This is a genomic window from Actinopolymorpha sp. B9G3 (assembly GCF_040120725.1).
GTDB lineage: Bacteria > Actinomycetota > Actinomycetes > Propionibacteriales > Actinopolymorphaceae > Thermasporomyces.
Genome location: NZ_JBEEAB010000009.1, coordinates 230,687 through 287,824 on the forward strand (window position 1 = coordinate 230,687; position 57,138 = coordinate 287,824).

48 protein-coding genes, 1 rRNA gene and 1 other RNA gene (1 of these 50 running past the window's edge) are annotated in these 57,138 nt (G+C 69.1%); 35 read left to right on the forward strand and 15 right to left on the reverse strand.

Going from position 1 to position 57,138, the window contains the following annotated elements; all coding sequences use genetic code 11:
- A protein-coding gene (locus ABNF93_RS17870) for a Gfo/Idh/MocA family protein (protein ID WP_349329217.1) crosses the window boundary here: on the reverse strand, nt 1–946 show its 5' portion. It extends 86 nt beyond the left edge of the window; only the first 946 of its 1,032 coding nucleotides appear in the window; its start codon is at nt 944–946; the stop codon falls past the left edge of the window.
- A gap of 154 nt (nt 947–1,100) precedes the next feature.
- Here ABNF93_RS17870 and ABNF93_RS17875 point away from each other — a divergent pair, with 154 nt between their 5' ends.
- The gene (locus tag ABNF93_RS17875; protein WP_349329218.1) at nt 1,101–2,252 is read left to right on the forward strand and encodes a Gfo/Idh/MocA family protein; all 1,152 of its coding nucleotides are present in this window, start codon (nt 1,101–1,103) and stop codon (nt 2,250–2,252) included.
- Between the two features lie 43 nt (nt 2,253–2,295).
- Here ABNF93_RS17875 and ABNF93_RS17880 read toward each other — a convergent pair whose 3' ends face one another.
- The 7 genes from ABNF93_RS17880 to ABNF93_RS17910 form a co-directional block, all read right to left on the reverse strand.
- Nucleotides 2,296–2,946, reverse strand: coding sequence for a hypothetical protein (locus ABNF93_RS17880; protein ID WP_349329219.1), 651 nt, complete (start codon nt 2,944–2,946; stop codon nt 2,296–2,298).
- Between the two features lie 263 nt (nt 2,947–3,209).
- Nucleotides 3,210–4,586: a mannitol dehydrogenase family protein gene (locus tag ABNF93_RS17885; RefSeq protein ID WP_349329220.1), complete on the reverse strand. Its 1,377-nt coding sequence runs from the start codon at nt 4,584–4,586 to the stop codon at nt 3,210–3,212.
- 14 nt (nt 4,587–4,600) lie between these two features.
- Nucleotides 4,601–6,016, reverse strand: a complete 1,416-nt coding sequence (uxaC, locus tag ABNF93_RS17890; RefSeq protein ID WP_349329221.1) for a glucuronate isomerase — start codon at nt 6,014–6,016, stop codon at nt 4,601–4,603.
- 44 nt (nt 6,017–6,060) lie between these two features.
- Entirely contained in the window at nt 6,061–6,858 is a 798-nt protein-coding gene (locus ABNF93_RS17895; protein ID WP_349329222.1) for a VOC family protein, read from the reverse strand.
- Complete coding sequence (locus tag ABNF93_RS17900; protein ID WP_349329223.1) at nt 6,855–8,084, reverse strand: Gfo/Idh/MocA family protein; 1,230 nt, start codon at nt 8,082–8,084, stop codon at nt 6,855–6,857. The genes ABNF93_RS17895 and ABNF93_RS17900 overlap by 4 nt, the downstream gene beginning before the upstream one ends.
- 9 nt (nt 8,085–8,093) lie before the next feature.
- Nucleotides 8,094–8,927 carry a sugar phosphate isomerase/epimerase family protein gene (locus tag ABNF93_RS17905; RefSeq protein ID WP_349329224.1) on the reverse strand — a complete coding sequence of 278 codons (834 nt, stop codon included), beginning with the start codon at nt 8,925–8,927 and terminating at the stop codon, nt 8,094–8,096.
- Between the two features lie 112 nt (nt 8,928–9,039).
- Nucleotides 9,040–10,107: a LacI family DNA-binding transcriptional regulator gene (locus tag ABNF93_RS17910; protein ID WP_349329225.1), complete on the reverse strand. Its 1,068-nt coding sequence runs from the start codon at nt 10,105–10,107 to the stop codon at nt 9,040–9,042.
- Between the two features lie 295 nt (nt 10,108–10,402).
- Between ABNF93_RS17910 and ABNF93_RS17915 the strand changes: the two genes are divergently transcribed.
- From ABNF93_RS17915 to rnpB, 9 genes are all read left to right on the forward strand, one after another.
- Nucleotides 10,403–11,251: a sugar phosphate isomerase/epimerase family protein gene (locus ABNF93_RS17915; RefSeq protein WP_349329226.1), complete on the forward strand. Its 849-nt coding sequence runs from the start codon at nt 10,403–10,405 to the stop codon at nt 11,249–11,251.
- Nucleotides 11,252–11,385: 134 nt separating this feature from the next.
- On the forward strand, nt 11,386–12,477 hold the full coding sequence (locus ABNF93_RS17920; protein ID WP_349329227.1) for a Gfo/Idh/MocA family protein: 1,092 nt from the start codon (nt 11,386–11,388) through the stop codon (nt 12,475–12,477).
- The gene (locus ABNF93_RS17925; RefSeq protein ID WP_349329228.1) at nt 12,474–13,322 is read left to right on the forward strand and encodes a sugar phosphate isomerase/epimerase family protein; all 849 of its coding nucleotides are present in this window, start codon (nt 12,474–12,476) and stop codon (nt 13,320–13,322) included. The genes ABNF93_RS17920 and ABNF93_RS17925 overlap by 4 nt, the downstream gene beginning before the upstream one ends.
- A gap of 55 nt (nt 13,323–13,377) precedes the next feature.
- Complete coding sequence (locus ABNF93_RS17930) at nt 13,378–14,643, forward strand: lactate racemase domain-containing protein (protein ID WP_349329229.1); 1,266 nt, start codon at nt 13,378–13,380, stop codon at nt 14,641–14,643.
- A gap of 40 nt (nt 14,644–14,683) precedes the next feature.
- Nucleotides 14,684–15,892 (forward strand): alpha/beta hydrolase family protein, encoded by a 1,209-nt coding sequence (locus ABNF93_RS17935; RefSeq protein ID WP_349329230.1) that lies wholly within the window; start codon nt 14,684–14,686, stop codon nt 15,890–15,892.
- A gap of 187 nt (nt 15,893–16,079) precedes the next feature.
- Entirely contained in the window at nt 16,080–16,970 is an 891-nt protein-coding gene (locus ABNF93_RS17940; RefSeq protein ID WP_349329231.1) for a Nif3-like dinuclear metal center hexameric protein, read from the forward strand.
- Complete coding sequence (locus tag ABNF93_RS34945) at nt 16,889–17,710, forward strand: zinc ribbon domain-containing protein (protein WP_502877590.1); 822 nt, start codon at nt 16,889–16,891, stop codon at nt 17,708–17,710. Before ABNF93_RS17940 ends, ABNF93_RS34945 begins: the two co-directional genes overlap by 82 nt.
- A gap of 13 nt (nt 17,711–17,723) precedes the next feature.
- A complete protein-coding gene (locus ABNF93_RS17955; RefSeq protein WP_349329234.1) occupies nt 17,724–18,914 on the forward strand; it encodes a bifunctional RNase H/acid phosphatase in 1,191 nt (396 codons plus the stop codon).
- 330 nt (nt 18,915–19,244) lie between these two features.
- Nucleotides 19,245–19,664, forward strand: an RNA gene (gene rnpB / locus ABNF93_RS17960) — RNase P RNA component class A.
- Nucleotides 19,665–19,783: 119 nt separating this feature from the next.
- Here rnpB and ABNF93_RS17965 read toward each other — a convergent pair.
- The 4 genes from ABNF93_RS17965 to ABNF93_RS17980 form a co-directional block, all read right to left on the reverse strand.
- Nucleotides 19,784–20,692, reverse strand: a complete 909-nt coding sequence (locus ABNF93_RS17965) for a PP2C family protein-serine/threonine phosphatase (protein WP_349329235.1) — start codon at nt 20,690–20,692, stop codon at nt 19,784–19,786.
- Nucleotides 20,693–20,705: 13 nt separating this feature from the next.
- Nucleotides 20,706–20,834 carry a hypothetical protein gene (locus tag ABNF93_RS17970; RefSeq protein ID WP_349329236.1) on the reverse strand — a complete coding sequence of 43 codons (129 nt, stop codon included), beginning with the start codon at nt 20,832–20,834 and terminating at the stop codon, nt 20,706–20,708.
- 222 nt (nt 20,835–21,056) lie between these two features.
- Nucleotides 21,057–22,838, reverse strand: coding sequence for an ABC transporter ATP-binding protein (locus ABNF93_RS17975; RefSeq protein WP_349329237.1), 1,782 nt, complete (start codon nt 22,836–22,838; stop codon nt 21,057–21,059).
- Nucleotides 22,831–24,717, reverse strand: a complete 1,887-nt coding sequence (locus tag ABNF93_RS17980) for an ABC transporter ATP-binding protein (RefSeq protein ID WP_349329238.1) — start codon at nt 24,715–24,717, stop codon at nt 22,831–22,833. Before ABNF93_RS17980 ends, ABNF93_RS17975 begins: the two co-directional genes overlap by 8 nt.
- Before the next feature lie 293 nt (nt 24,718–25,010).
- Between ABNF93_RS17980 and ABNF93_RS17985 the strand changes: the two genes are divergently transcribed.
- Nucleotides 25,011–26,252 (forward strand): CaiB/BaiF CoA transferase family protein, encoded by a 1,242-nt coding sequence (locus ABNF93_RS17985; protein WP_349329239.1) that lies wholly within the window; start codon nt 25,011–25,013, stop codon nt 26,250–26,252.
- A 162-nt stretch (nt 26,253–26,414) separates the two neighbouring features.
- Here the strand turns inward: ABNF93_RS17985 and ABNF93_RS17990 are convergent, their stop codons facing one another.
- Nucleotides 26,415–27,083, reverse strand: coding sequence for a uridine kinase family protein (locus ABNF93_RS17990; RefSeq protein WP_349329240.1), 669 nt, complete (start codon nt 27,081–27,083; stop codon nt 26,415–26,417).
- A gap of 438 nt (nt 27,084–27,521) precedes the next feature.
- On the opposite strand from ABNF93_RS17990, the gene infC reads away from it, so the two are divergent.
- The 8 genes from infC to ABNF93_RS18030 all read left to right on the forward strand — a co-directional run bounded on the left by infC (nt 27,522) and on the right by ABNF93_RS18030 (nt 36,345).
- On the forward strand, nt 27,522–28,226 hold the full coding sequence (gene infC / locus ABNF93_RS17995; protein ID WP_349329241.1) for a translation initiation factor IF-3: 705 nt from the start codon (nt 27,522–27,524) through the stop codon (nt 28,224–28,226).
- 123 nt (nt 28,227–28,349) lie between these two features.
- On the forward strand, nt 28,350–28,535 hold the full coding sequence (gene rpmI, locus ABNF93_RS18000) for a 50S ribosomal protein L35 (RefSeq protein ID WP_502877591.1): 186 nt from the start codon (nt 28,350–28,352) through the stop codon (nt 28,533–28,535).
- Nucleotides 28,536–28,667: 132 nt separating this feature from the next.
- Complete coding sequence (gene rplT, locus ABNF93_RS18005; RefSeq protein WP_349329243.1) at nt 28,668–29,045, forward strand: 50S ribosomal protein L20; 378 nt, start codon at nt 28,668–28,670, stop codon at nt 29,043–29,045.
- Nucleotides 29,046–29,092: 47 nt separating this feature from the next.
- The gene (locus ABNF93_RS18010) at nt 29,093–29,953 is read left to right on the forward strand and encodes a TrmH family RNA methyltransferase (RefSeq protein ID WP_349329244.1); all 861 of its coding nucleotides are present in this window, start codon (nt 29,093–29,095) and stop codon (nt 29,951–29,953) included.
- A 183-nt stretch (nt 29,954–30,136) separates the two neighbouring features.
- Nucleotides 30,137–31,246 carry a phenylalanine--tRNA ligase subunit alpha gene (gene pheS, locus ABNF93_RS18015; RefSeq protein WP_349329245.1) on the forward strand — a complete coding sequence of 370 codons (1,110 nt, stop codon included), beginning with the start codon at nt 30,137–30,139 and terminating at the stop codon, nt 31,244–31,246.
- A complete protein-coding gene (gene pheT / locus ABNF93_RS18020; RefSeq protein WP_349329246.1) occupies nt 31,246–33,744 on the forward strand; it encodes a phenylalanine--tRNA ligase subunit beta in 2,499 nt (832 codons plus the stop codon). The genes pheS and pheT overlap by 1 nt, the downstream gene beginning before the upstream one ends.
- 35 nt (nt 33,745–33,779) lie before the next feature.
- A complete protein-coding gene (locus ABNF93_RS18025; protein ID WP_349329247.1) occupies nt 33,780–34,592 on the forward strand; it encodes an SDR family NAD(P)-dependent oxidoreductase in 813 nt (270 codons plus the stop codon).
- A 178-nt stretch (nt 34,593–34,770) separates the two neighbouring features.
- On the forward strand, nt 34,771–36,345 hold the full coding sequence (locus tag ABNF93_RS18030; RefSeq protein ID WP_349329248.1) for a Rieske 2Fe-2S domain-containing protein: 1,575 nt from the start codon (nt 34,771–34,773) through the stop codon (nt 36,343–36,345).
- Between the two features lie 5 nt (nt 36,346–36,350).
- On the opposite strand, the gene ABNF93_RS18035 is transcribed toward ABNF93_RS18030, so the two are convergent.
- Nucleotides 36,351–36,857 carry an NUDIX hydrolase gene (locus ABNF93_RS18035; RefSeq protein ID WP_349329249.1) on the reverse strand — a complete coding sequence of 169 codons (507 nt, stop codon included), beginning with the start codon at nt 36,855–36,857 and terminating at the stop codon, nt 36,351–36,353.
- 48 nt (nt 36,858–36,905) lie between these two features.
- Between ABNF93_RS18035 and ABNF93_RS18040 the strand changes: the two genes are divergently transcribed.
- Nucleotides 36,906–37,649, forward strand: coding sequence for a M50 family metallopeptidase (locus tag ABNF93_RS18040; RefSeq protein WP_349329250.1), 744 nt, complete (start codon nt 36,906–36,908; stop codon nt 37,647–37,649).
- Between the two features lie 21 nt (nt 37,650–37,670).
- On the opposite strand, the gene ABNF93_RS18045 is transcribed toward ABNF93_RS18040, so the two are convergent.
- The gene (locus ABNF93_RS18045; protein WP_349329251.1) at nt 37,671–38,432 is read right to left on the reverse strand and encodes an alpha/beta hydrolase; all 762 of its coding nucleotides are present in this window, start codon (nt 38,430–38,432) and stop codon (nt 37,671–37,673) included.
- A gap of 558 nt (nt 38,433–38,990) precedes the next feature.
- Between ABNF93_RS18045 and ABNF93_RS18050 the strand changes: the two genes are divergently transcribed.
- The 15 genes from ABNF93_RS18050 to ABNF93_RS18120 form a co-directional block, all read left to right on the forward strand.
- On the forward strand, nt 38,991–40,955 hold the full coding sequence (locus tag ABNF93_RS18050; protein ID WP_349329252.1) for an ABC transporter substrate-binding protein: 1,965 nt from the start codon (nt 38,991–38,993) through the stop codon (nt 40,953–40,955).
- 45 nt (nt 40,956–41,000) lie between these two features.
- Entirely contained in the window at nt 41,001–41,993 is a 993-nt protein-coding gene (locus tag ABNF93_RS18055; protein WP_349329253.1) for an ABC transporter permease, read from the forward strand.
- Nucleotides 41,994–42,039: 46 nt separating this feature from the next.
- Entirely contained in the window at nt 42,040–43,197 is a 1,158-nt protein-coding gene (locus ABNF93_RS18060; RefSeq protein ID WP_349329254.1) for an ABC transporter permease, read from the forward strand.
- Nucleotides 43,198–43,281: 84 nt separating this feature from the next.
- Nucleotides 43,282–45,552 (forward strand): ABC transporter ATP-binding protein, encoded by a 2,271-nt coding sequence (locus tag ABNF93_RS18065; protein WP_349329255.1) that lies wholly within the window; start codon nt 43,282–43,284, stop codon nt 45,550–45,552.
- 96 nt (nt 45,553–45,648) lie between these two features.
- Complete coding sequence (gene argC, locus ABNF93_RS18070) at nt 45,649–46,686, forward strand: N-acetyl-gamma-glutamyl-phosphate reductase (protein ID WP_349329256.1); 1,038 nt, start codon at nt 45,649–45,651, stop codon at nt 46,684–46,686.
- The gene (gene argJ / locus ABNF93_RS18075) at nt 46,683–47,834 is read left to right on the forward strand and encodes a bifunctional glutamate N-acetyltransferase/amino-acid acetyltransferase ArgJ (protein ID WP_349329257.1); all 1,152 of its coding nucleotides are present in this window, start codon (nt 46,683–46,685) and stop codon (nt 47,832–47,834) included. Before argC ends, argJ begins: the two co-directional genes overlap by 4 nt.
- A gap of 64 nt (nt 47,835–47,898) precedes the next feature.
- Nucleotides 47,899–48,816, forward strand: a complete 918-nt coding sequence (gene argB, locus ABNF93_RS18080) for an acetylglutamate kinase (protein WP_349329258.1) — start codon at nt 47,899–47,901, stop codon at nt 48,814–48,816.
- Nucleotides 48,813–50,021, forward strand: coding sequence for an acetylornithine transaminase (locus ABNF93_RS18085; protein WP_349329259.1), 1,209 nt, complete (start codon nt 48,813–48,815; stop codon nt 50,019–50,021). The genes argB and ABNF93_RS18085 overlap by 4 nt, the downstream gene beginning before the upstream one ends.
- Nucleotides 50,022–50,972, forward strand: a complete 951-nt coding sequence (gene argF, locus ABNF93_RS18090; protein ID WP_349329260.1) for an ornithine carbamoyltransferase — start codon at nt 50,022–50,024, stop codon at nt 50,970–50,972.
- Complete coding sequence (locus tag ABNF93_RS18095; protein WP_349329261.1) at nt 50,969–51,550, forward strand: arginine repressor; 582 nt, start codon at nt 50,969–50,971, stop codon at nt 51,548–51,550. The genes argF and ABNF93_RS18095 overlap by 4 nt, the downstream gene beginning before the upstream one ends.
- 4 nt (nt 51,551–51,554) lie before the next feature.
- Nucleotides 51,555–52,754 carry an argininosuccinate synthase gene (locus ABNF93_RS18100; protein WP_349329262.1) on the forward strand — a complete coding sequence of 400 codons (1,200 nt, stop codon included), beginning with the start codon at nt 51,555–51,557 and terminating at the stop codon, nt 52,752–52,754.
- A gap of 203 nt (nt 52,755–52,957) precedes the next feature.
- Nucleotides 52,958–54,409 carry an argininosuccinate lyase gene (argH, locus tag ABNF93_RS18105; protein WP_349329263.1) on the forward strand — a complete coding sequence of 484 codons (1,452 nt, stop codon included), beginning with the start codon at nt 52,958–52,960 and terminating at the stop codon, nt 54,407–54,409.
- Entirely contained in the window at nt 54,406–55,125 is a 720-nt protein-coding gene (locus tag ABNF93_RS18110) for a DNA-3-methyladenine glycosylase (protein WP_349329264.1), read from the forward strand. The genes argH and ABNF93_RS18110 overlap by 4 nt, the downstream gene beginning before the upstream one ends.
- Nucleotides 55,122–56,402 carry a tyrosine--tRNA ligase gene (gene tyrS / locus ABNF93_RS18115; protein WP_349329265.1) on the forward strand — a complete coding sequence of 427 codons (1,281 nt, stop codon included), beginning with the start codon at nt 55,122–55,124 and terminating at the stop codon, nt 56,400–56,402. The genes ABNF93_RS18110 and tyrS overlap by 4 nt, the downstream gene beginning before the upstream one ends.
- Before the next feature lie 668 nt (nt 56,403–57,070).
- A 16S ribosomal RNA gene (locus tag ABNF93_RS18120) occupies nt 57,071–57,138 on the forward strand; the annotation flags it as partial.

Here is a 57,138-nt window from a genome sequence, read left to right on the forward strand (position 1 = left end):
CGTCGACGGTGGCCAGCGGGTCCGCTTCGCCACGGACTGTCGCGACAAGCCGCTCGAGAACGCTCCCGCGTCCAGAGGGCGGTGAGAGGTGGACCCACCCCTCGTGCGTCTCGCCCATGCCCGTGAGGGAGAGCCGTCCACTGAGGCTGTCGTACGCAACGGCGCCGTCGGTGCCGACCAGGCTCATGGTCTGGCGCCCGCCGCCGGGCGAGGCGAGCCAGGTGTCCTCGATCCGCGCGATCACGCCGTTGTCGAACGCCACCACCGCGAGGCCGTAGTCCTCGAGGCCGAGGTCGGGGTACTTCAGCGAGGCCGCGGTCCCCCGGACCGACCTCACCTCTGCACGGAGGAGCCACCGCAGCTGGTCGAGGTGGTAGATCGCGTGGTCGATCCAGCCACCGCCTGGTGCCCGCTCGGGGTCGGTGAACCATCCCGGGTCGGACACTCCGGCCCATCCCTGCGGGAGTGAGGACCACAACGAGTAGCTGGCGGTACGCACCTGGCCGAGGCGTCCCTCGTCCAGCCAGGTCCGGATCTGCTGGTTCATGGCCGTCGTCCGCAGCTGGGACTCGGCGGGGAAGAACGCCACACCCGCCGAGCGAACCGCCCGGACGACCTCGGCTGCCTCGTCGAGCGTCCGGGCGACCGGCTTGATCGAGAGCAGGTGCTTGCCGGCGCGGGCCGCTGCCAGGCAGATGGCAGGGTTGCGTTCGGTGCTCGTGAAGGACGCGATCAGATCGACGGACGGGTCGGCGAGAAGCTCCTCGGCGTCGGACGTGGCCCGGCCACGACCTGCCTTCGCGACCACTTCCTCGGCACGGTCACGGTCGGGATCAGCGACGGCGACCAGCTCGGTGTCGGTCCGCGCGGCGATCTCCTGGGCGAGCGGGATCGCGGAGTACCAGTGGTCGACGCCGACCATCGCGATACGTGCGGGCGAGTCCATGCCTGCGATCGTTACTCATCCGTCTGCCTCACAGACAGGGACGGTGACGGAACCTGGCCGGCCGCATTAGGCAGTGCTGCGCACGACAGCACGTGGACGTGTCATGGTGGCGCCGACCGGCCACAATCGCCTGATCACCACCCGGAGGTCTGCCATGGCGACGCAGGACACGGCGCAGGACGGGCGCAAGTCGGGACCGCTGCGGCTCGGCGTACTCGGCACGGGCATGATCGCCACGACGTCGTACGGCGTCCTCCCCAATCTCGGCTGGATAGCGGACAAGGTGACCGTCGTCGCTGTCGCGGATCCAGAGGTGGATCGCGCACGGGAGGCGGCGAAGGAGTTCGAGATCCCGGAGGTCTACTCCAGCCTCGAGGCGATGCTCGACCAGTCCGACCTCGACGCGGTGGTCAACCTGACCCCGATCACGGTTCACGGAGAAACCTCGCGCAGGATCGTCCAGGCCGGCAAGCACCTCGCGACCGAGAAGCCGCTCGCGACGACGATGGAGGACGCCGACGCGATCGTCGAGACCGCGGCCGCCAATGGCCTGACAGTCGTGTGCTCGCCACCGGACGCGGTGTTTCCGGCGTACCAGGAGGCGCGGCGGCTGCTAGACGCGGACACGATCGGCAAGGTCGCGTTCGCGCGGGTGCGGAGCTCACATGCGGGACCGGCCGGCAGCACGTTCGGCTGGCCGATGGACCCGACGTGGTTCTACCAACAGGGTTCCGGACCGCTGCTGGACATGGGCGTCTACGGGATCCACGAGATCACCGCGCTGCTCGGCCCGGCCGAACGGGTCGTGGCCTTCTCCGGCATCACCGAGCCGACCCGGGTCGTGCGCGCAGGCCCGTTCGCCGGCAAGGTCATCGACGTCACCGCCGACGACAACTCGTTGTTCATGCTCGACTTCGGTGGCGCGACCTTCGCCGTCGTCGACGGTACGTACAACGTCCACGCGGCGAAGAGCCCCAAGATCGAGATCTTCGGCCGCAAGGGTGCGCTGAACATCCGGGACGGGAACGCCAGTGGCGAAGGACCGATCGAGGTCTACCGTGCCGATGCTCTGCCCGGCGTCGACGGTTGGGTCGAACCGCGCGGATGGGGGCAGCTCCGCGGCCGGCAAGGCTGGCTTGACAAGCTGCACCGGGCGGTACTGGTCGAGCATCTCGCCGACTGCGTACGCACGGGTGAGCGGCCGGTCCTGTCCGCCGAACACGGGCGGCACGCGCTGGAGATCATGCTGAAGGTCGCGGAGTCGTCCCGGAGCGGTCAGGCGCTGGACCTCACCACGACGTTCTGATCACGGCGTTGCCCGAGCCGGACGTGGGCGATCCGGTGTCAGGTCAGGCGGCGCCGCCCCGGCGGAGAAAGCGTGGACGGCCGAGCGTACGCCGCGCGTCAGGGCTACCCGCCTTGCCGGCGGTGAGGACGTAGATGAGGCCGGAGACGAGCGCGGCGGCAGCTGGTTGTACGGACGAGACGGGCAGCCGGTGCCTTCCCGCTGACTCCGCGTCCGTCAGTTCGTCCTCGAAGAGGCCGGCATCGTTCTTGGTCGCCCCGGCTTCGGTCAGCCTGGCTTCGGTCACCCCTGCGTCGGTCACCCCTGCGTCGGTCACCCCTGCGTCGGTCACCCCTGCGTCGGTCAGCCTGGCTTCGGTCACCCCTGCGTACGGCGGCTTGGTGTCCATGGGCGCCGTGTGGGTGGCCCCGGCGGCGAGCGGTCCGGCAGAGGGCGGGTCGGTCGCCGCCGGTTCGGTGTATCTGACGTGCCGGCCGGCCGGTCGGTACCCCGTTGGGCCCGTAGGCCGGTCGCTCCCGGGCAGGTCGACACCCCGCCCCTTGACCCTTCGTCCCTGCGCGGGAACTCGTTGGCCCTGCGCGGGAACTCGTTGGCCCTGCGCGGGAACTCGTTCCGGCCGGGCTCGGTGGAGATCGCCTTCGAGGGATGCCTGCGGGCGGTTCGCCTCCGGGGCAAAGTCGGGTGAAGAGATCATCGTACCGGCTCCCGGGTCTGTCGCGCGGAGCTGCGGAATCACCGGGGTCCGGGGGTAATGCCGGCAGGGGTCGATGAAGGAGTACCCATGCTCATGCCACTTATGCCGCCGGTGATCATGACCGTGACCACGCCGATGACCGGCGACCGATGACCGGCGACCGGCGACCGGTGACCAGTGACCGGCGACCGGTGATCATGACCGTGATCATGAATGGTTCGTGGGTCCAGAGCCCCAGAAAACCTTCACGATAACGATCATGATCACGGGACCAGGCCGCGACAGGTGGCCGCGACTGCCTCCACGAGGTCGTGGTCGTCCGCCAGCGGCGCGTCGAGCGCACGGAGCATCCGCCGGGCGGCCTCGGGAACTGGCCCCGACACTGCGTTCGTCAACTCCTCGCCTCTCGGATCACGGACCGCTGTTCCGTCGCGCAGGTGCGCCAGCCATCCGGCGAGGGCGTGGATGCCGCCTTCGGGCAGCCGCCCGTCGGCGCGTTCGCGGGTGAGCACCGGGAGTACCCGGATGGGGAGTTTCTGTGAACCGTCCATCGCGATCTGGGCCAGGTTGTGCCGGATCCGCGGGTTGGTGAACCGCTCCAGCAGGTCCTCGCGGTAGCGGGTGGTGTCGTCGGTGGGAAGCGGCAGGTGCCGCGCCGCCTCGGTCCACCATGTCTCGACCCAGCCACGGCACACCGGGTCGTTGATCGCCTCGGCGACGGTCGCGTGCCCGCGGGTCGGTCCGGCGTAGGCCAGCAAGGAGTGTGCGCCGTTGAGCAGCCACAGCTTGCGCTGCTCGAACACACTGACGTCGGGAACGAACCGCGCACCCCCGCGCTCCCACGCCGGCCGGCCTGCCGGAAACTCCCCGGCCAGGACCCACTCGCTGAACGGCTCCGTCACCACCGGCGCGGCGTCGGCGAACCCGGTCAGCTTGGCGACCACCTCGCGATCCTCCGGCGTGGTGGCCGGTGTGATCCGGTCGATCGTCGTGGAGACGAACGACACCTGACCGGCCAGCCACTCCGCCAGGCCGTCGTCGACCGCGGCGGCAAGGCCGTTGAGCACGCGGGCGAGGGTCGGACCGTTGTCGACCAGGTTGTCGCACGGCACGATCGCGAGCGGTCCGGCATCGGCTGCCTGCCGGGCGGCGAGTCCGCTGAGGATGCGTCCCGGCGCGGTGGTCACGTCGGTGTGGCCGGCCCGTAGGCGTTCGACGTCGGATGCCACCGCCGGGTTGTCGAGGTCCGGACCTCCGTCCGGTCCGCGGCGATAGCCCGCTTCCGTCACCGTGAGGGTGAGGGTCCCGACGAGCGGATCGGCGAGCGTCCGTCGCCAGGTCTCGGCGTCCGCCCCGTCGTACGCGGCCGAGATGCTCGCGATCAGCTCGGTCCGGTCACCACCGGCGTCGCGGACCAGCAGGTGGTAGAGCCCATCCTGCGCCCGCAGTGGCAGCGCGGCGTCCGGCCGGCGCCCGGTGAACGCGGCGATCCCGGACGGCTCGGCGTCGCCCCCGCTGTTGGCCACGTGCGTGTACCACGCCTGGTGCGCGCGGAAGAACGCGCCGAGCCCGAGATGGACGGTACGAATGGGTGCGGCAGGTCCGGCCCCGGGCGCGGACCGCCGGTTCAGCTCGTTCACGAGCCCTGCCCTCCTCATGTGAGCCGGAAAGTCGACGCCGGCAGCTGGTATGCAAGGTCGCGTGCGGTCTCCGCCGCCTCGTCCTCGGGAAGCCGATGCTCGGCGACGAGACGGGCGAGGAATCCGGCGTCGAGCCGTCGGGCCATGTCGTGGCGTACCGGGATCGAGCAGTACGCCCGCGTGTCGTCGACGAATCCGGCCGTCTTGTGGAACCCCACTGTGTCGGTCACGGCCGCCCTGAACCGCAGGATCGCGTCAGGAGTGTCGATGAACCACCACGGCGCCCCGACGAACACCGACGGGTAGAAGCCGGCCAGTGGCGCGATCTCGCGCGAGAACACGTCCTCGTCGGTGGTGAAGAGCACCATCCGGAAGTTGGGGTGCGTGCCGTACCGCTCCAGCAGCGGCCGCAGCGCCCGGGTGTACTCAGCGACCACCGGGATGTCGCATCCCACGTCGGCGCCGAACCGCTCGAACGTCGCCGAATGGTGGTTGCGGAACACGCCGGGATGCAGCTGCATCACGAGACCGTCATCGCAGGCCATCCGCGCCATCTCGCTCAGCATGTGCCGACGGAACGCGGTCTGCTCGTCGGCCGTCGCCGCACCCGCCAGGCCGGCGGAGAAGATCCGGCTGGCGTCGGCGGGGTCCAGGGGCGCACTGCCCGCGTCGGCGTGACCGTGGTCGCTCGCGGTGGCGCCGTGCTGGGCGAAGTACGCCCGGCGCTGTTCCAGTGCGGCGATGTAGCCGTCGTACGTCTTCGTGTCGATCCCGGCCGCCTCGCCCAGCCTCGCCACCTGTTGGGCCCAGTCGGATCGCGACGGGTCGAGGTAGGCGTCCGGCCGGAACGTCGGGACGACGCGGCCCTTCCACGCCGGGTCCTCGGTCAGCCGCTGGTGGTCGGCGAGGTCGGACGCCGGGTCGTCGGTGGTGGCGAGGACCTCGAGCCCGAAGCGTTCGTACAGGGCCCGCGGCCGAAAGCCAGGGTCGGCGAGCCGCTCGGTGAGCTGGTCGAAGAGCTCGTCGGCGGTCTCGGCCGACGGTCGCAGGCTGACGCCGAAGACGTCCACCAGCTCCGACTCGAGCCAGTACCGCGACGGCGTGCCCCGGAACGCCCAGAAGTGCGCACAGAACGTCCGCCAGATCTCCCGGGCCGACGTGTCGCCGACCGGGTTGCCGGGCGGAACGCCCAGGTCGTCGAGTCGTACGCCGTGCGCGTGCAGCAGCCGGGTGACGTAGTGGTCGGGCACGACGAGGAGGTTGGCGGGGTCGCCGAACGGTTCGTCGTTGGCCAGGATCGCCGGGTCGACGTGCCCGTGGGGCGAGATGATCGGCAGCCCCGCTATCTCGTCGTACAGCCGGCGGGCGATCCCGCGCAGGTTCGGCTCGGTCGGCAGCAGCCGGTCGGGGTGCAGCTCGATCTGGCTCATCCGTTCCCTCTCCTGGGTCGCGTGTGTGCGTCGGGCTGGTGGTCTCAGGCGTTCGACGCGCGCTCGCGCAGGTCGTCGCGGTCGAGGAGAAGCACAGGTACGCCGTCCGGGTCGTGGACCTCGGCTACCCGCCCGTGCCCGTGGCCGGCAGGTGCGGGCTCGGCCGCGACAGGGACGCCGTGGGTACGCAGCCGGTCGGTCGCCGCCTCCACGTCGTCGACCCGTAACCCGACATGCCGGATCCGCGGAGCATCCGGCGCCGGCGTGGCCGGGTGGTGCAGTCCTACGGCGTCGTCGCGGAGGTGGAAGTACGCGTCCGTGCCGCCGGCGCCGTCGCTCAGCGTCGTGATTGGTCGCAGGCCGAGCTGTCCGCCGTAGAAGGCGACCGACGCGTCGAGGTCGTCCGCCGCGACAGAGTAGTGGTCCAGGCTCCGGACGAACCCCTCGAGCGGAGCGACCCGGAAGTCCTCCTCGCGCTGGAGCAGCTCCACCCTCACCTTGCTCGGGTCGGACACGAACGCCAGCCTGCCGCGGCCCGTTCCGGCGACCTTGGGGTCCAGCAGCGACGCGAACCCGGCCCCCACCAGGCGCTGGTGGTCACCGTCGAGGTCGTCGGTCATGAACGCGATGTGGTCGAGCCCGAACGTCGTGCCCGCCGGTGGGTCGGCCGGACGCAGCAACTCGACCATCCCGTCGGCGATCTGCAGGTAGACGCAGTCGGTCCGCGAGCTCGGGATGAACGCCTCGCTCACCACCTTCGCGCCGAGGATCCCGACCCAGAACGCGAGGCTCTCGTCCAGGTCCCTGATCCGGACACCCACGTGGTTGAGCTCGTAGATCATCGACTGTCTCCTGCGCTCTCGGTGGATACGGGAAGATTGATCCGGCGACCTGTCTCGGCCGACAGGTAGGCGGCGTAGATGACCTCGACGACGTCCCGGGCCAGGGTGGCGTCGGACAGTGGCTCGCGGTCGTACGTCACGCATTCGCAGAAGTCCTGCATCTCCTGCGGATACCCGCGTACCCAGTCCTCGTCGGGCGCCGGCGTACTCCATCCGGCCTTGGTCTCGAGCTTCTCGCTCAGGTACTCCGCGCCGAAGACCTCCGCGTGTGGGGCGTAGGCGAGCAACGCGTCGTTCGGTGTCATGTTGGCCCTGAGGACGGCGTTGGTGGTGGCGAGTTCGAGCGTGTTGCGGACACCGCCGAGCTGGCCGAACGACGCGTTGATCACCGCCTTCGTCCCGTCGGTGAAGGTGAGGATCGCGCTCGCCCAGGTCTCGACGTCGACCCAGTCGGAAACCAGCCAGCGGCGGGCGTGGTCGTCATAGGCCGGTGCGTCCCACAGCGGCGCCGTGTCGGCGACCACGGAGCGCACGCGGACCGGCTGGCCCGTCTTGCGCCGGCCCTCGACGGCCTTCAGGTGCAGCGCCGCGCCGATCGGGTGTGAGCCGAGCATCAGCAGCGCGCCGCCGCCGGCACGGGCGCGGTACTTCGACGCCTGCGCGTGCGAGCCGCTGTGGCTCTCCTCGGCGCGGATGTCGAGGATCGAGCCGCCGGCCGCTCCGAGGAGGCGCTTCGCCTTGGTGACGGCGGGTGCGTACACCCAGTTCTCGGCGTACATCAGTCGGCGCCCCGCGGCTGTCATCGCGTCAAGGACCGCGTCGGCGGAGGTGAGCGCCTCCTCCAGCGCCGTGCGGGCGAAGGCCCCGCCGTCGCCGTCGCCGTCGTCGCCGTCGTCCAGACCTGACGGTGCCGTGAACGCACCGGTGAGTGGCTTCTCGCAGATGACGTGCTTGCCCGCCTGAGCGGCCTCGATCGCGAGGGGTGCGTGCGCGGCATTCGGTACGCAGAGACACACGACGTCGACGTCATCGTCGGCCAGCAGATCGTAGGAATGGGCATGGGCGGTGGCGATCCCGTGCCGGGCCGCGAACTTCTTCGCCTTGTCGTGGTCACGGCCCGCGACGGCGGCGAGGGTGACGTCGAGCCCGTGAACCTGACGCAACGCCTCGGCATGCAACGCCGCTGAGAAACCGCTGCCGATGATCCCGACCCGTACGCGTTCCATCGAGAACGCCTACCGCGCCGCGACCTCGGCGAGCAACGGACGCATGTACGCCGCGTACTGCGGAATCGCGACCTCGGGCTCCTCGATCTCGGGGTGCCAGGCCTTCTCCCACTCGAAGCTGAGGTAACCGTCGTAGCCCTCCCGCTGGAGCAGGCCGGCGAACTCCCTGATCGGCATGGTGCCCGCACCGGTCAGCTCGAAGTTGAACTCGGTGGGGGAGTAGCGCGAGGAGTCCTTCAGGTGGACGTGCCTGATCCGGTCACCGAGCGCGCGCCAGGTGTCCTCGAGAGACTCGCCGGTGCGATAGGAGTGGAGGACGTCCCACAGGATCGCGAGGTCGTCGTTCGGTGCGTAGGACAGCAGCTCGGCGACCTGGGTCGAGGTGCAGAAGCTGTCGTGAGTCTCCAGGACCGCGGTGATTCCTTCGGCCTTGACCGCGGCCGCGGCCTCCGCGAGTCCTTCGGCGATGCGCTTGGTCGTCTCCTCGCGTTCAGGTGGCGATTCGGGGACGGCTCCGCCGAAGACCCGGATATAGGACGTGCCGAGCTCGGCCGCCATCCGAGCGTAGGTCAGTGCCGCGTTCTGCTGCTTCGCGCGCTCGGCCGGGTCGGGCGAGGTGAAGCGGACACTCGTGTCCAGGCAGGCGACCGTGACCCCGGCCGCGTCCAGCGCCGCCTTCGTCTTCCTGATGCCGGACGGTGAGAACTCCTCGAGGTTCTCCAGCGCGACCTCACCCCGCAGGAACCGGATCTCGACGCCCTCGTAGCCGTTGTCCTTCGCGGTGGACACCACCTCGTCGAGGGTGTACTTCGGGCAGCCGAGGGTGCTGAAGCTCAGTTTCATCGCGATCATCTCCGCTCGTGGATGGTCCTGCGGTGTGCACAGGCGGTGCGGCGGTGCGGCAGTACGGCGGTCAGTTCGAGGGGATGCATCGTCAGGTCGAGGGGATGCATGGTCAACTGGAGGGTTCGGCGGTCAGGGGGACAGGCCGGCTGGTGGTCGTCGGTGCCGTTCCGGTGGAGTCTCGGATCGTCAGTCGCGTGGGGAGTACGACGTCGCGGCCAGACCCCTGCCGGTCGGTGTCGAGGAGGCCGAGCAGCAGGTCGACGGCCGCCCGTCCCGCGGTCTCGATCGGTGCGGTGAGCGTGGTCAGCGGCGGGTGGCAGAAGTCGGCGCCGAAGATGTCGTCGCACCCGACGACGCTGATCTGGTCCGGCACTCCGATCCCGCGGGCACGCAGGCGGCGCAGCACCCCGATCGCGAGCAGGTCGTTGAACGTCACCGCGGCGGTGACGTCCTCGAGGACGATCGCGTCCGCGGCAGCGACGCCGGCGTCGACCGTCGGCGACAGCGGACCGATGCGGACGGTGCTGAGGCCGCGCCGCCGCGCCACCGACTGCAGCGCCCGCCACCGCCGCTGGTCCGACCACGATGCGCGTGGCCCGGCGAGATAGGCGATCCGCTCGTGGCCGAGGGAGGCGAGGTGTTCGGCGGCGGCCCGTGTCCCGTGGGCGCTGTCGATGAGTACGCCCGGCAGCGGCGCCACCCGGCGGTTGACGACGACGAGCGGCGAGGTCGCGTATGCCTCCCGCAAACGGGCGTCTGACAGGCGGGAGGATGCGAGGACGTACCCGTCGACAGCCCGCGTCAGCCTCCTGACCGCCGTGAGCTCGGTCTCACTCGACTCGTCGGTATCGGCCAGCACCAGCGTGTAACCGGCGGCGGCGGCCGCCCGCTCGGCGCCCCGGATGAGGTCGAGGAAGAACGGGTTGGTGATGTCGGGTACCAGCAGGCCCAGCGTCCTGGTCCGGCCGGACGGCAGGGCCCTGGCGATGGGGTTCGGCCGGTAGCCCATCTCCTCGGCGGTGGCGAGAATCCGTTGCCTGGTGGCGAGATTGACCCGCTCGGGCCGGGAGAACGCCCGCGACACTGTGGAGGCGGCGACACCGCAGCGGGCCGCGACGTCGTGGATCGTCGGCGCGCGACCTGACGGGTTCACGGGTACCGAGTCGCGTGCGGACACCACAGTTCCACCTCCCAGGTTCCTCCCAGGCGCCGTCAGCTCCCGGTGCGCGGGAGCCGTTGTCGGACGGCATAGTCTTGCCCCCCTTGACAACCTTTGGCAACCGGTTGCCATAGTTGCCATAACCGCCGGTGTGCCTCCTGCCCGGGGGGATGGCCGCGCCGACTTGCACGGCATGTCCCGACGATGCACGGCGACTTGGCCGCGCATCGTGGGGAATGATCACGCATTCGTGATCATTTCCACCGCACACCGCCTGACCATCGACCTGCATACGAGGAGCCGAACGCCAACGATGTGGACCCTCTCCGGATTCGCCGACGAGATCGACCCTGACCCGACCACCCAGTTCCGGACCTTGAACGAGCTGGGGATCAGGTACGTCGAGTTCCGCAGCGCATGGGGCGTCAACGTCCTCGACCTCTCCGACGACCAGATTGCCGAGCTGAAGAAGCTCATGTCCCAGCACGGCATTTCGATGTCGGCGGTCGGATCGCCCATCGGCAAGGTCGGCATCCACGACGACTTCGACGAGCACCTCGCGCGATTCGACCGGGCGCTGTGGGTGGCTGATGAGTTCTCCGCACCGTACATCCGGATCTTCTCGTTCTGGATGCCGGACGGCGACGACCCGGGCAAGCACCGCGACGAGGTGCTTCGCCGGATGTCCGCGCTCGCGGCCCGGGCCGAGGGCCACGACGTGATCCTCGCCCACGAGAACGAACGCAAGATCTACGGCGACATCCCGTCCCGCTGCCTCGACCTCGTGGAGTCGGTCGGGTCGGACAAGCTGCAGCTGGTCTGGGATCCCGCGAACTTCGTCCTCTGTGACGTCGCGCCGTTCACCGACGGGTTCGCGAGCCTGCGGCCCTACATCGAGTACCTCCAGATCAAGGACGCCGTCCGGGCCGAGGGGCGGGTCGTCCCGGCGGGGGAGGGCGACGGCCAGATCCCCGAGACCATCCGTGCCCTTCGCGACGACAGCTTCGGCGCCGGCGGACACTCCCAGGACAGGTACTTCTCGATGGAGCCGCACCTGGCCTACATGGGGGAGTCCGGCGGCTTCTCCGGTCCTGAGCTGTTCGCGAAGGCGACGAAGGCATTCACAGGTCTGCTTGCCGCCGACGGCATCCCGTACAACTGAGTCCGTACCGCTGGGGTTCGGACACCTGGATCCGTACAACTGGGTCCGTACAACTGAATTCGTTCCTCCTCGGTCCGTCCGGCTGAGTCCGTACAACTGATCGACGGGGTCCTCCGACGCAGAAGGGGCTTTGCATGCGATTCGCGGTGATCGGCGCTGGAGTGATCGGTCGCACCCACGCACAGACGATTCAGGCGTTGGGCCCACGTGCCGAGCTCGCCGCCGTCGTGGACGTCGTCCCCGAGCGGGCACAGAAGCTTGCCGGTGAGCTCGGGGTCGACGCGTTGACCTCCGTCGACGAGGCGCTCGCGCGCTCGGACGTCGACGCGGTGACCATCGGGACGCCGAGCGGCCTGCACGCCGACGCGGCCGTCGCCGCGATCGACGCCGGCAAGCACGTCATCGTCGAGAAACCGATCGAGATTCGCCTCGACGCCGCCCGCCGGATCCAGGAGGCCGAGCAACGTTCGGACCGGACGGTGATGGTCGTGAGCCAGCACCGCCACGACCCGGCGAGCCTGATCGTCCACGAAGCCCTCGAGGCAGGGAAGTTCGGCACCCTCACCTCGGGCAACGCCGTCATGTCGTGGTGGCGCAGCCAGGGCTACTACGACTCCGGCGACTGGCGCGGTACCTGGGCCCTCGACGGCGGCGGCGCCCTGATGAACCAGGGCATCCACACGATCGACCTGTTCACCTGGTTCCTGGGGGAGCCCGTCGAGGTCTACGCCGTGGCCGGGTTGCTTGCCCACGAGCGGATCGAGGTGGAGGACACCGCGGTCGCGACAGTGCGGTTCGCGAACGGCGCACTCGGTGTCGTTCACGGCACCACAGCCGCCTACCCCGGCCTGAGCACCCATGTGCGGGTGCACGGCGACCGCGGCTCGGCCGTGATCGACCAGAACAAGCTCACCTACTACCACGCGGCCGACGAACAGAGCGACGCCTACGCCTACGGCGCTGGTGGCCGGGCCAACCAGGCCGAGGCCGTCCTTGCCGAGCACGGCTACGGCGCGGAGAAGTCCGACGACGACGAGCCGACCGTCGCCGGGCTCACCGCGACGTCGCACTCGACCCAGTTCGCGGACTTCCTCGATGCGGTCGAGCAGGGCCGGCGGCCGCTCGTGACTGTCGAGCAGGGAATCCGCACCCTCGCCCTCATCCGCGGTATCTACGAGTCCGCACGGACGCAGAGCCCGGTCAAGATCAAGGAGCTGACTTCATGAAGTTTGCCGTCTTCACCGCGAGCCTGCCCGAGTGGACGCCGGAGGAGGCCGTCACCAGGCTCGCCGAGCAGGGCTGGGACGGTGTCGAGTGGCGGGTCGTCGACCAGAAGCCCCCGGCGTCGGGCTCGGGCGGCGGATTCTGGTCGGGCAACAAGTGCACCTGGCCGCTGTCGTCGTTCGAGGAGGACGTCCCGCGGATCCGAGAGATCACCGAGAAGGCTGGGCTCGGCATGCCGTCGGTCGGTGCGTACGCCCGCTGCGACGAGATCGCCGACGTCGAACGCCTCATGCGCGGCGTGTCCGCTCTCGGGGTGAAGCAGATGCGGGTCACGGTCGGCAAGCCCGGACCCGAGGGCTACAACGCCGCGTTCACCCAGCGGCGCAAGGAGTACGCCAAGGTCGCCGAGTTGTCCGCCCAGTACGGCGTCAAGGCCCTGGTCGAGCTCCACCACCAGTCCCTGACGTCCAGCGCGTCGGCGGCGAAGCGCTTCGTCGAGGACTTCGATCCCGCCCACGTCGGGGTCATCCACGACATCGGCAACATGCTCCAGGAGGGGTACGAATACGACCCGTGGAGTCTGGAGATCCTGGGCGAGCACCTGGCGCACGTCCACGTGAAGAACGCCGCGCCGGTGGCGACGAAGGTCGACGGCGCCGACAAGACCGACTGGACGTGGGGTTGGGCGCCGATGCGACACGGGGTCGGCAACCTGCCGCGGCTGTTCCAGCACCTGAAGGAGTTCGGCTACGACGGCTGGGTGTCGGTCGAGGACTTCTCGACCGAGGTGCCGCTGGAGGAGAAGGTGCGCGACAATCTGGCGTACCTCAAGGAGATCTCAAGCTGACCCAGCCGTCGTGGCCGATCCTGGGAACAGCCCGGCACCAACGAGACGGAGCCATGTGAGCGCTGAGCTGATCGGAGGCCCGGGCCGCTCCGTGTCGGCCGAGGAGGCCCGACACTTCGTCAAAGAGCGCTTGCGTTCGGTCCCGCTCGACGGGCGGAGCCTGTGCGTGGTGATTCCGGATTCCACCCGGTCGTGCCCGCTGCCGCTGCTGCTGCGCGCGGTCCACGACGCCGTGGACGGGCGGGTGAGCCGGCTCACCGTTCTCATCGCACTGGGAACGCATCCACCGATGGACGAGGCGCAGTTGGCCGCGCACCTCGGGTACGCGGAGGGCCGGCTGGCCGAGACCTTTCCGCGTACGACGGTCGTCAACCACGAGTGGTGGATCCCCGAGGCGCTGGTCTCCGTCGGTGAGCTGCCGGCCCGCGAGGTGGCGGCGCTCGCCGAAGGGCGGTTCGAGGAGCCGGTGACGGTCACCGTCAACCGGCACGTCGTCGAGCACGATGTGGTGCTGGTCGTGGGGCCGGTCTTCCCGCACGAGGTGGTGGGCTTCTCCGGCGGCAACAAGTACTTCTTCCCAGGCGTCGCCGGCCGGGAGATCATCGACCTCACCCACTGGCTCGGCGCGTTGATCGGCAACACCGGGATCATCGGGATGCCTGGTGTGACGCCTGTGCGGGCGGTGATCGACCGGGCCGCCGCGATGATCCCTTCGGAGCGGCTGTGCCTCGCGGCGGTCGTCGCGTCCGGCACGAAGGATTTGCACTCGTTGGCGTTCGGCACGCCAGAGGACGCGTGGGCGGCGTCGGCGAAGGTGTCGGCGCAGACCCACGTCCGCTATCTGGAGAAGCCGGTCCGGCGGGTGCTGTCGCTCGTGTCGGAGCGCTACGACGAACTGTGGACCGCCAGCAAGGGGATGTACAAGGTCGAGCCGATCGTCGCCGACGGCGGCGAGGTCGTGGTCCACGCGCCGCACGTCCACGAGGTCAGCCGCACGCACGGTGCACTCATCGAGAAGATCGGCTACCACTGCCGCGACTACTTCACCGGTCAGTGGGAGAGGTTCGCCGACGTGTCGCGTTCGGTGCTCGCGCACTCCACCCACCTGCGAGGCGATGGTTCCTACGATCCGTCCCTCGGTGAGCGCTGCCGGGTCAGGGTGACGCTCGCGACCGGGCTCGACGAGGCCCGGACCCGCGCGCTCGGGCTCGACTACCGCGACCCGGCGACCATCGATCCGGCCGAGTGGGAGCGCGATCCCGACACCCTCGTGGTGCCCAACGCCGGCGAGATCCTGTTCCGGCTGAGGTCGTCCGGATGATGGTCGTCCGGATGAAGGTCGTCCGGATGAAGGTGGCGTCATGACGCGCGTCGCAGGTGGGTGGTTGAAGGTGCCCGAGGCAGAACTGTCGGTGCCGGGCGGGCTACCGGATCCCTTCGTCTGCCTGGACGGGTTCCGGGTGACGAGCGCGGCGGAGTGGTTCGAACGCCGCCGACCAGAGCTGATGGGCCTGTTCGCGCGCCAGATGTACGGCGTGACGCCGCAGGTGACGCTGCCCATGCGTACGCACGTGAGATCCGAGGACGCGACCGCACTGGACGGGCGGTCGACGCGGATCGAGGTTCGGCTTGCGTTCGGGTCGCCTGGCGACGCGCCGGTCGGCGCGGAGCCCACCCTCAACCTGCTGGTCCACCTCCCGAACGGCGCGGCCGGGCCGGTGCCGCTGTTCCTCGCGCTCAACTTCCGCGGCAACCACGAGGTGGAGGTCGGCCGGCAGGGCGAGCCGTGGCCCTTCGCGCACCTCGTCGAGCGCGGCTACGGCGTCGCGACCCTGTGCTACGAGGAGATCGAGCCGGACGTCGACGGACCGGCAACTGGCAACGCCGACGCCGGGCACTGGTCGGGGCGCCTCGGCATCCTGCGCCATCCGGTGTTCCTCGCTGCCGACGCGGCCCGCCGGGCCGGCGAGCGCTGGGGATCGTTGGGCGCCTGGGCCTGGGGGCTCAGCCGGGCGATGGACTACCTCGTCGGCAATCCGCGCGTCGACGCCATGCGGGTGATCGTCGCCGGACACTCGCGGCTCGGCAAGGCAGCGCTGTGGGCCGCCGCGCAGGACCTGCGCTTCGCGATGGCCGTCTCCAACAACTCCGGCTGCGGCGGCGTCGCGCTGTCGCGGCGGCTGGTCGGAGAGACCGTCGACGCGATCACGTCGCGGTTCCCGCGCTGGTTCTGCGGCAACTTCGCGGGGTACGCAGGGCGGGAGGGGACACTGCCGTTCGACCAGCACCTGTTGGTGGCGCTCGTCGCGCCGCGTCCGGTCTACGTCGCGAGCGCCGAGGACGACACCTGGGCCGATCCGTACGGCGAGTTCCTCGGCGCTCGCTACGCCGATCCGATCTACCAGCTGCTCGGCGTCGAGGGGATCGGCGCGACGTCGATGCCGCCGGTCTCGTCGCCTGTGCCCAGCCGGATCGGCTACCACATCAGGCCCGGCGGCCACGCCATGACGGCGTACGACTGGGAACGCTTCGCCGACGCCGCCGACCGCCACCTCCCCGCCCGGGTCTGACTCGCCGCCGCCCGCGCTGAGCCGCAAATGACCACGCTGAGCCGCGAATGACCGCGCTGAGCCGCGAATGACCACGCTGAGCATGCCAGCGGAACCACGACCATGCGTCCATGCATGGTGGGGTTCCGCTGGCATGCTCAGCGTGGTCATTCGCGGGCGCGGCACGGGGGCGTACTAGCCTGGCCCGGTGCCGACCGAGAGCTCACCCGCACCGCCGACGCTGCGCCAGGTCGTGCAGGTGCTCGACGAGCTCTACGACCCGAGCTGGGCGGCCGACTGGGACGCGGTGGGCCTCGTCTGCGGAGATCCGGACGCCTCGATCGCGCGGGTGCTCTTCGCCGTCGACCCGGTGGGTGAGGTGGTCGAGGAGGCGATCGCATGGTCGGCCGACCTGATCGTCGCACACCATCCGCTGTTCCTCCGGGGCGTCCACGGTGTGGCGGCGACGACACCCAAGGGCACGCTCGTACACCGGATGGTCACTCGGGGGATCGCGCTCCACGTGTGCCACACCAACGCCGACGCCGCCGCTCCGGGCGTGTCGGACGCCCTCGCCGCCGCGCTCGGGCTGACCAACCTGCGTCCGCTCGATCCGCGTCCCGACGCAGCGGCGCTCGGCACCGGACGGATCGGCTCCCTCCCACGCGCCGAACGCCTGGACACCTTCCGCGAGCGCGTGGCCACCGCGCTGCCCCCGACGGCGCACGGCGTCCGTGTGGCCGGCGATCTCGACCGGACCATTGCCACGGTGGCGGTCTGCGGTGGCGCGGGCGACTCCTACCTCGATCTCGTGCGGGCGGTCGGTGTCGATGCCTACGTCACCGCCGACCTGCGCCACCACCCGGCGTCGGAGGCCGGACAGTACCCCGGCGCGCCCGCCCTCGTCGACGTCGCGCACTGGGCCAGCGAGTGGCCATGGCTGGCCGACGCGGCCGGCCGGCTCGTGCGTGCACTCGCGCAGCGGGGCACTACGGTGGAGACCCGCGTCTCGACGACATGCACAGACCCGTGGACCCTCCACGTCCCCAGTGCGGTCCCCGCGGGCGGCCACCGCGATCAGGAAGGGAACATCCACTGAACGCCGACCCTCTCGTCCAGCTCCGGCTGCTCGACGTCCAGGTACTCGATTCGCGCCTCGACCAGCTGGCACATCGCCGGCGCACCGTCCCGCAGGCCGCCGAGGTCGAACGCCTGCACACCGAACGTCGGGAGCTCGAAACCGCGACCGTCGCCGCCGAGACCGAGGCCAGCGACCTCGCCCGCGAGCAGCGCAAGGCCGACGCCGATGTCGAACAGGTCCGCAGCCGCAAGGCGCGCGATGAGAAGCGGCTCCAGTCCGGACAGGTCGGTTCGCCGAAGGAGTTGGAGAGCCTCCAGCACGAGATCGAGTCCCTCACCAAGCGCCAGTCCGATCTCGAAGACGTCGAACTCGAGATCATGGAACGTCTCGAGTCCGCGACCGCCCGGCACGCCGAGCTGCAGGCCAGGCGTTCCGCCCTCGACACCACGATTGCCGAGACCGAACAGGCCCGTGACCAGGCGTACTCCGAGATCGACGCCGAAGCCGAACAGGCTCGCAAGGAACGCGCCGACGCGGCGGGCGGCATCACCGCAGAGCTCCTGGCGGCGTACGAGAAGAGTCGTACGCAGCGGGGCGGCGTCGGCGCGGCACCCCTGCGGCAGCGGCGCTGCGAGGGCTGCCGGATGGAGCTCGACGCGAGCTATCTCGCGAAGATCGCGGCGGCACCGCCCGAGCAGGTCATGCGCTGCGAGGAGTGTGGACGGATCCTGATCCGGACCCTCGACGCGAACGCCTGAGAGAGTCGGTCCGATGACTGCTCCAACGGCACCGACGGGCCGTCGCACACTCATCGTCGAGGCCGACGGTGGCTCGCGCGGCAACCCAGGTCCGGCCGCCTTCGGCGCACTGGTCCGCGATCCCGCGTCTCACGCCGTCCTCGCCGAGGCGGCCGACGAGATCGGGACGGCCACCAACAACGTCGCCGAGTACCGCGGCCTGATCGCCGGCCTCCAACTCGCCCGCGAGGTCGATCCGGAGGCGAGCGTCGAGGTACGGATGGACAGCAAGCTCGTCATCGAGCAGATGGCGGGCCGTTGGAGGATCAAGCACGCCGACATGCGCCAGCTCGCCATGGAGGCGCGGCGCCTGGTGCCGGCCCACGTCACGTGGACCCATGTGCCGAGGGAGCGGAACTCAGCCGCCGACGCCCTGCTCAACCGGGTGCTCGACGGTGGCGAGCCGATCTGGACCGTGCTCGGTGGCGACGCCACCACCACCGCTGTCGCGCCGCCCGACCACGGTGGGCAACCCACGGTCGTGCCGCAACCCGCGCCGGGGGACCGGTCGAGCGTGCCTGAAACCGGATGGGGCGAGACTTCCAGCCCGCCGACGACCCTGATTCTCGTCCGGCACGGTGAGACCTCCCGCTCGCTCGCCAAACGGTTCAGCGGATCCGGCGGCGAGGACGTGCCGCTGACCGACCGGGGGCGGCAGCAGGCCGAGGACGTCGCCGCCGCGCTCGTGGGTCGTGGCGTCGACGCGCTGGTGACCTCACCGCTGCGGCGCACGCGGGAGACCGCCGGCGTCATTGCCGGCGCGCTCGGGATTTCCGCGACCGTTGAGGACGGGCTGGCCGAGACGGCGTTCGGCGAGTGGGACGGCCTCACCTTCTCCGAGGTGCGGGCGCGCTGGCCCGCGGCGCTCGAGGACTGGCTGGCCTCGACAACGGTGGCGCCGCCGGGCGGGGAGTCCTTCGACTCGGTGAATCTACGTGTGCGGGCCGCGCTCGAGCGGCTGGTGAGCTCGTACGCCGGTCGGACGATCGCCGTCGTGACGCACGTGACGCCGATCAAACTGCTCGTCTGCCTCGCCCTGAACGTCCCGCTCCGCGCCGTCTTCCGGATGGAGCTGCCGCCGGGTTCGCGAAGCGAGGTCCGGTGGTACGCCGACGGGATGGCCTCTCTTCGTTCGTACGGCGTCGTCGATTCGGCACCCAGCTGACCACCCTCGGCCGCACGGGTTTCACGAGCGCCGGCGACCCGACGCTGCTGCAGCACCCACCGATTGAGGCGCGGGGCGCCGGCCGTGATCTCCCGCTCGGCAACCGGGTCGGCCTGCGGCTCGTTGATGGGGCCGTCGTCCGGCGTCGGCTGCATTTCGAGTTGGCGTGAACGGCGTGGCGACCGCGTGCCGCGTTTGGTGCGGAGTAGATGGTTGGCCTTCCGGCTCGGTTGACCGCTTCCCCGCATGGGATGCCGCATCGGCCACGGGGCCGTGCAGTAGGCGTCGGGAATCGTGGCGCTCGCCCGGCTCGCTACGCTTGGTGGAGGACGAGCCGGCCGGGCGGTCGCGTCGGGATGCGGGACCCATGCGGTCTGTGTCCCGCCGAGGAAAGTCCGGACTCCGTAGGGCAAGGTGGTGGGTAACACCCACCCGGGGCGACCCGCGGGACAGTGCCACAGAAAGCAAACCGCCAGCGGCCCCTGGTCGACGATGCTCGACCGGGGGTGCGGGTAAGGGTGAAACGGTGGTGTAAGAGACCACCAGCGTCCGGGGTGACCCGGACGGCTCGGTAAACCCCACCTGGAGCAAGGCCAAGAAGGGTACGGACGCTTCGGTGTCCGCGCCCGCGCAGGCGTTCGAGGGCTGCCCGCCCGAGCCTGCGGGTAGGCCGCTGGAGGTCACCGGCAACGGTGTCCCTAGAGGGATGGCCGCCGATCACAGAATCCGGCTTACAGGTCGGCTCGTCCTCTCACTTACGCGGTGGTGACGGCCGGTGCAGTCGCAGCATGCCCGGAACGCGTCCTACCGTCATGATCACGGGGAAGTGTGCCGGCGGGCGAGTGGAGGCCGCGGCGGAGCCGCGGTTCTTATCCGGCGCGTTCGGCCGTCGCGAGGTCGATGACGTTCTCCGGGTCGGCAAGGGCTCCGATCCGCCGGGCCGTCGGCCGGTTCTCCAGGTCGAGGTCATGGGCCTCGACGTCCGCCACCACGCAGGTGATGTTGTCCCGCCCACCCGCGGCGAGACCGGACGAAATGAGCCGCTCCACCGCGTTGTCCGGTGAGCCACCGACCTTCTTCGGTGACCCACCCGCCTCGTCGGGCGAGGTCGCGGCGGTGGGGGGCGACTCCGCGGCTCCGTCGGCTGGCATCCCTCCAAGGTCAGCACCGAGGCGCTCGTCGGAGATGAAGTCGGTGAGCCCGTCACTGCACAGCAGCAGCCGGTCGCCCTCCCGGAGATCGAGCATGGTGAGCTGCGGTTCGTGCCGGTCGGTGGCGTTGACGTAGCGGGTGACGACCGACCGGTGTGGATGGACCTTTGCTTCCTCCGGGGTGATCGATCCCTTGTCGAGGAGGACCTGGACGTAGGTGTGGTCGGTCGTCAGCTGCGTGAGCTCGCCAGCGCGCAGAAGGTACGCGCGGGAGTCCCCGACGTGCGCCAGGGCGAACCTCGTACCGTCGGTGAGGATCGCGGTCATTGTGGTCGCCATGCCGGCGCGTGCCTGGTCCGCGTCCACGCCGTCGCTGAGGGTATGGAGGGCGCGTTCGATCGTCTGGCGGAGGACGACGAGCAGGTCCACCGGATCCCCCGGTGAGGTGATGGCCCGCAGAGAGATCGTGCTCATCACGGACGCGACCGTGGCCGACGCGACTTCCCCGGCCGCCTGACCTCCCACGCCGTCGGCGACGACCAGCAGGTGTGGTGCGGCGAAGGCGGCGTCTTCGTTGTTGTCGCGCACATGACCGAGGTCGCTCTCTGCGGAGTACGCGAAACGCATGAGCATCCTCCAGTCACGTCACCTGCATCGGCCAGGGTCGGCGCAGCCGGAGCCCGCGGTGGAACCGGAAGTGCCCGTCGCCTGGCCGGTAGTGCAGGTCATCGTGCCACGCGGCATCGCCGCCGCGTAAGCGTTTCCTCATCTGATGAGTACGCCTGAAGCGAGCTGTGCGTCGTTGCACCGGCCAGACGTGCGGTACAGATTACGGTGTGCCGGCGCGGGCGTTGAGTGCGGAGTAGTCGAGTCCGCCCTTTAGCGCGGCATAGGTCCCGGTTGAGAGCACCTCCTCGGCACTGCATGCCGTCAGCACCGGCCGCGAGGAAGGCCCCGGCGTGCTCCAGGTCTCGGCGGCCGGTTGCGGTGCTCAGCGGTAGGCGTCGGCCTGCAGGGTGTAGAGCTCGGCGTAGAGGCCGGAGCGCTTCATGAGCTCGTCGTGGCTGCCCCACTCGCTGACCCTGGCGTCGTCGACGACGAGAATCAGGTCCGCCGAGCGCACGGTCGAAAACCGGTGCGAGACGAGGACGGTGATCGCGCCGTGCGCCGTCCCGGCCTGGCTCGCCGCCGAGAACCGCCCGAACAGGGCGTGTTCGGTCGGTGCGTCCAGGCTCGCCGTCGGCTCGTCGAGGAACAGGACCAGGGGTTCGGAGCGCATCGACGACCGCCCCAGAGCAACTTTCTGCCACTGCCCGGTCGACAGGTCGGTTCCGCCGGGCCAGCTCGAGCCCAGCTGGGTGTCCGCTCCGTTGTCCAGGCGCTCGAGGACATCGCTCGCGCCGGCGCGTTCCAGGGCGTCGTGGACGGCCCCGGCATCGTCATAACGCGGGAGGTCACCCACACCGACAGCGTGACGTGCGAGCAGTTCGAAGCGGGCGAAGTCCTGGAACGCCGCGGACAGCCTGGCCCGCCACTGCGCGAGGTCGATCCGCGCGAGGTCCAGGCCCTCGACGAGAATCCTGCCCTCGGTGGGTTCGTACATCCGTGAGAGCAGCTTGACCAGCGTCGTCTTGCCGGCACCGTTCTCGCCGACCAGTGCCACCACACTGCCGGCCGGCAGGTGGATCGACACGTCCCGCAGGATCCAGGTGTCGGTGCCGGGATACCGGAAGGACACGTGCTCGAACCGGATTCCCTCGTCCAGCCGCGCCGGTGCGGGCAGTGTGCCGGTGCCACCTGCCATGACCTTCGCCGCGTAGTCCTGGAGCCACAGCAGTCGGCCTGCCGCACGGAGCACCCGGCCGAGCCCGGCCACGCTGTACGCCGGGCCGAGCACCTGGTTCTGCACGCGTTCGCAGACGATCACAGCGGTGATCACTTCACCGGGCCTTGCCGCGCCGCGGCTGGCCTGCCACAACACGAACCCGACCGCGAGGGCGAACCCGACCGCGAAGAGCAACGAACGGAGGCCGCCGGTGAAGGTCTCCTTCACCTGTGCCCGGTGGATGGGACGACGGGCGTCGGCCCACGCTGAGTTCATCCGTCCCAGCACTTCACGCTGCAGGCCGAACACCCGCAGCTCCGGCGCGGCGGCCTGGTCGACGGCGAGACCACGCAGGTGGCGGGCCAACCGCCCAGGTGTGGCCGACTCCGCCTCCGCCGCGGCATGCCAACGCTGCTGGAGGCTCGCGATCGGGAACGCCGGAAGCGCGAACAGCACCAGCAGCAGGATGAACGGGTGGAGCATCAGCAGCACCACGCCAGTCCCCAAGGCACCGACCAGCGCCGTCGTCGTGGTGACGAGGCTGTTCAGCGACTGGCCGAGTACGCCCTGGCTCTGGCGTAGCAGCTCGATCCGGTCCTGGTAGTCGCCGCGTTCGTGGTGCTCGATCCCTGGCAGCTCGCTCGAGAGCCGGCTGATCTCGCGGTCGAACGCGAAACCCACCCGCTCGGACAGCCGCACCCGGATGCCCGTCGCGACGTAGGAGGAGACATACCGCAGTCCGATGGTGACGAGCAGACCGATCGAGCCAGCCACCAGTTGGGCGCCGTCACGGTCGAGTACGCCGTCTGCGAGGACGCCGAGAAACCAACCGAACAAGGGGTACATCAACGCGCCGAGCGGTTCCAACGTCGTGCCCAGCGACCGCCACGGATCCGTACGGACGGCCGTACGCACCAGCAGGGAGATCTCCCGCCAACGCTCACGCATGTGCGGTCCCCTCCACGGCAGCTTCCCGGTCCTTCGGCTCATCGTCGAAGCGCTGGGCCTGCAGAGTGAACATCGTCGCGTAGGTCTCACCCGTCGCCATGAGCTCGTCGTGACTCCCGTCCTCGACAACCCTGCCGCCGTCGAGAACCACGATCCGGTCGACATGGCGCACGCTGGAGAGCCGGTGCGAGACCAGGATCGTCGTGGTGTCGCGGGTCAGGGCGAGGAACCGGTCGAAGAGCTCGGCCTCGGCGCGTACGTCGAGATTGGCCGTCGGCTCGTCGAGGATCAGCAGCCCGGCTCCGCCCCGGATGGCCGCGAGCGCCCTGGCCAGCGCGACCTTCTGCCACTGTCCACCGGACAGGTCCACGCCATCGGGGTAGCCACGGGCGAGAATCGTGTCCCATCCGGCCGGCAACTCCGCGAGCAGGTCGAGGCCACCCGCGTCGCGGAGAGCCGACTCCAGCTCGTGCGGCTTGTCGAGAAGGTCGAGACTGCCGAACCCGACGTTCTCGCGGAGCGACAGTTCGTACCGGATGAAGCTCTGGAAGATGACACCCAGACGGGTCCGGAGCTCGGCGGGATCGAACGTACGCAGATCCCTGCCGTCGACGCTGACGCGTCCAGCGTCTGGCGCGTACAGTCCGCAGATCAGCTTGGTCAGCGTGGTCTTGCCGGCACCGTTGAGGCCGACAATGGCGAGGGACTGACCCGCGGGGACGTGGAGGTCGAGACCTGCGAGCACCGGCCGGCTCCCGCCGCGGTAGCTGAAGCGGACCCCTTCGAGACGGATGTCAGCCGGCCCGCCTGCCGTGGACGGACGAAGTGGGGGATCGCCGTCCCGCCGCGGAGCGGGCCCGTCGACACCGGCCATGTCGTAGAAACTGGCCCTGTCGTAGAAACTGGCCCTGTCGTAGAAACTGGCCCTGTCGTAGAAACTGGCCCTGTCATCGACACCGAGGCGCTTCTCCAGATCGAGGAGTTGGCGGGCGAGTGCCGCCGCCCGCCCCACCCGCCACTGCGGCTCACCCAGAAATCCCAACTCGCCCATGCCGAGTGCCGCCAGGCCGTACACCGTCAGAGCGCCGACGCTCAGGTCTCCCTGGCTGGCCTGCCAGCCCAGTGCCGCGAACACGACGCCATACGCACCGACGACAGCGGTGGTACCGAGGGCGATGCCCCGCACGTTGGTACGTCGTGCCCGCCAGATCGCCGACATCGCCTCCAGCCAGGTCCTCGTGTATTCGGCGACGACCCACTCGGACAGCCCGAAGACGCGTACCTCCTTGGCGGCAGAGGGTCCCGTGGCCAGCCCGCGAAGGTACTCCGACCGTCGGAGCTGGCCACCACCCTCCGTTCTGGTGGCGGCGAAACCGCGTTCCATCCACCGGCTCGCGCCCCGGTTGGCGACGAACCAGCCGGCGATCAGGACGACGGGAGCCCACCAGGCGAAGGTGACGAGGATGGCAGCGGCCCCGATACCGGCGATGCGCATGGAGACGAGGATGCGGAGCGCCCAGGCGGTCTGGACGTAGAGGCCGGTGCGTTCGAAGTCGCGGATGGCGTCGAGATCTCCGGCCACCTCGGGGCTCTCGAGTTCGGCGATGTTCTTCGGCGCGAGGTACGCAGTTCCGGCGGTGTGGGACACCACCTGCATGAGCCTGGTGTTCATGACCTCGCAGAGCAGTCGCGCGAACGCGAGGCCGAGGCCACTGGCGAAGAAGCCGGCCGTCACCAGACCGAGGGCGACCAGGGCGTGGCGTCCGGCGGTGGAGGCGATTCCCTCGTCGACGGCCGCCGGAAGTGCGCCCACGAGCATGCCGGTCGCGAGGACGGTCGCGTTGGGCAGCAGGCCGAGCACGAGGGTGAGGATCGCCATCCAGACCATGAGAGACCGGTCTGCTCGCCAGAGAAGTAGGCCAAGTGCCTTGAGACCCCTGAACCAGGACAGCGGTGACACCTCCATTGGTAGCTGTACGGCCCCGCACTGTAGTCATCGGCGCGCTGTGTGGAAAGGTCGACAAGCCCGACGCAGGTCGTCGCGGACACGAGCGCGAGGGCGGCGTCCTCGACGAGCTCCGAACCGACGGTGTAGATGTGGTGGTGGAGGCCATGGCCTTGGTGGCGATCCAGCTGTGATGACATGTGAAGCCGAGGGAAAGAGGTGCGTTCGTGCCCGGACCGTTGTCGGACGTTCTTGTCATCGACCTGTCCCGGGCCCTCGCCGGTCCGCACGCCGCCATGATGCTCGGCGACCTCGGCGCGCGCGTGATCAAGGTCGAAAACCCAGACGGAGGTGACGATTCTCGCGGCTGGGGTCCACCGTTCGTCGGACCGGAGGCCGCACCCGAGGCAACATACTTCCTGTCCTGCAACCGGAACAAGGAGTCCATCACCCTCGACCTCAAGTCCGATGACGGCCGTCGGCAGCTGCGCCGCCTGCTACGCCAGGCCGACGTGCTCGTGGAGAACTTCCGGCCCGGCGTACTCACCCGACTCGGCTTTGCTGAGGACGAGCTGACGAGGCTCAACCCGCGGCTCGTCGTCCTTTCCATCACCGGGTTCGGCCATGACGGGCCGGAAGGTATGCGCGCCGGCTACGACCAGATCGCCCAGGGGGAGGGCGGGCTGATGTCCATCACCGGGCCGAGTCCGGAAGAGCCGATCCGGGTCGGGGTGCCGATCGCCGACCTGCTGGCGGGGATGTACGGCGCCTACGGTGTCGTCGCGGCCCTGCACGAACGGGCCCGCACCGGGCGCGGGCGGATCGTGCGTACGTCCCTGCTCGCCGCGATCGTCGGTGTGCACGCCTACCAAGGAACTCGCTACACCGTGGCGGGCGAGGTCGCCCACGCCCAGGGCAACCACCACCCGTCCATCTGTCCCTACGGGTTGTTCCACGCGGCCGACGGCATCGTCCAGATCTCCGTGGGCAGCGAAGGGTTGTGGCGACGGTTCGCGGCCGCGTTCGACCTCCCGGCGGACGCCGAGGGGTACGCATCCAACGCCGACCGCGTCGGCAACCGGGACGCGGTGATCGCCGCCGTCGAGGCCGCGTTCGCACAGTGGCCGACCGACCGTCTGCTGCCCAAGCTTGCGGAGGTCGGGGTGCCTGCCGGTGAGGTCAAGACGCTCGACCAGGTGTACGCATGGGATCAGACGCGCTCCCAGGGTCTGGTGGTCGACGTGGAGCACGCATCGCTGGGCCGGATCGCGATTCCCGGACCGGCGATCCGGCTGGACGACAACGCCTATGCCGGTGGGCAGGAAGCCAACCTCGCGCCGCCGACACTGGGCCAACACACGGACGCGGTCCTCGAATGGCTCGACGAGGTTGAGGCGGCGGAGGCTACCGCCGACCACGACCCGTTCTCAGCCGCCGACCCGGCCCGGGGCGCTGATCCGTCCACCTGATGCGCTGATCTGTCCTGATGCGCTGATCTGTCCTGATGCGCTGGTCTGTCCTGATGCGCTGGTCTGTCCTGATGCGCTGGTCTGTCCTGATGCGCTGATCCGTACCGACGAGCCGACCCGCTCTGAGGTGTGGCCCTGCAGTGGCGGGTCGGGAGGGGGTGGTCACCGGCGCCAGGCCGTGACGACGACCTCGGCCTCCGGGTCGTACGCCACCGTCGGCGCGCCGTCGACGATGAGGTCCGCCCGGTCCCTGGTCTGCTCCATGGTGAAATGTCGGCGTTCCGCCGCTGCCCAGGTGTCCCAGTATGGCCCGAAGCCGCCGTCGTCGCGGACCATGCCGCGGGCATACCTGGTCTCGGTCGGTGCCTCCACCCAGATCTTGCAGACGGCATGGCCGTCGACGACTCGCGCGGCGGAGCCAACGCCCTCGACGACCAGCGCCGGGCAGGCGGGGACGGCATGCCATTCGGCGAACGTGCCGGCGGTCCAGTCGTAGCGCCGGTAGCGCGCCGGCGCGCCGGTACGCAGCGGGCCGAGCAACCACGTCTCGAGCCGGGCCGCCACACCAGGCAGCCCGTCCCATCCTTCGTACAGGTCGTCCATGTGGACCACCGGGACGTCGCCGAGTACCTTCGCCAGCTTGCCGGCGAGGGTTGTCTTGCCGGAACAGGTCGGACCGTCGACGCAGACCAGCCGCACCGGACCGAGACGCGGCGCCTCGACCAGGATGTGTCGGGCCACCGCGGCAAGTGGATGCACCACGCCGGCGGAGGTCTCCGGTGACATACCTACCGCCGGGTCGGGGCTCGTGCGGTCGCGGGACTCAGCCACGGCCGGCAAGCGTAGATGACCGATGCTCGCGATTCCTCGGACCGGTTATCGTCTCGCCCTGCCGCACCAGTGTCGACGGCGCCAAGGTGGGCGTGGCGTTCGTCCGGCGGTTCTCGGCCGAAGCGTCGGCGCCCTACTGCGCGACCGGCGAGAAGGCGTGGACGAGCAGACGCTGAGAGCTTTGGTAGGCTTACAGCCGGCCGATCTGGCCAGGTGCGTTCCGCGTGCCCGACCAGATCCCAAAGCGGAGGTCATCTCCCACCCGCAGCGATCAGCAATGATCGTCGGGTCCGGCCGGTCGCCAGGCGCTCCTCGCGAGTGCTACCAGGCGGCCCGTGCGGCACTCCAGCCTTCGGGCTGGTGCCCACCGCATGCACCGGGTGATGGCTTCCGTGACGAGAGCACGGGAGCCTTTTTCGTGTTCTCACCATTTGCGAGGTGTCCGGACCGGCGGCCGCCAGCCATCGTCTACCACCCAGGAGGGTCCTCATCGCCACAGAGCTTCGCGTCAATGAGCGGATCCGGGTTCCCGAGGTCCGACTCGTCGGACCTGCAGGGGAGCAGGTCGGCATCGTACGTATCGACGATGCGTTGCGCCTGGCGCAGGAGGCGGATCTCGACCTTGTCGAGGTCGCCCCGACGGCCAGGCCGCCGGTCTGCAAACTGATGGACTTCGGGAAGTTCAAGTACGAAACCGCTCAAAAGGCCCGGGAAGCTCGACGTAACCAGGCCCAGACGGTCATCAAGGAGATGAAGCTCCGCCCGAAGATCGACCCGCACGACTACGAGACCAAGAAGGGTCACGTGGTGCGGTTCCTTCGCCAGGGGGACAAGGTCAAGATCACGATCATGTTCCGTGGACGCGAGCAGAGCCGGCCCGAACTGGGCTTCCGGCTCCTGCAGCGACTGGCCGAAGACATCGACGATCTCGGGTATGTCGAATCCCAGCCCCGACAGGACGGCCGGAACATGATCATGGTCGTCACGCCGCACAAGCGGAAGTCGGAGGCGCGGGCAGACATCGAGGCCGACAAGGCCCGCCGGGCCGCCGAACGCGAGGCGGACCGGGTGGCCGAACGCGCCGAGCGGACCGCACCGCAGGAGCGGGCCGAGCGCACGCCACAGACGGCGGACGTCGAGTAACACCACCACCGGGTCGCCCGGCCGGGGATCTGGTCCCTGACCGGCGGCCACGTACGACCAAGCATCACGTCGGGTGCGCATTGTGCCCTCGACGCCTCCAGCCAAGGGACGACCATGCCGAAGATGAAGACCCACAGCGGGGCCAAGAAGCGCTTCCGGGTGACCGCCAGCGGGAAGCTCATGCACAACCGGGCGAGCCGGAGCGCCAAGATGGAGAAGAAGGCGGCCAAGGTTTCGCGGCGACTCGCGCCGGCCGTCGAGGCGGCCTCCCCTGACAAGAAGAAGATCAAAAGGCTTCTCGCGCGCTGACGCGGCCGCACGGCCTCAGGCCCTTGACGGCGGTCGTACCACCACCGACTCCCAGGGCCGTCCCACCAGACCCGACCATGAACCACGCCGCGTTCCAGCTGTGCGCGGCACACCCGAGCAAGGAGTACGCCAGTGGCACGCGTGAAGCGGGCGGTCAACGCCCACAAGAAGCGTCGCGAAATCCTCGAGAGGGCCAAGGGGTACCGCGGCCAGCGCTCGCGCCTCTACCGCAAGGCAAAGGAGCAGGTCACCCACTCCCTCGTCTACTCCTACCGCGACCGCAGGGCGCGCAAGGGCGACTTCCGGCGGCTGTGGATCACCCGGATCAACGCCGCGGCCCGGCAGAACGGCATGACCTACAACCGGTTCGTCCAGGGTCTGAAGGCCGCCGGCGTCGAGGTGGACCGGAAGATCCTCGCTGATCTCGCCGTCACCGACGCCCCGGCGTTCGCCGCACTGGTCGAAGTGGCCAGGAAGGCACTGCCCGCCGAGACCGACGCCGCGGCCTGACGGCAGATTCGTACGACACCGACGATTCGCGACCGACGTTGATGTCCGTGGCCGGCCCGGAGCTCACCGACCTGCGCGCCAGCCGTGTGGTCGCTGCACGGCGCCTCGTGAAGCGGGCGTTCCGGTCGCGGGGCCGACAGTTCCTGGCTGAGGGCCCGCAGGCCGTCTGCGAGGCGCTCGCGGTTCCCGGCATAGTGCGGGAGCTCTTCGCGACGGCTCCGGCGACGCAGCGTTATCCCGAGTTGATCGCCGCCGCCGAGCGAGGCGACGTCCCCGTACGCCTGGTGTCCGGTGAGGTCTTCGACAGCCTCGCGCAGACGGTGACCCCGCAAGGTGTCCTGGCGGTGTGCTGCTTTGTCGACGTGGCCTATTCCGAGGTGGTAGACGCGGCGCCCTCGTTGGTCGCGGTCCTGGCGCAGGTTCGTGATCCGGGCAATGCCGGCACGGTCCTGCGGTGCGCGGACGCTGCGGGCGCTGACGGGGTGGTGTTCACGGACGCCTCGGTCGATGTCTACAACCCGAAATGTGTCCGCGCATCCGCGGGCAGCCTGTTCCACCTCCCGGTCGCGGTGGGCATGCCGGCGGCCGAGGGGGTCGCCTCGCTGCGGGCGGGAGGGGTGAGGGTGCTCGCCGCCGACGGCGCGGGCGAGATCGACCTGGAAGTCGCGGGTGAGCGGGGCCTGCTCGCCGGGCCGACGGCCTGGATCTTCGGCAACGAGGCCTGGGGCCTGCCGTCGGCGACACGTGGGTTGGTCGATGCCGTGGTCCGCGTGCCTGTCTACGGTCGCGCCGAGAGCCTCAACCTCGCTACTGCGGCCGCCGTCTGCCTCTACGCCTCTGCCCGGGCCCAGCGTGCGCCTGGCGGCTGCCGATCCGACCCGGGTGCCCCGGTGGTTCGCGGCAAATGACCACGCTGAGCAGGTATGCCGCATCGGACCAGGCGTCGATGCATGGCTCGGGTGCTGCAGACCTGCTCAGCGTGGTCATTTGCCGGCCTTGGCCGGCGCCGGGAGGGCTGGGCTGGCCACCGCCGGGCGTCTCCCTAGACTTTGCCAGGCGTACGACTTGATGAGGGGACCCTCCGACTGAACATGTCCGGCCCGAACACGAACTACGATCCGGTCGAGGTCACGCCACTGCACCCCGACGAGGTGGCGCGGATGCGCGACGAGGCGCTGGCCGCGATCGAGGCGGCGGAAGATCTCGACGCCCTCCGCGAGGCGCGCCTCGCCCACGCCGGCGACCGCAGCCCGCTCGCGCTCGCCAACCGCGAGATCGGTTCACTCCCACCGCAGGCCCGCAAGGACGCCGGTATGCGGATCGGCGCCGCCCGCAAGGCCGTCAACGAGGCCCTCGCGGCGTGCCAGGCCGCTCTCGAGCAGAAGCGCGAGGCCCGGATCCTCGTCGAGGAGGCCGTCGACGTCACCCAGCCGTGGGACGTCGAGCCTCGCGGCGCCCGGCATCCGCTGACCACGGTCTCCGAACGCATCGCCGACGTCTTCGTGGCGATGGGCTGGGAGGTCGCCGAAGGGCCGGAGGTCGAGGCCGAGTGGCTGAACTTCGACGCCCTCAACATCCCACCGGACCACCCGGCACGTACGACGATGGACACGTTCTTCGTCGACCCGGAGGAAGCCGGCGTCGTCCTGCGTACCCACACCTCACCCGCCCAGGCACGCACGATGCTGGCCCGCAAACCGCCCATCTACGTCGTGTGTCCGGGTCGGACCTACCGCACGGACGAGCTCGACGCGACCCACACGCCGGTCTTCCACCAGGTCGAGGGGCTCGTCGTCGACGAGGGCATCACGATGGCGCACCTCAAGGGAACCCTCGACCACTTCGCGCAGGCGATGTTCGGCGAGGGCATCAGGACCCGGCTGCGTCCGTACTACTTCCCGTTCACCGAGCCGAGTGCCGAGCTCGACCTGCAGTGCTTCGTGTGTCGCGGCGCCTCCGTCGGCAACCCGGACCGGCCGTGTCGCACGTGCGCGAGCGAGGGCTGGATCGAGTGGGGCGGCTGCGGAGTGGTCAACCCCCGCGTCCTCACCGCCTGCGGCATCGACACCGACCGCTACTCCGGTTTCGCGTTCGGGATGGGAATCGAACGCACCCTGATGTTCCGGCACGGCATCGCCGACATGCGCGACATGGTCGAGGGTGATGTGCGGTTCACCCAGGCGTTCGGATGGGAGAGCTGATGCGGGTCCCGATCTCGTGGCTGCGGGAGTACGTCGACCTGCCCCCCGACATCAGTGCCCGCGAGGTGGCCGATCGGCTGATCCGCTCCGGGCTCGAGGTCGAGGCGGTCGACGAGGTGGGTGCCGACGTCAGCGGCTCGCTGGTGGTCGGCAGGGTTCTGTCCTACGCCGAGGAGACGCACAAGAACGGCAAGACCATTCGCTGGTGCAGCGTCGACGTCGGCGAGGCCGAGCCACGCGGTGTCGTCTGTGGTGCCCGCAACTTCGCCGAGGACGATCTCGTCGTCGTGGCGCTGCCCGGCACGGTGCTGCCCGGTGGGTTCACCATCGGCGCCCGCAGGACCTACGGCCACGTGTCCGACGGCATGATCTGCTCGGCTCTGGAACTCGGCCTCGGTGACGACCACACCGGCATCATCGTGCTGGACCCCGGCGAGACGGTCGAGCCCGGCGCGGATGCCGTCGCGCTGCTGCGGTTGCGTGACGACGTGCTCGACATCGCCACCACGCCCGACCGCGGCTACACCATGTCGATACGTGGCGTGGCACGCGAGGCGGCGACGGCGTTCGGTCTGGCGTTCACCGATCCTGTCGAGGCTCCGCTGACATCTGGCAAGAGTGGCCTGATCGAGCCTTCCGATGCCGGCTATCCGGTGCGGGTCGACGACCCGGTGGGCTGCCCGTCGTTCGCGGCGGTCACCGTGGTCGGGTTCAACCCGGCCACGCCAAGCCCGCGGTGGTTGCAGCGGCGGATCCAGTTGGCCGGAATGCGGCCGATCTCACTCGGTGTCGACGTCACCAACTACGTCATGCTCGACCTGGGCCAGCCGATCCACGGCTGGGACCGTGCGCTACTGCGTGGCCCGATCGTGGTCCGTCGGGCCGAGCCCGGGGAGAAGCTGCAGACCCTCGACGGTGTGACCCGGGTGCTCGATCCCGAGGATCTCGTGGTCACCGACGACTCCGGCCCCGTCGGGCTCGGTGGGGTCATGGGCGGTGCGACCACGGAACTGTCGGAGCAGACGACCGACATCGTGGTCGAGGCGGCGTACTGGGATCCGGTCACGATCGCGCGTACGTCCCGGCGGCACAAACTGTCGAGTGAGGCGTCCAAGCGGTTCGAACGCGGCGTCGACTCCCAGCTTCAGGCGTTCGCGGCGCGGCGGGTGGCGGAACTGCTCGTCGAGATCGGCGGTGGGCGGATCGAGGAAGGTACGACGCTCGTCGGCGTGGTTCCGCCGCGGGAGCCGCTCACGATCCCGGCCGACCACCCGTCCCGGGTCGCCGGCTACGACATCGCCGCGGAGCCGACCGTACGCCGGCTGCAGGAGGTTGGCTGCGAGGTCACGGCTGCCGGCGGCGCGCTGACCGTCACCCCGCCGTCGTGGCGTCCCGACCTCACCGACCCCAACGACCTGGCCGAAGAGGTCATCCGCCTCGAAGGCTACGACGCCGTGCCCAGTGTGCTGCCGGTCGCACCACCCGGGCGCGGCCTCACGGCCGACCAGCGGCTGCGTCGCCTGATCGGCCAGACGTTGGCGGGTGCGGGTTATGTCGAGGTCCTGGCGTACCCCTTCGTCGGGGTGGCCGACTTCGACCGGCTCCAGCTTCCCGCCGACGACGTCCGCCGCCGGGCGCTCCGGCTCGCCAACCCGCTGTCGGAGGAGCAGCCGTTGCTGCGTACGACCCTGCTTCCTGGCCTGCTCGACACGGCTCGGCGCAACGTCGGACGCGGCATGACCGACCTGGCGCTCTTCGAGGTTGGCCTGGTCTTCCGACCGGAGTCAGACACGCCACCAGCGCCGCGGCTCCCGGTCGACGACCGCCCGACCGACGAGGAGATCGCGGCCCTCGATGCCGCCCTCCCGCGGCAGCCCCGCCGGGTGGGTGTCGTCCTGTGCGGCGAGCGGGAGCGGTCCGGCTGGTGGGGCGCCGGTCGGCAGGCGGGATGGGCCGACGCGATCCAGGCGGCCCGGTTGGTCGCGGGCGCGGCCGGCGTGGACCTGGAGGTACGCGCCGACGAGCATGCCCCGTGGCATCCTGGCCGGTGCGCGATCCTGCGCGTCGATGGGCGTCTCGTGGGCCATGCCGGTGAGCTGCACCCCAAGGTCGTCGAGGCGTACGGCCTGCCGGCGCGCGCGTGCGCGATGGAGCTGGACCTGTCGCTGCTGGGCGCGCGGACCGGGCCGGTGGCGGCGCCCACGGTCTCCCCGTATCCGCCGGCCAAGGAGGACGTCGCGCTGACCGTCGACGCTGGTGTTCCGGTGGCCGACGTCGAGGCCGCTCTCCGCGAGGGCGCCGGCGAGCTGCTCGAGTCCGTACGCCTCTTCGACGTCTACACCGGCGCGCAGATCGCGGAAGGTACGAAGTCCCTGGCGTTCGCGCTGCGCTTCCGGGCGCCCGACCGGACACTGACCGATGCCGAGGTCGGCGCCGCGAAGCAGGCCGCGGTCGACGAAGCGGCCCGGCGTACCGGAGCGGTCCAGCGGGGCGCCTGAAACGGGTAACAACGCGGGGGAGGCGTAGGAAACCAATGGCGGACAACGCGAGCAAGGTCGCCCTGGTGACGGGTGCGAGCCGTGGCATCGGCCGGGAGATCGCGCTGACGCTTGCCCGGTCCGGTGTCGCCGTCGGTCTGACCGCCCGCGACTCCGACGCACTCGAGCGCGTACGCCGGGAATGCGAGGCCACCGGCGCGCGGGCAGCGACGGCGACGGCCGACGTCACCCGGTACGACGAGGTGCGGTCCGCAGTCGACACCGTGCGATCGGCCCTTGGTTCGGTCGACCTGCTGGTCAACAATGCCGGCCGGATCGAGACCAGTGAGGTCCCGTTGTGGGAGTCCGACCCTGACGAGTGGTGGGCGGTCGTCGAAACGGACCTTCGCGGGCCGTATCTCTTCTGCCGGGCAATGCTGCCGGCGATGGTCGACCGGAGGGCCGGTCGGATCGTCAACATCACCAGCGGGGCAGCGCTCAAGGACAGCGCGATCTACAGCGCCTACGGCGTCGCGAAGACGGCCTTGCTCCGGCTGACCGGTTCGATCGTCGCCGGAGCCGGTCCTGCCGGCGTTCGGGCGTTCGACGTCGCACCCGGCGTCGTCCGGACGGACATGACCGGCGCGATGCCGACCCACCGGGAACGCACGGCGTGGACTCCGGTGGAAGCCGTGACCAGCATGATCGAGGCGATCGCGTCGGGCCGTCTGGACCCACTGTCGGGCCGCTATCTGCGGGCGGGAACCGACGAGGTGTCAGACCTGCTGGAGCGCGCCGACGCGATCGCGCGAGACGATGCCCGCACACTGCGGCTTCGCCCCTACGGCGGCGACGACCCACTGGCCTGACAAACACATTTGCACTGACCTCTCCACACTTTTCGCCCGCGCATTGGAGTTGTCGCAAACTCCGGTTGCCCGCGCCCTCGACGAGTTGAATGTGAACGTACTCGGCCGCCTGAAAAGAGGCGCCGGGAATGTCGTGCCGGATTCAATTCATCAGGCGTAGAGAAAGTTTGATTGCGACATGCGGGTAACGTCGATCGGTCATGCCGGTTTCTTTATCGAGACAGCCGCCGGAACCATACTGTGTGACCCGTGGGTCAATCCCGCGTATTTCGCGTCATGGTTCCCGTTCCCGGACAACAGCAAGCTGGACTGGGACGCGTATCGAGATCCCGACTATCTGTATGTGTCGCACCTGCATCACGACCATTTCGACCCTGAGTTCCTGCGTACGGGCGTGTCGCACACCACCACGGTCCTCCTGCCCGACTATCAGACACCGGAGCTGGAGAATTCCCTGCGAGAGTTGGGTTTCACCAACTTCATCACCGTACCGAACTCGGAGCCGGTCACGCTCGACGGCGGGCTGCGCATCATGATCGTTGCGCTTGTCTCGCCCAGCGACGGGCCCATCGGTGATTCCGCACTCGCGATCGACGACGGGACCGCCCGTCTTCTCAACCAGAACGACGCGAAACCGATCGATCTCGACGTCGTGCGTTCGTTCGGTGATTACGACGTGCAGTTCCTGCAGTTCTCCGGCGCCAACTGGTGGCCACTTGTCTATGACCTTCCCGAGTCGGCGAAGGTTGCGTTCGGCCGGAGTAAGCGGGAGAACGGCCTGGCGCGGGCGTACCGCTATGTCGAGGAGATCAACGCCCGTTATGTGGTTCCCTCGGCTGGGCCGGCGGCGTTTCTCGATGATGACCTGATGCAGTACAACGATATCGACAACTCCCCATCGAACCCGTTTCCCGACCACCCGGTCTTTCTCGACTATCTGCGGGAGAAGGAACGGAACAACGGTTTGCTCATGGTGCCTGGCAGCGTGCTGGCCATCACCACCGGAAACGCGGCTGAGGTAACCCACCCGGACGATCACCCGATGGCGCCCTACCAGGACAAGGCGCTCTACCTCCAGTCCTACGCCGAACGTGTGCGCCAGCGGCTGGAAAAGGAGAAGGCGGCGTGGCCCGCCCCGCAGGTCAACATCCTGCCCGAGATCAAGAAGCGGTTCGAACCGTTGCTGAAGATCGCCGACCACATCAGCACCGGAGTAGGCGCCCAACTGCTCATGGAGATCGGCGATACTGACCAGATCGTCGTCGACTTCATCGACCGCGAGGTGCGCCCGTGGAACGGCGAGAAGTGCAGGTACCGCTTCCGGTTCGACCGCACCCTCATCGAGCGGCTGATCGCCGACGACGAGGGAGACTGGGTCAACAGCCTCTTCCTGAGCCTGCGGTTCGGCGCCTCGCGGATCGGTCCGTACAACGAGTTCGTCTACACCTTCTTCAAGTGCCTCTCACCGGAACGCATGACCTACGCCGAGCGCTGGTACGCCCAGCAGGAGGACGAGGTGGAGGAGATCCAGCTCGGTGACTGGATGGTCCAACGCAAGTGCCCACATCGGCAGGCCGACCTGAGCTACTTCGGCGAGGTCACGGGCGACCGGTTGCGGTGCTCCATGCACGGGTACGAGTTCGACCTGTCGACGGGGCGTTGCCTCAACGCGAGCGACCGGCCGATCAAGGCCCGCAAGGTCACGGCGGCGGACTCCGTGCCCGTTCCCACCCACGAGGTGCCCGAGGACTGACGCCCTCACGCGCGGGCGGCCCGGCGGATGAGCGCGGGAAGCCCGTCGGGGTAGCGCTCCCCGCTGGCGGCGAGTTCGTCGGCGTACCACCAGCGGTACGAGACGGTCGTGGCCCTCTCCAGGGCATCCAACCCGTCGAACGAGACCGCGACCTCGCCGACCCGCACGGCGAAGAACGCCTGGGACTGGACGACGAAGTACCCACCCCAGGAGAACTCGACCATGTACGACGCCAGCGGCTCCCCGAAGACGGACGCGTCGACGACGATTCCGGTCTCCTCGCGCAGCTCCCGGCGCGCTGCCTCGCGCGGTGTCTCGCCGCGGTCGATGGCGCCACCGACCGTGAACCAGAAGGGCTCCTCCGGGCGCACGGGGTCGAATCCGTACAACAGGAGCACCCTGCCAGCGGTGTCGACGGGGAGCACCCGGCTGGTCGCTCGCTCGATGTACGCGCGGACACCAGTCCACGAGCGGGACCGGGCGGCGGTCTTCGATGCGGTCGGCTCGCTCACGCCGACGACCGTAAGCATTGACCGGGGAAAGTGCAGTAGTTTTGCCCGATGTCCTCCCTTGACGAACTGTGGAAGGACGTGACCGGTGTTCAGCAGGAGTCGCCTGCCATCGAGGTCCTCCTGTGCAGCCTGCCGGCACTCGCGGCCGTCATGCTCGGGAACCTCTGGCGCTGGGCGCGCAACGTCGTCACGATCGCGCACGAAGGCGGCCATGCGCTGGTCGCGTTACTGGTGGGGCGGCGGCTGAGCGGCATCCGGCTGCACTCCGACACCTCCGGCGTCACGATCTCGCGTGGCCGACCGACCGGCCCCGGCATGGTGGCGACCGCACTCGCCGGCTACGTCGCTCCGTCGCTGCTCGGGCTGGGCTTCGCGGCGATGCTCACGGTGGGCCGGATCACGGCACTGTTGTGGCTCAGCATCGCCGCCCTCGCCGCCATGCTCCTGCTGGTCCGCAACGCCTACGGCGTCCTTTCCATCCTCACCACCGGGTTGGCCATCTTCGCCGTCTCGTGGTTCGCGCCCGAGCGGGCTCAGGCCGCACTCGCGTACTCCTTCACGTGGTTTCTGCTCTTCGCGGGAGTCCGGCCGATCGGCGAACTCCAGCAGAAGCGAGCCCGCCGGGCGGCGCGCGATTCCGACGCCGACCAGCTGGCCAGGTTGACCGGCGTGCCGGGGCTGGTGTGGGTGACGTTCTTCGGACTGGTCGCCGTTGGCGCGCTGGTGATGGGTGCCAGCCTGCTCGTCAGCTGGACCGACCTCGCCCCGACGCTCGACCCGGCAGCCGGCTAGGTGCAGCCAGATCACCAGGGTCTAGACGCGATCCAACGCTTCCAGTACGGAACCTGCTGTCATCGAGCCGTCACGGAGTGACTGCGCGCTGTTGCCGGGGCGGGAACGTTTCGTTACGTGGTCGTCGTCGGCCCAGACGATGGAGGAATGATCGGCGTCCGGGACCTCGGTGAGCGTCACGTCCCATCCACGGTTCCTGAGTACGCCGGCCACACTTCGGGACTGCTCGATGTCGACGACCGGATCGGACGTGCCGTGCACCAGGGTGACGGGCAGGGGAGCCGCGGTGGAGGATCGTGCGTCCTCGAGGGGAATCGATCCGGTGGTGGGCGCGTCGGAGTTCTGCCCGTGCGGGCGCGGACCATAGCCACCGGCGATCCCGACGAACGCACCCGGTCGCCAGCCGTTCACGACCTCCGGGCGCAGGACGAGTCCCATTCCGGCACGAGCACCACGGGACCACCCGGCGAGCACGAACCGTGAAGAGTCGCCACCGTACGCATCCATTCGGGTACGTGCGAACTCCAACGAGGCAAGCAGATGCGCGCGCCCACGGTCCGCCGCCGAGGAACGCCAGTCGGGTACGACCACAAGAGAGCCGCCACGGGCGACCGCGCGCGCGAGTGGTGCGAGAACGCCGCGTTCGGCAACGCCGACGCCGTGCCACAGAAGGACGACGGGAAGGCGCTCGGTCGAGTCCGGGGAGATGCCAGGTCGATAGATGTCGAGGCACTCGCCCAGCCCGTAGTCGACCTGCCGGTTGCTGACGGCCGCTGCTCCCATGAGGACCTTCCATGCCTCGGACAGGAAAAGCCATCGTAGATCGGGCAGGAAGGTGCCGCCTCCGGTGCGGCAGACGAGGCGGTGAGATGAAAGGGGGCGTGCGAGATCGCGGAGCATCCGTGTGAGAGAACCCCGGACGCCCCACGATCATCGCGACGCCCGACCCATTCCCCTGCTCAGGTTAGGTTCCCCTGGCCTCGGTGTCCATCCGCGTACCGCTGGTGAAACGCCACGGTCCGCGGAGATGCATTACCCAGCACTCAGGATCCTCGGGCCCCTCTGAGTTCGAAACGTTTCGCGCTGTCACCTGTGAATGTCCGGTTACGGACCTGTGAAGGGATGGGGGCGTCTGGGCTGTTGTCCGGGCATGGCTCGGGCCTTATCGTCACGTCAACCAATCACGATGACGGGGGCGGGAGCGGGTCCGGGGAACCGCTCCGTGGACGTGGTCGGTGACGTGTGTCCGACTACTGACGCGCTGACCTGTTTTTGACAATGGGAGAGCGCTTACCACGTGTCCGAAAGCTACGACGGAGCCCCGACGGAAGGGGTCGCACGATGACCACATCGCACGACAACCACGTGCGCGTGACGCGACGAGACCTGTTGCTCTGGGGCGGGGGCGCCCTCGCGGCCGCATCGCTCACGAGTTGTTCATTTCTCTCGACTGATCCTTCGGGGAAGGGCGGCGGGCCCGCTGCCGCCAAGAAGGGCAAGGAGGCTCCGAGCCTCGCGAAGCTCGTCAAGAGCGGGGAGCTGCCGAAAGTTGCCGAGCGGCTCCCGAAGAATCCGCTCGTCGTGCAGCCCGTCGACAAGGTGGGCGCATACGGCGGGAAGATCCAGACGGTGCTGCTCAACGCCACCGACACGCCTTGGCTCGGCCGCATCGTGGGCCACGAGCCCCTTGCCCGGTGGAACACCGACGCCACCGCGGTGGAGCCGAACGTCGCCGAGTCGATCGAACCCTCCAGCGACGCGATGGAGTACACCATCACGCTGCGGGAGGGCATGAAGTGGTCCGACGGTGAGCCCTTCACCGCCGACGACCTGGTGTTCGCGTTCGATGAGGTCATCCTCAACGAGGAGCTCACCCCGGTGATTCCCGAGGTCCTCACGAGCGACGGCAAGCCGGCGAAGCTCGAGAAGATCGACGACGTCACCGTCAAGATCGTCTTCCCGGCGCCGAACGGTCTCTTCTACAAGAAGCTCGGCAACCAGGGGCAGCTGATCGCCTGGCCGAAGCACTACATGGAGCAGTTCCACAAGAAGTTCAACCCCGACGTCGAGGCGCTCGCCGAGCAGGAGGACATGGCGGCCTGGACCGACCTCTTCTTCGCGAAGGCCGACGTGTGGGCAAACCCCGACGTGCCACGGCTGCACGCCTGGAAGGTCCTCAACCCGTTGGGTAAGGGAACCCGGGTCACCCTGGAACGCAACCCCTACTACTGGAAGACCGACCCCGACGGCAGCCAGCTGCCCTACATCGACGAGGTCGTCTACGACCTCAACACCGACGCCCAGGTGATCCTGCTCAAGGCGACCAACGGTGAGCTGTCGATGAGCACGCGGCACATCAACACGCTGCCGAACAAACCGGTGCTCGCCAAGGGCCGCACGGAGGGCGACTACCGCTTCCTACGCCTCGAGAACACCGTCATCAACGACATGGTGATCTCGCTGAACCTGACCCACAAGGATCCGGTCAAGCGCAAGATCTTCCAGAACAAGGACTTCCGCATCGGTCTCTCCCACGCCATCAACCGGCCGGAGATGATCACGGCGACCTGGCAGCGTCAGGGTGAGCCCTTCCAGGCGGCGCCGGACCCCCGCTCGGAGTTCTACGACGAGGAGTTCGGGAAGCAGTACACCGAGTACGACGTCGCCCTCGCCAACGAGTCCCTGGACAAGGCCGGCCTCACCGAGAAGGACGGCGACGGTTTCCGGCTGCGTCCGGACGGCAAGCGGCTGTTCATCCAGATCGAGGTCGCGAGCCCGGCGCTCGTTCCGTTCTGGGTCGACGGTGCGACGCAGGTCGCGCAGTTCTGGAAGGCGGTCGGCGTCGACACGGCGGTCAAGAACGAGGACCGTTCGCTGTTCTACGAACGCAAGGACGCCAACGAGGCGGACTGCACGGTGTGGACCGGCGACGGCGGCCTCAAGTGCGAGATGATCGAGTGCCGGTGGTGGTTCCCCTTCACCAACGAGTCCAACTACGCCCCGATGTGGCAGCTGTACTTCAACTCCCGCGGCGCCGACGGTGAGAAGCCGCCGCCGGAGACGTTGAAGCAGATGGAGCTGTACTGGGAGATGGTGCAGACTCCCGACGAGGCCGGTCAGAAAGACCTGTTCCGGCAGATTCTCCAAATTGCCAAGGAGCAGTTCTACGCTATCGGGACAGTGCGGATCCCTGAGGCGTACGGCATCGCGAAGAACAACCTGCACAACCTCCCCGAGATCTTCCCGGAGTCACACATCTGGGCCTGCCCGGCCAACACCAACCCGGAGCAGTGGTACTTCTCCTAGGGGCATGTCCGCAAGGCTTCGCTGCGTAGCAGGAAGGCGGCAGTTGTGTTGACCTATATTGGGCGCCGGGTCCTGTTGATGGTGCCCGTGTTGTTCGCCATCTCGGTCGTGGCGTTCGTGATCATCCAGCTGCCGCCTGGCGACTACCTGACGACGTTGGTGTCGCAGCTGCAGGCGCAGGGCGACACGGTGGACCAGGCCCAGCTGGCGCAGCTGTCGGCGCGGTACGGGCTCGACGATCCGGTGTTCGTTCAGTACCTGAAGTGGATCACGAACATCCTGTTCCACGGCGACTTCGGTACGTCGTTCGCGTGGAACAAGCCGGTGTCGTCGCTCCTGGCCGAGCGGCTTCCGTTGACGATCGTTCTGGCCGTGACGACCCTGCTGTTCACCTGGGTCGTCGCGTTCCCGATCGGCGTCTACTCCGCCGTCCGGCAGTACTCCGCCGGTGACTACGCGGCGACGACGCTGGGCTTCCTGGGGCTCGCGATCCCGGAGTTCCTGATCGCGCTGGTCCTGATGTGGATCGGGTTGAACTACTTCGGCCAGAGTGTGGGCGGGTTGTTCTCCCCGGAGTGGCAGGACGAGCCGTGGAACCTCGGCAAGCTGATCGACCTGTTGTCTCACTTGTGGGTCCCGGTGGTGGTGTTGGGCATGGCGGGCACGGCCGGTCTGATCCGGGTGCTGCGGGCCAACCTGCTGGATGAGTTGCACAAGCCGTACGTCATCGCCGCCCGGGCACGTGGGATGCCCGAGCGGCGACTGACGGTGAAGTATCCGCTTCGGGTGGCACTGAACCCGTTCGTCTCGACGGTCGGTTGGGTGTTGCCGGGACTGGTGTCCGGTGAGGTCATCGTGGCGCAGGTGCTGTCCCTGCCGACGACCGGGCCGTTGCTGCTGGACTCGCTGAAGAGCCAGGACATGTACCTCGCGGGCTCGGTGATCCTGATCGTGAGCGTGTTGACCGTGATCGGCACGCTGATCTCCGACATCGCCCTCGCCTGGCTGGATCCGCGGGTTCGGTTGAGGTACCGGTGAGAGTTGACGTGGTGGCGACGGGCGACCCGACTGGTGGGAGCAGACCATGACGCAGATAGTGGCACCTGGGCAACAACTGGACCCGCAGTCATCCGGTGCCGTCACGACCGCTGACGAGGCCGCGGTCGCGGTTGCGCCACAGTGGAAGCTCGTGTGGTGGGGCTTCAAGCGGCACCGCCTGGCCATGGTGGGCATGGTCGTCACCGCGGTGATCTACCTGTTGGCGATCTTCGCGGAGTTCCTGGCGCCGTATTCCAGCAGCCACTACAACCCTGACTATGCGTACGCGCCGCCGCAGAAGCTGCACGTGCTCGACGGGGGCGACGTCGGGTTGTACGTCTACGGCTACAAGTCCTCCCAGGATCCGGAGACGCTCGAGCTGACCTGGACGACGGATGAGTCGAAGAAGATCCCGGTGAGCTTCTTCGCCAAGGGCGAGGAGTACAAGCTCTTCGGGCTGATCCCCGGCGACCGGCATCTCATCGGACCGTCGGTCGAGACCAAGAACACGCCGATGTACCTGTTGGGTGCGGACCGTAACGGCCACGACCTGCTGTCGCGGATCATCCACGGGGCGCGGGTCTCGATGTCGATCGGCCTGGTCGGCGTCGGTGTGGCGTTCGTCCTGGGCATCGTGCTGGGCGGCGTGTCGGGGTTCTTCGGCGGCGTCGTCGACACGGTCATCCAGCGCGGGGTGGAGTTCTTCATGTCGATCCCGACGCTGCCGTTGTGGCTCGGTCTGGCGGCCGCGGTACCACCTGGGTGGGGGCCGTTGAAGAGATACTTCGCCGTCACCGTGATCCTTTCGATGATCGCGTGGACGCACCTCGCACGGGTGGTGCGAAGCCGGTTCCTCTCGCTGCGGGAGGAGGACTTCGTGACAGCTGCCCAGGTCGACGGCGCGAGCCAGCCGCGGATCATCTTCCGTCACATGCTTCCGTCGTTCTCCAGCTACCTCATCGCCTCCCTCACCCTGTCGATCCCCGGGATGATCCTGGCGGAGACCTCACTGTCGTTCCTCGGTCTCGGACTGCAGGAGCCGGTCGTGAGCTGGGGCGTCCTGCTCCAGCAGGCCCAGAACATCCGCGCAGTGGCGACCGCGCCGTGGCTGTTGTTGCCCGGTTGCCTCGTCGTGGTCACCGTCCTTGCGTTGAACTTCCTGGGTGACGGACTCCGCGATGCGGCCGACCCGTACAAGCACTAGCGGCACCGCCGCAAGCCCGAGCGCCAACCCGCGGCCGATGCAGTTTGGGCCGGCCAGAGCCTCAGCCGCACGCGAGGAGACGTGATGAGCCAGACCCGCGAGACCCGGGAGATCGTCGAAGGCGGGAGCCCCACACCCGCCGCAACCGGGACGATTGCCACCTCACCGGGTGCCTCGACCGGCAACGGCGAGGAGCCGCTGCTCCAGATCACGGATCTGAAGACGCACTTCCACACGAGCGAAGGTGTCGTACGCGCCGTCGACGGGGTGGACCTGGCGGTCCCGCGGGGCAAGACGCTCTGCGTGGTCGGCGAGTCCGGGTGCGGCAAGTCGGTGACGGCCCGGTCGATCCTGCAGTTGGTCGAGCGCCCGGGCCAGATCGTCAACGGCACCATCAACTGGCGTCCGGACGTCACCGCGGAGTGGTCCGATCTGGCGGCGCTGGACACCCGCGGCGAGGACATCAGGCGGGTCCGCGGCGCCGAGATCGGGATGGTCTTCCAGGAGCCGATGGCGTCCCTGTCGCCGATGTACACGGTCGGCGACCAGCTCATCGAGGCGATCCTGCTGCACGAGGACCTGCCGAAGGCCGAGGCACGTGAGCGGGCGATCAGCCAGCTGCGCCGGGTGGGTATCCCGCAGCCGGAGCGGCGGGTGGACGCCTTCCCGTTCCAGCTCTCCGGCGGTATGTGCCAGCGGGTGATGATCGCGGTTGCGTTGTCGTGCGACCCGGCCCTGCTGATCGCGGACGAACCCACCACGGCGCTGGACGTGACGACGCAGGCTCGGATCCTCGACCTGCTGGGTGATCTGCAGGACCAGACCGGCATGGCGATGGTGTTCATCACCCACGACCTGGGAGTGGTCGCCGAGATCGCCGACGAGGTGACGGTGATGTACCTCGGCAAGGTCGCCGAGCACGGTACCGTGACGGAGATCTTCGAGGCGCCCAAGCATCCGTACACCCAGGCGTTGCTGCGGTCGATCCCGACGATGCGGGGCACGTCGGACCGGCAGCGGCTCGCCACCATCCGTGGGATGGTCCCGCACCCGCAGAACCGTCCGTCCGGGTGCCCGTTCCACACCCGGTGCGAGCACGCGATCGCGGGGCTGTGCGACACGACCGATCCGCCGTTGATCCGGTTCGACTCCGGCCAGATCGCGCAGTGCCACCTGTACGAACCGGACGGCCAGCTCAAGGACTCAGAGGCGCCGAAGGTCGCCGCTGCCAAGACGGCCGCCCATGGTGGTGACGGCGGCGGGGGCGCCCACGCCGCGTCGTCGACCACCACCCGGTCGCGGCGGCTGGCTGAGGCGGCAAGTGCCCAGACCAAGGCGCTGGTCGACATTCGCGACCTGGCCATGCACTTCCCGATCAAGCGCGGGATGTTCGGCCGTTCTGCCGGGGCGATCCGCGCGGTCGACGGCGTCGACCTCACCATCCAGCCGGGCGAAACCCTCGGTCTGGTGGGGGAGTCCGGCTGCGGCAAGACGACCGTGGGGCGTTGCCTGGCACGGGTTCTCACGCCGACCGGCGGGCAGATCAACTACCAGACATCCTCGGGTCAGACGGTGGACCTGGCCGGGCTGGGCACGCGGGAGCTCAAGGCGTACCGCCGGGAGATCCGGGTCGTCTTCCAGGACCCCTTCTCCTCGCTCAACCCGCGGATGACGCTGCTCCAGCTTGTCGGTGAGCCGTTGAAGACGAATGAACTGGCCACGGGTTCGGCGATCCAGGACCGAGTGGCGGAGATGCTGCGCCGGGTGGGCCTGCGGCCGGAGTACATGCACCGCTACCCGCACGCGTTCTCCGGGGGTGAGCGGCAGCGGATCAACATCGCCCGTGCCCTGATCACCGAGCCCCGGCTGGTGATCTGCGACGAGGCGGTCTCGGCGCTCGACGTGTCCGTACGCGCGCAGATTCTCAACCTGCTCGCGGACCTGCAGGACGAGTTCAACCTGACCTATCTGTTCATCTCCCACGACCTGTCGGTCATCGAGCACCTCTGCGACCGGGTGACGGTGATGTACCTCGGCAAGATCGTCGAGACCGCGGAGACGTCGGCGCTGTACTCCAAGCCGGACCACCCCTACACCGAAGCGCTCCTCAACGCCGTACCCCTGCCTGACCCGCAGAAGCGGCGGGGCCGGCACGAGCACGCCCTTCCCGACGACCTTCCCGACCCGTCGAACCCACCCCCGGGGTGCCTGTTCCACACCCGCTGCCCGCACGTCCAAGCCGAACGCTGCAACTCCGAGATCCCCGAGCTGCGGACAACAGGCGACGGCCACGTCGCCGCCTGCCACTACTCCGAGAACCTCACCCTCGCGGGGGCCGCGGGCACCCGGCGCTGACTCCGACCCCGCCCCAACGGGCCGGTTGCATGAGATTGCGCTGTACGGCATACTCATGCACTGGTCGTGGTGGAGCGGGATCGAGGAGTCGAGCGCATGGGTTTCACGGTGGCGGTCGCCGGCGCGAGCGGGTATGCCGGTGGCGAGGTCTTACGCCTCCTCCTCGGACATCCCGAGATCGAGATCGGGGCGCTGACGGCGGCCGCGAGTGCCGGCACCCGCCTCGGCCAGCATCATCCCCACCTGGTGGGGCTCGCCGATGAGGTGCTCGGCGAGACCACGACGGAGCAGCTTGCAGGACATGACGTCGTGTTCCTGGCGTTGCCGCACGGGCAGTCCGGCGCGGTGGCGGCGAGCCTTCCCGACGACACGCTGGTGATCGACTGCGGCGCCGACTTCCGGCTGGCCGACGCGGCCGACTGGGAGCGGTGGTACGGCGGGAAGCACGCGGGGACCTGGCCCTACGGCCTGCCCGAGTTGCCCGGCCAGCGCGAGAAGCTGCGTACGGCACGGCGGATCGCGGTCCCGGGGTGCTATCCGACCGTGTCGAGCCTCGCGTTGTACCCGGCGGTGGCTGCCGGACTCGTCCGACCGGAGGACGTGGTGATCGTGGCGGCGTCGGGCACGTCCGGTGCCGGTCGTACGCCGAAGCCGCACCTGCTCGGGAGCGAGGTCATGGGTTCCACCTCGGCGTACTCCGTTGGCGGCACGCACCGGCACACGCCCGAGATCGAGCAGAACCTGCGCCCGGCGGCGGGACCTGACCAGAAGGTCTCGGTGTCGTTCACGCCGGTCCTGGTGCCCATGCCGCGCGGGATCCTCGCGACGTGCACGGCCCAGGTGCAAGGCGAGGTTGACACCGCCCGGGCGCGGGAGGCGTACGCCGAAGCGTGGACAGGCGAGCCGTTCCTCCACCTGCTGCCGGAGGGGTCCTGGCCCACGACGGCGGCGACCCTCGGCGCCAATGCCGTGCATGCGCAGGTCACCGTCGACGAACGTGCCGGCCGGCTCGTCGCGGTCGCCGCGATCGACAACCTGACCAAGGGCACCGCCGGTGGTGGCGTCCAGTGCATGAACCTCGCTCTCGGCCTGCCGGAGACGACAGGCCTCACCACGATCGGACTGGCACCATGAGCGTCACCACGCCCCAGGGATTCCGCGCCACCGGCGTGACGGCCGGACTGAAGCCGAGCGGCAAGCCCGACATCGCCCTCGTCGTCAACGACGGGCCAAGCTTCGCCGCCGCGGCGGTCTTCACGGCCAACCGCTGTAAGGCGAATCCCGTGTTGTGGAGCGAGCAGGCCTGCAAGGACGGGCAGGTCCGTGCCGTCGTCATCAACTCCGGCGGCGCCAACTGCTACACCGGCACCGAGGGTTTCCAGAACACCCATGCGTCGGCGGAGCTCGTCGCCGCCAAGCTGGGCATCGGCGCGATCGATGTCGCCGTCTGCTCGACGGGCCTCATCGGCGAGCAGTTGCAGCGGGAGAAGCTGCTCGCCGGCATCGCCGACGCCGCCGCGCAACTTGCGGTTGACGGTGGTGATGACGCCGCCACGGCGATCATGACGACCGACACGCGATCGAAGCAGGCGGTGTATGCGGGGACCGGCTGGAGCGTGGGCGGCATGGCGAAGGGTGCGGGCATGCTGGCACCGTCGCTCGCCACGATGCTTGTGGTGCTCACCACCGATGCCGACGTCGAGGCGGCGACTGTCAACCGCGCCCTGCGCGAGGCGACGGCCGCGACCTTCGACCGGCTCGACTCCGACGGCTGCATGTCGACCAACGACACTGTCCTGTTGATGGCGAGCGGCGCCGCCGAAGTCGCGCCCGCGTACGACGAGTTCGCCACCGCGGTGCGCGAGGTCTGCCACGACCTCGCCCAACAGCTCATCAGTGACGCGGAGGGCGCCGAGCACGACATCGCGATCGAGGTGGTGAACGCCGCCAGTGAGGCCGATGCGCTCGAGGTCGGCCGGTCGATCGCGCGGAACAACCTGTTCAAGTGCGCGGTCTTCGGCAAGGACGCCAACTGGGGCAGGATTCTGGCCGCTGTGGGTACGACGGACGCGGCGTTCGACCCGGCGACCCTCGACGTGGCGTTCAATGGCGTGTGGGTCTGCCGCGACGGCGGCATCGGCGAGTCCCGCGACCTGGTGGACCTGTCGGCCCGTCAGGTGAAGGTGAGCGTCGATCTCAAGGCAGGCAGCGAGTCCGCCACCATCTGGACCAACGATCTGACTCATGCGTACGTCCACGAGAACTCGGCGTACTCCACCTGAACACCACCTGGACACCACCTGAGAACGGGCGGCCGGACGAGATCATGAACCCCTTGAAGAGCCCATGAGCACGGTGAAGAAGCGCGACCAGACCGAGGCGCAGACGAAGGCCGGAACACTGATCGAGGCGTTGCCCTGGTTGGAGGAGTTCCACGGCTCGATCGTCGTCATCAAGTACGGCGGCAACGCGATGACCGACGACACGCTCAAGCGAGCTTTCGCCGAGGACATCGTGTTCCTGCGTTATGCCGGTCTGCGTCCCGTCGTCGTCCACGGCGGCGGTCCACAGATCAGCGAGATGCTCGGCCGGCTCGACATCACCAGCGAGTTCCGCGGCGGGCTGCGGGTCACCACGCCGGAGGCGATGGAGGTCGTCCGGATGGTGCTCGTCGGCCAGGTGGGCCGTGAGCTCGTCGGACTGGTCAACTCGCACGGCCCGTTCGCGGTGGGGCTGTCGGGAGAGGACGCGGGCCTCTTCACCGCCGAACGACGGATGGCGACCGTCGACGGCGAGGAGGTCGACATCGGTCTGGTCGGTGACGTCGTCTCGGTGCGGCCCGAGGCGGTGCGGGATCTGATCGACGCGGGCCGTATTCCGGTGGTCTCGAGCGTGGCGCCCGACATCGATGGCCTGGTCCACAACGTCAACGCCGACACGGCCGCCGGCGCTCTCGCGGTCGCGTTGGGCGCCCGGAAGCTCGTCGTCCTCACCGACGTCGAGGGTCTCTACCGCGACTGGTCGGCCGGCGGTACGAACGGCGAGGTGATCAGCGAGCTCGACGCCGACGAGCTGACCGATCTCCTGCCCACCCTGGCGTCGGGCATGGTCCCGAAGATGGAGGCGTGCCTCCGGGCGGTTCAGGGTGGCGTGCCCCAGGCGCACGTGATCGACGGCAGGGTGGCGCATTCGCTGCTGTTGGAAGTGTTCACCAACGAGGGGATCGGCACGATGGTCGTGCCGACGACGAAGGAGGAGACGTGAGTCTCGCGCCGCAGTACGACGCATGGGCCGACCGGTTCGAAGGGGCCCTGATGCCGACCTACGGTCGTCCCCCGGTGGCGCTGGCGCGCGGCGAGGGGTGCGCGGTGTGGGACGTCGACGGCAAGCGATACTTCGACTTCATCGCCGGCATCGCCGTGTCGTCACTGGGACACGCCCACCCTGCCCTCGTCGAGGCTGTGTCGCGGCAGGTGGCGACTATCGCGCACACGTCCAACCTCTTCCTGCACCAGCCGGAGGTCCTGCTTGCCGAGAAGCTGCTCGCACTGCTGGGGCACGAGGGGCGCGTCTTCTTCACCAACAGCGGGACCGAAGCCAACGAAGCGGCGTTCAAGCTCGTCCGCCGGCATGCCGCCGGCACCGGTCGAGGGTTCGTCGTCGCCGCGCTGGACGGCTTCCACGGCAGGACGATGGGCGCACTCGCACTCACCGGCAAGGCGGCCATACGCGAGCCTTTCGCACCGTTCGGTGTCGATGTGCGGTTCGTGCCGTACGGCGATGCCGCGGCGCTGAAGGAGGCCGTCACCGACGAGTGCGCGGGGCTGTTCCTGGAACCGGCGTTGGGGGAGGGCGGGGTGGTCCCGGCGCCGGACGGGTACCTCGCGGCGGCCCGGGAGATCTGTGACGCGACGGGTGCGGTGTTCGTCCTCGACGAGATCCAGAGCGGCATCGGGCGTACCGGCTGGTGGTTCGCCCATGCACGCGACGGCGTGCGGCCCGACGTCCTTACGCTCGCCAAGGGTCTCGGCGGCGGGCTGCCGATCGGGGCGTGCATTGGCGTGGGTGAGTTCGGCACGACCTTCGACAAGAGTGAGCACGGCTCGACGTTCGGCGGTAACCCGGTCGCGTGTGCGGCCGCGCTCGCGGTCCTCGAGACGATCGAGCGGGACGACCTGCTCGGGAACGCCGCGACGACCGGGGGAGAGCTCGCTGACGGCATCGCCGCGCTGAGCCATCCCCTGCTGGGAGGCGTCCGCGGTCGTGGTCTGTGGCTCGCCGCCGTCCTCACCCGGCCGAGGGCCGCCGCGGTGCAGGCGGCCGCGCAGGACGCGGGATTCCTGGTCAACGCCGTCCAGCCGGACGCCGTACGCCTGGCCCCGCCGCTCGTCGTCACCACCACCGAGGTGCAAGCTCTCCTTGACGCGTTCCCGGCGATCCTCGACGCCGGCCTGGAGAGGGAGGCGTAGATGGTGCGGCACTTCCTGCGCGACGACGACCTGTCTCCCGAAGAACAGACCCGGGTCCTCGATCTCGCCGACGCGATGAAGAAGGACCGGTTCGCCGCGCGTCCGCTGGCGGGACCGCAGGCGGTCGCGATCCTCTTCGACAAGCCGACCCTGCGTACTCAGACGTCGTTCACGGTAGGTGTCGCCGAACTCGGCGGCCATCCGATGGTCGTCGACGCCCGCCTGGCACAGGTGGGCGTACGCGAGTCGATCGCCGACACCGCGCGCGTGCTCGGTCGGCAGGTCGCGGCGGTCGTGTGGCGGACGTACGGCCAGGACCGGATCGAGGAGATGGCGGCCCATGCCGGCGTGCCCGTGGTCAATGCGCTCACCGACGACTTCCACCCGTGCCAGGTGCTCGCCGACCTGCAGACGATCCGTGAGCAGAAGGGCCGGCTGGCGGGCCTTCGCCTGACCTACCTCGGCGACGGTGCGAACAACATGGCGCATTCGTACCTCCTGGGCGGTGCGGTCGCGGGCATGCACGTCCGTATCGGCACCCCGGACGCCTACCAACCCCATCCCGGCATCCTCGATCGGGCGGCGGCGATCGCCCGCGAGACCGGCGGTTCGGTCGCGGTCCTGCACGACCCGCGCAAGGCGCTGGAGGGCACCGACGTCGTGGCGACCGACACGTGGGTCTCGATGGGCCGGGAGGACGAGGCGGACGACCGCAGCGCGCCGTTCGTGCCGTACGCCGTCACCGAGGACGCGATGGCCCACGCGGCACCGGACGCGATCGTGCTGCACTGTCTGCCGGCGTACCGGGGCAAGGAGATCGCCGCCAGCGTGATCGACGGCCCGCGGAGCGTGGTCTGGGACGAGGCGGAGAACCGCCTGCACGCACAGAAGGCCCTGCTGACGTTCCTGCTGGATCCGTCTGTGGCGGCGACGGAGGTACGTTCACGATGACCCGGGAGCAGCAGCTGACGCCGAAGTGGCCGGCGACGAAGACGGCCCGCCAGCAGTACATCGTCGAGGTCCTGTCCCGCTCAGCCGTGCGTTCGCAGTCCGAACTCGTCGACCGGCTTGCCGAGGCGGGGATCGCGGTGACGCAGGCCACCCTGTCCCGAGACCTCGACGACCTCGGCGCGGTCCGCGTCCGCAGCCCCGCCGGCGCCCTCGTCTACGCCCTGCCGGGTGAAGGCGGCGACCGGACCCCGCGGGCGGCCCCGGACGCGCCGGCGGCAGCGGAGAGCCGGCTCGCCCGGGTCTGTGGTGAGCTGCTGGTGTCGGCAGTGGCGTCGGCCAACCTGGTGGTGCTGCGGACGCCGCCGGGTGCCGCGCAGTTCTTCGCGTCCGCGCTCGACCACGCGGAGATCGCCGACATCCTCGGCACGATCGCCGGCGACGACACCGTGCTCGTCGTCGCGCGAGATCCGGCGGGCGGTGACGCCATTGCCGACCAGCTGCTCGTGCTGGCCCGCCAGCACCGCCCCGGCGGGCGACCGCCGACCCCTACTGGACCTGAGAAAGCTTCGAAGGAGTAACACCATGACCGAGCGGGTAGTTCTCGCCTACTCCGGGGGCCTCGACACCTCCGTGGCGATCGGATGGATCGCCGACCAGACCGGCGCCGAGGTGGTCGCATGCGCGATCGACGTCGGCCAGGGCGGCGAAGATCTCGAGACCGTACGCAAGCGGGCGCTGGAATGCGGAGCGGTCGAGGCGGTCGTCGTCGACGCGAAGGACGAGTACGCCGAGGAGTTCTGCATGCCGGCGTTGGCGGCCAACGCCCTCTACATGGATCGCTACCCGCTGGTGTCGGCCCTGTCACGTCCCCTCATCGTGCGGCACCTCGTCGCTGCCGCGAAGGACCACGGCGCATCCGTCGTCGCACACGGCTGCACCGGCAAGGGCAACGACCAGGTGCGGTTCGAGGTGGGCGTGGGCGCGCTGGCGCCGGACCTGAAGGTGCTCGCCCCGGTCCGCGATTTCGCGTGGACGCGCGAGCAGGCGATCTCCTACGCCGAGCAGCACGGCCTGCCGATCGACGTCTCGAAGAAGTCGCCGTTCTCCATCGACCAGAACGTCTGGGGTCGCGCGGTCGAGACGGGCTTCCTCGAGGACCTGTGGAACGCGCCCACCGAGGAGGTCTACGACTACACCCAGGACCCGTCGGTGGCACGGGAGCCGGACGAGGTCGTGGTGTCGTTCGTGGCGGGTCGGCCGGTGGCGATCGACGGCATACCGGTGACACCGCTCCAGGCGATCCAGCAGCTCAACGCCCGGGCAGGTGCCCAGGGGGTCGGCCGGCTCGACATGGTGGAGGACCGGCTGGTCGGGATCAAGAGCCGGGAGGTGTACGAAGCGCCCGGCGCGATCGCACTCATCGCCGCACACCAGGAACTGGAGAACGTCACCGTCGAGCGGGATCTCGCCCGGTTCAAGCGGCAGGTCGAGCAGCGCTGGACCGAGCTGGTCTACGACGGTCTGTGGTTCTCGCCGCTCAAGCAGGCGCTGGATGCCTTTGTCGTCGACTCGCAGACGTACGTCTCAGGCGAGGTCCGGATGGTGCTGCACGGCGGCCGCGCGGTGGTCAACGGCCGGCGTTCGGACTCCTCGCTCTACGACTTCAACCTCGCGACCTACGACGAGGGCGACGCGTTCGACCAGTCGCTCGCGCGGGGCTTCGTCGAGCTGTGGGGACTCCCGAGCAAGATCGCCGCCAAGCGCGACCAGGCCCACCCCTGACGGAACGACCGACAGAATCGGAGGGGGCCTTTCCCCCGCGCGGCGCTGACGACGGCGGTCCGCGGGAGGAGACCCCTCCGGTGATCATGATCGTGATCATGAGGGTTTTCGGGGTCCATACGCCCCTTTCCCTTCATGATCATGGAGGACTGGCGATTTCAGGTCCGGGCGCTACTTTCAGGTCCGGGAGCTAAGGGACGAGTGTGAGCAACGAACAGCCACCGGGTCAGCCGGTATCCGACGCCCAGGCCACGAGACTGTGGGGCGGCCGCTTCACCGGCGGGCCCGCTGAGGCGCTGGCCGCCCTGTCGAGGTCGGTGCAGTTCGACTGGCGACTCGCGCCGTACGACATCCGCCAGACCGGAGCACACGCCCGCGTACTGCACCGCGCGGGCCTGCTCACCGCCGACGAGCTCGACAGGGTGACCGTCGCCCTCGACGAGCTCGACACCGCCGTACGCCAGGGTGATCTCCTGCCCCAGCCCGACGACGAGGACGTCCACACGGCGGTCGAACGCGAGCTCGTCGCCCGGCTCGGCCCTCTCGGCGGCAAGCTCCGCGCCGGCCGCAGCCGCAACGACCAGGTGGCGACCGACTTCCGGCTCTACCTCCGCGACCAGGCACGTCACCTCGCGGCCGCGATCGGCGACCTCCAGCGGGCCCTGCTCGACCAGGCCGAGCACCATGCGGCCACCCCCGCGCCCGGGTTCACCCACCTCCAGCACGCCCAGCCGGTGTCGTTCGGTCACGAGCTCGCCAAGCACGTCCATGCCCTCGCCCGCGACGTCGACCGTCTCCGCGACTGGGACACCCGCGCCGCGGTCTCACCGCTCGGCTCCGGTGCGCTCGCCGGGTCCTCTCTGCCGCTGGATCCCGAGGCGGTGGCCGCCGAGCTGGGCTTCACCCGCGCCGCCGAGAACTCCCTCGACGCCGTGTCCGACCGGGACTTCGTGGCCGAGTTCCTCTTCTGTACGGCGATGCTGGGCGTGCACCTGTCCCGGCTCGGAGAGGAGTACTGCCTGTGGGCGTCGACGGAGTTCGCCTGGGTCCGGCTCGACGACGCGTTCGCCACCGGGTCGTCGATCATGCCGCAGAAGAAGAACCCCGACATCGCCGAGCTCGTCCGGGGCAAGTCGGGCCGTCTCATCGGCCACCTCACGGGCCTGCTCGCGACCCTCAAGGGCCTGCCGTTCGCGTACAACCGGGACCTGCAGGAGGACAAGGAGCCGGTCTTCGACGCGGTCGAGCAGCTCCTCCTCGTGCTGCCGGCAATGACTGGCATGGTGGCGACCTCGAGATTCGACGCCGAACGCATGGCCGCCGCCGCACCCCTCGGGTTCGCGCTCGCCACGGACATTGCCGAATGGCTGGTACGACAGGGCGTCGCGTTCCGGGACGCGCACGAGATCGCCGGTGCGTGCGTTCAGGAGTGTGAGAAGCGCGGCATCGACCTCACCGACCTCGGCGACGAGGACCTGGCCGGTATCTCGCGCCATCTCACCCCTGAGGTGCGTACCGTCCTGAGCGTCCAAGGCAGCCTGGACGCCCGGTCAGCCACCGGTGGCACGGCGCCTGCCCGGGTCCGAGAGCAGCTCGCCGACCTGAGGGAGCGGGTGGCGGCGGACGTGGGCTGGGCCGGACAGTCGCCGGCATGACCGACGATCTGCGTGTCCTCTTCGACCGGCCCGTGCTCCAGGCAGCTCCCATGCTGCTCAACCAGATCGTCGAGCACGAGACCGACGAGGGCTTGGTCGCGGTCCGTCTCACCGAGGTCGAGGCGTACGACGGTCACAACGACCCCGGATCGCACGCCTATCGCGGCCAGACCGCGCGCAACACCGTGATGTTCGGCCCGCCTGGACACGTCTACGTCTACTTCACCTACGGCATGCACTGGTGCATGAACCTCGTCTGCGGTCCGGATGGCAGCCCTTCCGCGGTGCTTCTTCGCGCCGGAGAGGTGGTCGACGGGCAGGACCTCGCCTTGAGCCGGCGAGCCGCGGCGCGGTCGGCGCGCGATCTCGCCCGCGGGCCGGCGCGGCTTGCCCAGGCACTCGGCGTCGACAAGGCCTGCAACGGCCTGGACGTCTGTGACCCCACATCCCCGCTGCGGATCCGGCAGGCGCCACGGGTCCCCCGGTCGCGCATCCGCCGTGGGCCGCGGGTCGGCCTCGCCGGGGCCGCCGAGCGTCCCTGGCGGTTCCACACGGTGGGGGAGCCGACCGTCTCGGTCTACCGGCCACACACCCCCAAACGCCGTCGTACCGGCGAATCGGTTTCACAAGCGCCCGACCCCTCGGGCACTCTTGGAGGCGGACCTTCCGGCCAACCGGCCGGACGCTCACGGAAATCACGGAAGGAACAACGGTGACCGAAGACATTCTCGACGAGTTGCACTGGCGTGGCCTGGTCGCTGAGTCGACCGACGAAGCCGCGCTCCGGGAGGCACTCCAGTCGGGACCGGTCACCTATTACTGCGGTTTCGACCCGACCGCGCCCAGCCTGCACCACGGTCACCTCGTGCAGCTCATCACGATGCGCCGCCTGCAGCTCGCAGGCCACGACCCGCTGGCGCTGGTCGGTGGCTGCACCGGCCTGATCGGCGATCCGAAGCCGGACGCCGAGCGGACGCTGCATCCGCCCGAGGTGGTCGCGAGTTGGGTCGAGGAGATCAAGCGTCAGATCGAGCCGATCCTGGCCTTCGAAGGCCCCCACGCCGCCCGGCTGGTCAACAACCTCGACTGGACGGCGGAGCTGAGGGCGATCGACTTCCTTCGCGACGTCGGCAAGCACTTCCGAATCAGCCGGATGCTGGCCAAGGAGGCGGTCAGGGCCCGGATGGAACGCGATATCGGGATCAGTTACACCGAGTTCAGCTACCAGATCCTGCAGGCTCTGGACTACCGCGAGCTGTTCCTGCGGTACGGCTGCACGCTGCAGTACGGCGGCAGCGACCAGTGGGGCAACATCACCGCGGGTGTCGACCTGCTCCGGCGCTCCGAAGGGGCGACTGTCCACGCCCTCGCGACGCCGCTGCTCACGAAGGCAGACGGAACGAAGTACGGCAAGTCCGAAGGCAACGCGATCTGGTTGTCGCCGTCGATGATGTCGCCGTACGCCTTCTACCAGTTCTGGATCAACATCGAGGACGCTGATGTCAGCAGTCACCTGAGGTTCATGAGCTTCAGGTCGCGTGAGGAGATCGAGGAACTGGAGAAGGCGACCGCTGAGCGGCCCGCCGCGCGGGAAGGGCAACGCGCACTGGCCGAGGAACTGACAACGCTCGTGCACGGCGCGGACGAGTGCGCCCGAGTGGTCGCCGCTTCCCGGGCACTCTTCGGCCGTGGCGAACTCGCGGACGTCGACGAACGCACCCTCGACGCGGCACTGCGGGAAGCACCAAACATCCGTGTCGAAACGGGCGAGACGCTCCCGGCTGTGGTCGATCTGCTGGCCGAGTCCGGCCTGGCGCAGAGCCGCGGTGCGGCGCGCCGCACGATCAGCGAGGGTGGCGCCTACCTCAACAACGTCCGGATCGAGGACGTCGACGTGGTGCCGACCGGCACGGATCTCCTTCACGGGCGGTGGCTGGTGCTTCGTCGCGGACGACGCAACGTTGCCGGCGTCGAGGTGATCCGGACCACATGATCCGGCCGGAGTAGGCGAAGCGCCAGGCCCGTTAGTGGCAGCAATCGGCAGCCGTGGGACCGGGGTCCCGTGGCTCAGGGAGACCTGGGGCGTGACCTGCTCCGATCCTTCCTGGTCCACGGGACGACCTGGACTTGACTCTGGATCGCTGCGTACGTAAGGTTCCTATTCGCCTCGCAGGGAAGTGCGGGACGCCCATCGGGCGGCCGAACCCGCGAGGAATCCTTCGAAACCTACTCAGACCGGCGCGTTCTGCGCGCCCTGGTCTGGTCGGCGGACAGGAGCCGGATCCAAGGGCCTCCCGATTTGACCGGGTTGCCAGGGAAACGGTAGCTTCAAGGTCCTCGCCGAGGAGCGGGACGCTGAAAGGCGGCCGGCCAGGCGAGGATCCCACCAGATGCGATCTGCAGGGGTGCTTCGTGCGCCCTACGGATGGCGACGGTGGGGATCGGGTTCCAACGCATCGACTCGTCGGTGAGATGGAGTCCACAAACCCTAGTCACCCAGGCGGCGAACCCGAGGGTTTCTGCGGCTTGGAGTGCCTGATCTTTGAGAACTCAACAGCGTGCCGATAGTCGATGGTTTTGTGTTGTTTTGGCTCATGGCGCATTTTTGTGTGTTGTGGGTTTGTGTTTTTTTGGGGCCTGTTTTGGGCTTTCTGTTGGTTTTCGACGGAGAGTTTGATCCTGGCTCAGGACGAACGCTGGCGGCGTGCTTAACACATGCAAGTCGAGCG

Coding starts and splice junctions, on each gene's coding strand:
- ABNF93_RS18050 (WP_349329252.1), top strand. CDS start 38,991: ATGACCACATCGCACGACAACCACGTGCGCGTGACGCGACGAGACCTG.
- rpmI (WP_502877591.1), top strand. CDS start 28,350: ATGAAGACCCACAGCGGGGCCAAGAAGCGCTTCCGGGTGACCGCCAGC.
- ABNF93_RS17935 (WP_349329230.1), top strand. CDS start 14,684: ATGACGCGCGTCGCAGGTGGGTGGTTGAAGGTGCCCGAGGCAGAACTG.
- ABNF93_RS17880 (WP_349329219.1), bottom strand. CDS start 2,946: ATGATCTCTTCACCCGACTTTGCCCCGGAGGCGAACCGCCCGCAGGCA.
- ABNF93_RS17925 (WP_349329228.1), top strand. CDS start 12,474: ATGAAGTTTGCCGTCTTCACCGCGAGCCTGCCCGAGTGGACGCCGGAG.
- ABNF93_RS34945 (WP_502877590.1), top strand. CDS start 16,889: ATGCACAGACCCGTGGACCCTCCACGTCCCCAGTGCGGTCCCCGCGGG.
- argJ (WP_349329257.1), top strand. CDS start 46,683: ATGAGCGTCACCACGCCCCAGGGATTCCGCGCCACCGGCGTGACGGCC.
- ABNF93_RS17955 (WP_349329234.1), top strand. CDS start 17,724: ATGACTGCTCCAACGGCACCGACGGGCCGTCGCACACTCATCGTCGAG.
- ABNF93_RS17905 (WP_349329224.1), bottom strand. CDS start 8,927: ATGAAACTGAGCTTCAGCACCCTCGGCTGCCCGAAGTACACCCTCGAC.
- ABNF93_RS18095 (WP_349329261.1), top strand. CDS start 50,969: ATGACCCGGGAGCAGCAGCTGACGCCGAAGTGGCCGGCGACGAAGACG.
- ABNF93_RS18110 (WP_349329264.1), top strand. CDS start 54,406: ATGACCGACGATCTGCGTGTCCTCTTCGACCGGCCCGTGCTCCAGGCA.
- ABNF93_RS17895 (WP_349329222.1), bottom strand. CDS start 6,858: ATGATCTACGAGCTCAACCACGTGGGTGTCCGGATCAGGGACCTGGAC.
- ABNF93_RS17975 (WP_349329237.1), bottom strand. CDS start 22,838: ATGCGTGAGCGTTGGCGGGAGATCTCCCTGCTGGTGCGTACGGCCGTC.
- ABNF93_RS17980 (WP_349329238.1), bottom strand. CDS start 24,717: ATGGCGATCCTCACCCTCGTGCTCGGCCTGCTGCCCAACGCGACCGTC.
- ABNF93_RS18065 (WP_349329255.1), top strand. CDS start 43,282: ATGAGCCAGACCCGCGAGACCCGGGAGATCGTCGAAGGCGGGAGCCCC.
- argF (WP_349329260.1), top strand. CDS start 50,022: ATGGTGCGGCACTTCCTGCGCGACGACGACCTGTCTCCCGAAGAACAG.
- ABNF93_RS17970 (WP_349329236.1), bottom strand. CDS start 20,834: ATGAGGAAACGCTTACGCGGCGGCGATGCCGCGTGGCACGATGACCTG.
- ABNF93_RS17875 (WP_349329218.1), top strand. CDS start 1,101: ATGGCGACGCAGGACACGGCGCAGGACGGGCGCAAGTCGGGACCGCTG.
- argB (WP_349329258.1), top strand. CDS start 47,899: ATGAGCACGGTGAAGAAGCGCGACCAGACCGAGGCGCAGACGAAGGCC.
- ABNF93_RS18025 (WP_349329247.1), top strand. CDS start 33,780: ATGGCGGACAACGCGAGCAAGGTCGCCCTGGTGACGGGTGCGAGCCGT.
- ABNF93_RS18100 (WP_349329262.1), top strand. CDS start 51,555: ATGACCGAGCGGGTAGTTCTCGCCTACTCCGGGGGCCTCGACACCTCC.
- ABNF93_RS17965 (WP_349329235.1), bottom strand. CDS start 20,692: ATGCGTTTCGCGTACTCCGCAGAGAGCGACCTCGGTCATGTGCGCGAC.
- ABNF93_RS18060 (WP_349329254.1), top strand. CDS start 42,040: ATGACGCAGATAGTGGCACCTGGGCAACAACTGGACCCGCAGTCATCC.
- pheS (WP_349329245.1), top strand. CDS start 30,137: ATGTCCGGCCCGAACACGAACTACGATCCGGTCGAGGTCACGCCACTG.
- ABNF93_RS18030 (WP_349329248.1), top strand. CDS start 34,771: ATGCGGGTAACGTCGATCGGTCATGCCGGTTTCTTTATCGAGACAGCC.
- ABNF93_RS17915 (WP_349329226.1), top strand. CDS start 10,403: ATGTGGACCCTCTCCGGATTCGCCGACGAGATCGACCCTGACCCGACC.
- ABNF93_RS18045 (WP_349329251.1), bottom strand. CDS start 38,432: ATGGGAGCAGCGGCCGTCAGCAACCGGCAGGTCGACTACGGGCTGGGC.
- ABNF93_RS18040 (WP_349329250.1), top strand. CDS start 36,906: ATGTCCTCCCTTGACGAACTGTGGAAGGACGTGACCGGTGTTCAGCAG.
- ABNF93_RS17900 (WP_349329223.1), bottom strand. CDS start 8,084: ATGGAACGCGTACGGGTCGGGATCATCGGCAGCGGTTTCTCAGCGGCG.
- argC (WP_349329256.1), top strand. CDS start 45,649: ATGGGTTTCACGGTGGCGGTCGCCGGCGCGAGCGGGTATGCCGGTGGC.
- ABNF93_RS17920 (WP_349329227.1), top strand. CDS start 11,386: ATGCGATTCGCGGTGATCGGCGCTGGAGTGATCGGTCGCACCCACGCA.
- pheT (WP_349329246.1), top strand. CDS start 31,246: ATGCGGGTCCCGATCTCGTGGCTGCGGGAGTACGTCGACCTGCCCCCC.
- uxaC (WP_349329221.1), bottom strand. CDS start 6,016: ATGAGCCAGATCGAGCTGCACCCCGACCGGCTGCTGCCGACCGAGCCG.